47 protein-coding genes and 1 pseudogene (1 of these 48 only partly in view) are annotated in these 56613 nt (G+C 73.6%); 21 read left to right on the top strand and 27 right to left on the bottom strand.

Annotation, left to right across the window (positions count from 1 at the left end):
- The 3 genes from ADK52_RS28935 to ADK52_RS28925 form a co-directional block, all read left to right on the top strand.
- Positions 1-1168, top strand: the 3' portion of a protein-coding gene (locus ADK52_RS28935) for an RNA ligase family protein (protein WP_078988683.1). Its footprint begins 740 nt before the window's first position; the window shows 1168 of its 1908 coding nt (coding positions 741-1908); its start codon lies beyond the left edge, outside the window; its stop codon occupies positions 1166-1168.
- A complete protein-coding gene (locus ADK52_RS28930; RefSeq protein WP_053692795.1) occupies positions 1168-4131 on the top strand; it encodes a poly(A) polymerase in 2964 nt (987 codons plus the stop codon). The genes ADK52_RS28935 and ADK52_RS28930 overlap by 1 nt, the downstream gene beginning before the upstream one ends.
- A gap of 325 nt (positions 4132-4456) precedes the next feature.
- Entirely contained in the window at positions 4457-6613 is a 2157-nt protein-coding gene (locus ADK52_RS28925; RefSeq protein WP_053692794.1) for a discoidin domain-containing protein, read from the top strand.
- Between the two features lie 71 nt (positions 6614-6684).
- Here ADK52_RS28925 and ADK52_RS28920 read toward each other — a convergent pair whose 3' ends face one another.
- The 5 genes from ADK52_RS28920 to ADK52_RS28900 form a co-directional block, all read right to left on the bottom strand.
- Positions 6685-7602, bottom strand: coding sequence for an NADP-dependent oxidoreductase (locus ADK52_RS28920; protein WP_182508881.1), 918 nt, complete (start codon positions 7600-7602; stop codon positions 6685-6687).
- Positions 7603-7752: 150 nt separating this feature from the next.
- A complete protein-coding gene (locus ADK52_RS28915; protein ID WP_053692792.1) occupies positions 7753-9138 on the bottom strand; it encodes a GH1 family beta-glucosidase in 1386 nt (461 codons plus the stop codon).
- A gap of 22 nt (positions 9139-9160) precedes the next feature.
- Positions 9161-10000 (bottom strand): carbohydrate ABC transporter permease, encoded by an 840-nt coding sequence (locus ADK52_RS28910; protein WP_053692801.1) that lies wholly within the window; start codon positions 9998-10000, stop codon positions 9161-9163.
- 97 nt (positions 10001-10097) lie between these two features.
- Complete coding sequence (locus ADK52_RS28905) at positions 10098-11027, bottom strand: carbohydrate ABC transporter permease (RefSeq protein ID WP_053692791.1); 930 nt, start codon at positions 11025-11027, stop codon at positions 10098-10100.
- 10 nt (positions 11028-11037) lie between these two features.
- Entirely contained in the window at positions 11038-12357 is a 1320-nt protein-coding gene (locus tag ADK52_RS28900; RefSeq protein WP_053692790.1) for an ABC transporter substrate-binding protein, read from the bottom strand.
- Positions 12358-12614: 257 nt separating this feature from the next.
- Between ADK52_RS28900 and ADK52_RS28895 the strand changes: the two genes are divergently transcribed.
- Positions 12615-13925: an ROK family transcriptional regulator gene (locus ADK52_RS28895; RefSeq protein WP_053692789.1), complete on the top strand. Its 1311-nt coding sequence runs from the start codon at positions 12615-12617 to the stop codon at positions 13923-13925.
- Positions 13926-13935: 10 nt separating this feature from the next.
- Here ADK52_RS28895 and ADK52_RS28890 read toward each other — a convergent pair whose 3' ends face one another.
- Positions 13936-14811, bottom strand: coding sequence for a LysR family transcriptional regulator (locus ADK52_RS28890; protein WP_053692788.1), 876 nt, complete (start codon positions 14809-14811; stop codon positions 13936-13938).
- A 154-nt stretch (positions 14812-14965) separates the two neighbouring features.
- Between ADK52_RS28890 and ADK52_RS28885 the strand changes: the two genes are divergently transcribed.
- Positions 14966-15703, top strand: coding sequence for an SDR family oxidoreductase (locus ADK52_RS28885; protein WP_053692787.1), 738 nt, complete (start codon positions 14966-14968; stop codon positions 15701-15703).
- A 77-nt stretch (positions 15704-15780) separates the two neighbouring features.
- On the opposite strand, the gene ADK52_RS28880 is transcribed toward ADK52_RS28885, so the two are convergent.
- Positions 15781-16857: an RNA ligase (ATP) gene (locus ADK52_RS28880; protein ID WP_053692786.1), complete on the bottom strand. Its 1077-nt coding sequence runs from the start codon at positions 16855-16857 to the stop codon at positions 15781-15783.
- 185 nt (positions 16858-17042) lie between these two features.
- Here ADK52_RS28880 and ADK52_RS28875 point away from each other — a divergent pair, with 185 nt between their 5' ends.
- Complete coding sequence (locus tag ADK52_RS28875) at positions 17043-17786, top strand: SDR family NAD(P)-dependent oxidoreductase (RefSeq protein WP_053692785.1); 744 nt, start codon at positions 17043-17045, stop codon at positions 17784-17786.
- Positions 17787-17841: 55 nt separating this feature from the next.
- On the opposite strand, the gene ADK52_RS44630 is transcribed toward ADK52_RS28875, so the two are convergent.
- Positions 17842-18594, bottom strand: coding sequence for a peptidoglycan-binding domain-containing protein (locus ADK52_RS44630; RefSeq protein ID WP_053692784.1), 753 nt, complete (start codon positions 18592-18594; stop codon positions 17842-17844).
- 423 nt (positions 18595-19017) lie between these two features.
- On the opposite strand from ADK52_RS44630, the gene ADK52_RS28865 reads away from it, so the two are divergent.
- Positions 19018-19458 carry a hypothetical protein gene (locus ADK52_RS28865; RefSeq protein ID WP_053692783.1) on the top strand — a complete coding sequence of 147 codons (441 nt, stop codon included), beginning with the start codon at positions 19018-19020 and terminating at the stop codon, positions 19456-19458.
- A 62-nt stretch (positions 19459-19520) separates the two neighbouring features.
- A complete protein-coding gene (locus ADK52_RS28860) occupies positions 19521-20360 on the top strand; it encodes a MerR family transcriptional regulator (protein WP_053692782.1) in 840 nt (279 codons plus the stop codon).
- On the opposite strand, the gene ADK52_RS44850 is transcribed toward ADK52_RS28860, so the two are convergent.
- Positions 20273-20686, bottom strand: a complete 414-nt coding sequence (locus tag ADK52_RS44850; RefSeq protein WP_053692781.1) for a hypothetical protein — start codon at positions 20684-20686, stop codon at positions 20273-20275. The genes ADK52_RS28860 and ADK52_RS44850 overlap by 88 nt on opposite strands.
- A gap of 61 nt (positions 20687-20747) precedes the next feature.
- Between ADK52_RS44850 and ADK52_RS28850 the strand changes: the two genes are divergently transcribed.
- The gene (locus tag ADK52_RS28850; RefSeq protein ID WP_234344298.1) at positions 20748-21236 is read left to right on the top strand and encodes a hypothetical protein; all 489 of its coding nucleotides are present in this window, start codon (positions 20748-20750) and stop codon (positions 21234-21236) included.
- Positions 21237-21725: 489 nt separating this feature from the next.
- Positions 21726-22217, top strand: coding sequence for a GNAT family N-acetyltransferase (locus ADK52_RS41790; protein WP_053692800.1), 492 nt, complete (start codon positions 21726-21728; stop codon positions 22215-22217).
- Positions 22218-22279: 62 nt separating this feature from the next.
- Here the strand turns inward: ADK52_RS41790 and ADK52_RS28840 are convergent, their stop codons facing one another.
- The gene (locus ADK52_RS28840) at positions 22280-23269 is read right to left on the bottom strand and encodes a helix-turn-helix transcriptional regulator (RefSeq protein ID WP_053692779.1); all 990 of its coding nucleotides are present in this window, start codon (positions 23267-23269) and stop codon (positions 22280-22282) included.
- 115 nt (positions 23270-23384) lie between these two features.
- On the opposite strand from ADK52_RS28840, the gene ADK52_RS28835 reads away from it, so the two are divergent.
- A complete protein-coding gene (locus ADK52_RS28835; protein ID WP_078988678.1) occupies positions 23385-23861 on the top strand; it encodes a DUF3224 domain-containing protein in 477 nt (158 codons plus the stop codon).
- A gap of 86 nt (positions 23862-23947) precedes the next feature.
- On the opposite strand, the gene ADK52_RS28830 is transcribed toward ADK52_RS28835, so the two are convergent.
- Positions 23948-26680 (bottom strand): DNRLRE domain-containing protein, encoded by a 2733-nt coding sequence (locus tag ADK52_RS28830; protein ID WP_053692778.1) that lies wholly within the window; start codon positions 26678-26680, stop codon positions 23948-23950.
- A 194-nt stretch (positions 26681-26874) separates the two neighbouring features.
- On the opposite strand from ADK52_RS28830, the gene ADK52_RS28825 reads away from it, so the two are divergent.
- Positions 26875-27576 carry an HAD family hydrolase gene (locus tag ADK52_RS28825; protein ID WP_053692777.1) on the top strand — a complete coding sequence of 234 codons (702 nt, stop codon included), beginning with the start codon at positions 26875-26877 and terminating at the stop codon, positions 27574-27576.
- Positions 27577-27614: 38 nt separating this feature from the next.
- Here ADK52_RS28825 and ADK52_RS28820 read toward each other — a convergent pair whose 3' ends face one another.
- Positions 27615-29558 (bottom strand): glycoside hydrolase family 5 protein, encoded by a 1944-nt coding sequence (locus ADK52_RS28820; protein ID WP_053692776.1) that lies wholly within the window; start codon positions 29556-29558, stop codon positions 27615-27617.
- A 253-nt stretch (positions 29559-29811) separates the two neighbouring features.
- Between ADK52_RS28820 and ADK52_RS28815 the strand changes: the two genes are divergently transcribed.
- The 3 genes from ADK52_RS28815 (at position 29812) to ADK52_RS28805 (ending at position 31484) form a co-directional block, all read left to right on the top strand.
- On the top strand, positions 29812-30114 hold the full coding sequence (locus ADK52_RS28815) for a hypothetical protein (protein WP_030157868.1): 303 nt from the start codon (positions 29812-29814) through the stop codon (positions 30112-30114).
- Positions 30115-30286: 172 nt separating this feature from the next.
- Positions 30287-30748, top strand: coding sequence for a cyclic nucleotide-binding domain-containing protein (locus tag ADK52_RS28810; protein ID WP_182508717.1), 462 nt, complete (start codon positions 30287-30289; stop codon positions 30746-30748).
- 292 nt (positions 30749-31040) lie between these two features.
- Positions 31041-31484: an SSI family serine proteinase inhibitor gene (locus tag ADK52_RS28805; RefSeq protein WP_053692774.1), complete on the top strand. Its 444-nt coding sequence runs from the start codon at positions 31041-31043 to the stop codon at positions 31482-31484.
- Between the two features lie 137 nt (positions 31485-31621).
- On the opposite strand, the gene ADK52_RS28800 is transcribed toward ADK52_RS28805, so the two are convergent.
- Positions 31622-32503 (bottom strand): GNAT family N-acetyltransferase, encoded by an 882-nt coding sequence (locus tag ADK52_RS28800; RefSeq protein ID WP_053692773.1) that lies wholly within the window; start codon positions 32501-32503, stop codon positions 31622-31624.
- Between the two features lie 32 nt (positions 32504-32535).
- Entirely contained in the window at positions 32536-32979 is a 444-nt protein-coding gene (locus tag ADK52_RS28795; RefSeq protein ID WP_053692772.1) for a hypothetical protein, read from the bottom strand.
- A gap of 155 nt (positions 32980-33134) precedes the next feature.
- Between ADK52_RS28795 and ADK52_RS28790 the strand changes: the two genes are divergently transcribed.
- The gene (locus ADK52_RS28790) at positions 33135-33875 is read left to right on the top strand and encodes an SIR2 family NAD-dependent protein deacylase (protein ID WP_053692771.1); all 741 of its coding nucleotides are present in this window, start codon (positions 33135-33137) and stop codon (positions 33873-33875) included.
- On the opposite strand, the gene ADK52_RS28785 is transcribed toward ADK52_RS28790, so the two are convergent.
- The 7 genes and pseudogenes from ADK52_RS28785 to ADK52_RS28755 all read right to left on the bottom strand — a co-directional run.
- Positions 33872-34357, bottom strand: coding sequence for a VOC family protein (locus ADK52_RS28785; RefSeq protein WP_053692770.1), 486 nt, complete (start codon positions 34355-34357; stop codon positions 33872-33874). The two genes, ADK52_RS28790 and ADK52_RS28785, sit on opposite strands and share 4 nt — an antisense overlap.
- Positions 34358-34495: 138 nt before the next feature.
- Entirely contained in the window at positions 34496-38086 is a 3591-nt protein-coding gene (locus ADK52_RS28780) for a bifunctional glycosyltransferase/CDP-glycerol:glycerophosphate glycerophosphotransferase (protein ID WP_053692769.1), read from the bottom strand.
- A gap of 179 nt (positions 38087-38265) precedes the next feature.
- A complete protein-coding gene (locus tag ADK52_RS28775) occupies positions 38266-38640 on the bottom strand; it encodes a hypothetical protein (protein ID WP_053692768.1) in 375 nt (124 codons plus the stop codon).
- An 80-nt stretch (positions 38641-38720) separates the two neighbouring features.
- On the bottom strand, positions 38721-39167 hold the full coding sequence (locus tag ADK52_RS28770; RefSeq protein ID WP_234344296.1) for a roadblock/LC7 domain-containing protein: 447 nt from the start codon (positions 39165-39167) through the stop codon (positions 38721-38723).
- Between the two features lie 80 nt (positions 39168-39247).
- Complete coding sequence (locus ADK52_RS28765; protein WP_053692767.1) at positions 39248-40039, bottom strand: DUF4388 domain-containing protein; 792 nt, start codon at positions 40037-40039, stop codon at positions 39248-39250.
- Entirely contained in the window at positions 40036-40455 is a 420-nt protein-coding gene (locus tag ADK52_RS28760; RefSeq protein WP_053692766.1) for a hypothetical protein, read from the bottom strand. Before ADK52_RS28760 ends, ADK52_RS28765 begins: the two co-directional genes overlap by 4 nt.
- 271 nt (positions 40456-40726) lie before the next feature.
- A pseudogene (locus tag ADK52_RS28755) lies at positions 40727-40954 on the bottom strand (helix-turn-helix domain-containing protein); the annotation flags it as partial.
- A 274-nt stretch (positions 40955-41228) separates the two neighbouring features.
- Here ADK52_RS28755 and ADK52_RS28750 point away from each other — a divergent pair.
- Positions 41229-42515: a helix-turn-helix domain-containing protein gene (locus ADK52_RS28750; RefSeq protein WP_053692764.1), complete on the top strand. Its 1287-nt coding sequence runs from the start codon at positions 41229-41231 to the stop codon at positions 42513-42515.
- Here the strand turns inward: ADK52_RS28750 and ADK52_RS28745 are convergent.
- The 4 genes from ADK52_RS28745 to ADK52_RS28730 form a co-directional block, all read right to left on the bottom strand.
- Positions 42442-44373, bottom strand: a complete 1932-nt coding sequence (locus ADK52_RS28745) for an APC family permease (protein ID WP_053692763.1) — start codon at positions 44371-44373, stop codon at positions 42442-42444. The two genes, ADK52_RS28750 and ADK52_RS28745, sit on opposite strands and share 74 nt — an antisense overlap.
- Complete coding sequence (locus ADK52_RS28740) at positions 44370-45857, bottom strand: helix-turn-helix domain-containing protein (RefSeq protein WP_063783958.1); 1488 nt, start codon at positions 45855-45857, stop codon at positions 44370-44372. Before ADK52_RS28740 ends, ADK52_RS28745 begins: the two co-directional genes overlap by 4 nt.
- 319 nt (positions 45858-46176) lie before the next feature.
- Positions 46177-46632 (bottom strand): (2Fe-2S)-binding protein, encoded by a 456-nt coding sequence (locus ADK52_RS28735; protein WP_053692762.1) that lies wholly within the window; start codon positions 46630-46632, stop codon positions 46177-46179.
- A 28-nt stretch (positions 46633-46660) separates the two neighbouring features.
- Positions 46661-48871, bottom strand: coding sequence for a xanthine dehydrogenase family protein molybdopterin-binding subunit (locus ADK52_RS28730; protein WP_107090191.1), 2211 nt, complete (start codon positions 48869-48871; stop codon positions 46661-46663).
- A gap of 323 nt (positions 48872-49194) precedes the next feature.
- On the opposite strand from ADK52_RS28730, the gene ADK52_RS28725 reads away from it, so the two are divergent.
- Together ADK52_RS28725 and ADK52_RS28720 are read left to right on the top strand one after the other, a co-directional pair.
- The gene (locus ADK52_RS28725; protein WP_107090192.1) at positions 49195-49443 is read left to right on the top strand and encodes an SCO4226 family nickel-binding protein; all 249 of its coding nucleotides are present in this window, start codon (positions 49195-49197) and stop codon (positions 49441-49443) included.
- 208 nt (positions 49444-49651) lie between these two features.
- A complete protein-coding gene (locus ADK52_RS28720) occupies positions 49652-51088 on the top strand; it encodes a PP2C family protein-serine/threonine phosphatase (RefSeq protein ID WP_053692760.1) in 1437 nt (478 codons plus the stop codon).
- 146 nt (positions 51089-51234) lie between these two features.
- Here ADK52_RS28720 and ADK52_RS28715 read toward each other — a convergent pair whose 3' ends face one another.
- The gene (locus ADK52_RS28715; RefSeq protein ID WP_053692759.1) at positions 51235-52716 is read right to left on the bottom strand and encodes a hypothetical protein; all 1482 of its coding nucleotides are present in this window, start codon (positions 52714-52716) and stop codon (positions 51235-51237) included.
- Between the two features lie 230 nt (positions 52717-52946).
- Between ADK52_RS28715 and ADK52_RS28710 the strand changes: the two genes are divergently transcribed.
- Positions 52947-54071, top strand: a complete 1125-nt coding sequence (locus ADK52_RS28710; protein WP_053692758.1) for an aminoglycoside phosphotransferase family protein — start codon at positions 52947-52949, stop codon at positions 54069-54071.
- A gap of 204 nt (positions 54072-54275) precedes the next feature.
- The gene (gene kstD / locus ADK52_RS28705; RefSeq protein ID WP_053692797.1) at positions 54276-56069 is read left to right on the top strand and encodes a 3-oxosteroid 1-dehydrogenase; all 1794 of its coding nucleotides are present in this window, start codon (positions 54276-54278) and stop codon (positions 56067-56069) included.
- Positions 56070-56085: 16 nt separating this feature from the next.
- Here the strand turns inward: kstD and ADK52_RS28700 are convergent, their stop codons facing one another.
- Positions 56086-56586 carry a hypothetical protein gene (locus tag ADK52_RS28700; protein ID WP_053692757.1) on the bottom strand — a complete coding sequence of 167 codons (501 nt, stop codon included), beginning with the start codon at positions 56584-56586 and terminating at the stop codon, positions 56086-56088.
- Positions 56587-56613: the final 27 nt, after the last annotated feature.

The following is a 56613-nucleotide window of genomic DNA, read 5'->3' as shown; positions in this document are numbered from 1 at the left end:
CGTCGCGGCGGTGGGGCCGGTCGTCGCCGAGGTGGGGCCGGTCGTCGCCGAGGTGGCGGGCCGGCTCGACGCGTCGGGCCGCACCGGCGAGGCCCGGTTGGCCGGGGTGCTGGCCGCCGTACTGCACCGCGCGCCGCGGGCCCGGATCGCGGCGCGGCTGGCCGCGGGGCCGGTCGGGATGCCGCTCGCCCGACGGGTCGCCGACCTGGTCGGGCTCTACCCGTACCTCCAGCGGCCGTTCCCGGACGAGGGGCGGCGGGCCGGGCTGGTCCGGATGGCCGTCGCCGCCGATCTCGGGGTGCTGCACGCGCTCGCGGGGGCGGCCGCGGGTCATGCGGCGGATGCCGCGGCGCGGGAGTGCGTCGAGTGGTCCGCGCTGTGCGCCGAGGAGGCGGGGCTGCTCGGCCCCGATCCGCTGGGCCCGCTGCGCGCGGGGCTGCGGGAGGCCCTCGGGGGTCTCGGCGCGGACGCGGCGGACCGCTGCTGGGCGGAGGCCCGGGAGGCGTTCGGGCGGGGCGGGATCTCCACCGCCGGGGAGGCGGTGGCGGCGACCTGGCGGTGGCGGGACGGCAGCTTCCCGCGGCTGGTGCAGCTCTGCGGGCCCTCGGGCAGCGGGAAGAGCACGTACGCCCGCAGCCTGCCGGGCGTGGCCGCGTACATCAGTCTGGACGATCTGCGCACCGCCCGGGGTTCCCGGGCCGACCAGCGGTCCAACGCCGACGTGCTGCGCGAGGGCCTGGACCGGCTGGACGCCGCGCTGGCCGCGGCGGCGGGAGCCGGGTCCACGGTGGTGTGGGACGCCACCTCCCTCACCGAGCAGCAGCGGGGCCTGGCAGGTGCGGTCGCGCGGCGCCGGGACGCGCTGGTCACCCAGGCCGTGGTGCTGGTCGAGGAGGCGGAGCTGGTCCGGCGCAATGCCGTGCGGCCCCATCCCGTACCGGCGGAGGTACTGACCACCCAGCTGCACCGGTTCAGCCCGCCGTATCCGGGCCACGGGTCCGCGCACCGCGTCCGGTACATCGGGGCGGGCGGGACGGTGGAGGACACGGCGGGGACCATCGGGACCGTGGCCGGGACGGCGTCGGCGTCGGCGTCGATGTCGGCGTCGGCGTCGGCGTCCGGGCCGGCGGCCGCGGCAGTGGCAGTGGCAGTGGGCGAGGACGGCTGATGCGTACCAGTGAGGAGCTCTACCACCAGGTCCGCTGGGATCCCCGCTTCGATCCCGCGCGCTTCGTGTTCGGGCTGCACCAGCGCGGGGCGCCGCCGAAGCGGGTCCCGCTGCCGTCCTTCGTACCGGGCGGCGACATCCCCTGGCACCGGGTGCTGTTCGTGGAGGCGGACGGCGAGCTCGTGTGGGACCGGGCGAGCGGTGTGGACCGGATCGACGCCACCGGGGCCGGCCGGATCCGCGAACCGCGGCTGCTGCGCGCCCCGTTCTTCACCGCCCGGACCCCGTACGCATGGGACCCGGCGGACGGCGGTGCCTGGCGGCCGGCGCAGGCCCCGGCCGAGAACGGTCCCGTGCCACCGGACTCCCGGCCGGGACCGCAGCGCGTCAGGCTGCTGACCTGGAACACGCTGTGGGACCGGTACGACGCCCCGCATATCGACACCGCCCTGCGCAGGCCGATGCTGCTGGCCGACCTGGCGGCCGCCGATGCCGATGTGATCGCCCTCCAGGAGGTCGAACCTGCACTGCTCGACATGGTGTTGGCGCAGCCGTGGGTGCGCGCCGCGTACACGGTCGGCACCGATCCGCGCGGCAAGGACGTCGCCGCGAGCGGGCTGCTGGTGCTGAGCCGGCTGCCCGTACGGGAGGCGGGGCTGCACCTGCTGGGACCGCACAAGGCGGTCGCGGCGATGACGGTGGACACCGCGAGCGGCCCCCTCGTCGTGGCCTCCGTCCATCTGACGAGCGATCACACGGAGAACGGCGCCGGGCGCCGCGGCACCGAACTGGCAAAAATCGCGGAGGGGTTGAGCGCCATCGAGGCGGACGCCGCGCTGCTCGGCGACTTCAACGACGGACGCTCCGGACCGGAGGGGCCGGCGGCGGCGCTGGGCGTGCGGGACGCCTGGACCGAGGTGCACGGGGCGCGGGACGCCACGCCGACCTTCGATCCGGTGGCCAATCCACTGGCCGCGGTGGGCTCGCTGTCGGGGCGCCCCGGCCGGCTGGACCGGGTCCTGCTGCGTTCGGCGGGGGCGCGGGTGCGGGAGGCCGCCTTGCGGGGCGACACCCCGGGTCCGGAGGGGCTGTTCATCTCGGACCACTTCGGGGTGGAGGCGGTGGTGGAGTTCGGGGAGCGGGTCGACGGGCGCGCGGTGCTCGACGTACGGGCGACCGCGCGGACGGCGGTGGCCTGGCTGCCGCCGCACGATCCGGCGGTCGAGGAGCTGCGCCGCGCGCACGACCCGGCGGTCCGGCGCTGGCCAGCGCACGTGAACCTGCTGTTCGGCTTCGTACCGGAGTCCTCGTTCGAGGCGGCCCTGCCGCTGCTGGCCGAAGCGGCCGCGCAGGCGGCGCCGTTCACGGCCCGGCTGGCCGGGGTGCACAGCTTCGGGCACCGGGAGGACGCCACGCTGTGGCTGGACCCGGCGGCCGCCGGCGACCAGCCGTGGCAGCAGCTGCGGCGGGTGCTCGCCGAACGGTTCCCGGGGTGCCGGGGGCGCGACGGCTTCACCCCGCACCTGACGCTGGGGCGCAGCCGGGATCCGCAGCGTGCGCTGGCGGAGTTCACCGCGCGACTCGGCGGATCCGGGACCGGGGCGGGGGCCGGGGCCGGGGCCGGGACTTCGGCCCGGGTCGGGGAGCTCGTGGTGCTGTCCCGGCGCGGGGACGGACCGATGCGGGTCCGGGCGACGGTGGAACTCGGCACGGGCGCGTGGCGCTGGGTGCCGGAACCGGAAACCGCACCGGAAGCACCGCCGGCCCATGAGGCCGAGGCGGCCGAGGCAGCCCAGGCGGCCGCCCTCACCGGCAGGATCGGGGAGGCGCTGGGTGACGGCGTCGTGCACCTCGCCGGGTCCCGCCGCATGGGCTGCGCCCTGCCCGGAGCGGACCTCGACCTGGTCGCGGCCCTGCCGGGTACGGCCGGCATCGCGGGGGTGCGGGGGCGGGTCGCGGCGGCGCTTTCGGAGGCCGAGCGGCTGCGGGAGGTCGTCGGAGCGCGGGTCCCGGGGCTGCGGCTGCGCGCGGCCGGGCGGGACGTGGACCTGGTGGTCGTCGCCACGGGCGCGGTACACCCGGCGCGGGCGGTGGAGTTGCGGGCGGAGCTCGGCGAGGCGGCCGCGGTCGCGCTCAGCGCGGTCAGCGACGCCGAAGCCGTACGGGACTTCGTGGGCGCCGAGCGGCATGCGGAGTTCGTCCGGCTGGCCCGGGAGGTCAAGGCGTGGGCCCGCGCCCGGGGGCTGGACTCGGCGCCGTTCGGCGGACTGCCGGGGCTGGCCTGGGCGGTGCTGGCGGCTCGTACGGTCCGGGAGGCCGCCGACCCGTCCCCCGCGGCCCTGCTCCGGGAGTTCTTCGGGACCTGGGCCGCCTGGGACTGGCGTGACCCGATCGCCCTGACACTTCCGGCCCCGGATCCGCACCCGGCTCCGGCTCCAACGCCCGGTCCCGACCCCGGCCCCGACCCCGTCACGGTCCTCACCCCCTCCACGCCGGTCCGCAGCTGCACGGCCCAGGTCGGCCCGGGCCTGCGCGATCTGCTGGTTCGGGAGCTCTACCGCACCTGGGAACTCCTGGAGACGGAGGACGAGGCCGAGCCCCTCGTCCCCGACCGCGCCTTCGCTCTCGCCCTCGCCGCCCCGCCGATGCACCGCCGGCACGCGGCATGGGCCGTGGTGACCGTACGGGCCGACGAACCCCGGGAGTTCGAGGAGCGCCTCGGCCGGGCCAGGGGCCGGATGCGCGCCCTGCTCGGTGCCCTCGCGGAGGCCGGTGTCCGGGACGCGCACGCCTGGCCGCGTCCGTTCGCGCTCTCCCCCGTCTCGGCCCGGTACGCGATCGGGCTCGGCGCTGCCCCGCCCGACGCGGCCGGGCTCGCCGCGCTCGCGGACCGCTGGTCCGCCGAGCTCCCCGGCGTCGAAGTCACCTGGGCGGAATGCGGAGCGGTCCCCTCGCTCGGGTGAACCACCCTCTCCATGGCGCCAAGTAGCGAACGCATGCCGGCCCTCACCCTCCACCCGGGGCCACTCTCCGAAGACGGCCAGGCTCCGTCCCGCCCAGCGGGTGAGGCGGGACAGAGCGGCCAGGAGTCTCAGTGGAGTGCCGCCACCTTTTTTCGTCAACACTTTTCACAAGGATTGAAGAAACTCCGAGTTCACAGGCACCACCAGCAATTGACACGCTCTCAGACGTTCACTTCATGAACGCTGAAACCCTTGACGGCCTCCATGGCGGGCAGTTCACTCACGCTTCGATCCCCCCGGATCCACGACGTCAGGAGAGCCCCCCATGCCACGCCTCTCGGACCATCCGCCGCGACTGACGGCGGCGGCCCTCGCCGCCGCGCTCATAGCGGCCCTCCTCGTGCTCCTCCCGGGAACCGCCGCCCAGGCCGCACCCGTCCTCCTGTCCCAAGGCAGGCCCGCCACCGCCTCCAGCCAGGAGAACGCCGGCACGCCCGCCACCGCCGCCGTCGACGGCGACAACGGCACCCGCTGGTCGAGCCAGTTCGCCGACCCGCAGTGGATCCAGGTCGACCTCGGCGCCCCCGCCCAGCTCAGCCAGGTCGCACTGCGCTGGGAGACCGCGTACGCGAAGGCGTACCGGATCGAGCTGTCCCCCGACGGCACCAGCTGGAGCACCGCGTACTCCACGACCACGGCCACCGGCGGGGTCACCACCCACGACATCACCGGCACCGCCCGCTACGTCCGCGTGTACGGCACCCAGCGCGCCACCCAGTGGGGCTACTCCCTCTACGAGTTCCAGGTCTTCGGCACCTCCGGCGGCGGCCCCACCCTCCCCGGCGGCGGCGACCTCGGCCCCAACGTGATCGTCTTCGACCCGTCGACCCCGAACATCCAGGCCAGGCTGGACGAGGTGTTCCGGCAGCAGGAGTCGGCCCAGTTCGGCGCCGGCCGCTACCAGTTCCTCTTCAAGCCGGGCACGTACAACGGCCTCAACGCCCAGATCGGCTTCTACACCTCCATCTCGGGCCTGGGCCTCAGCCCCGACGACACCACCATCAACGGCGACGTGACCGTCGACGCGGGCTGGTTCGGCGGCAACGCCACCCAGAACTTCTGGCGTTCGGCCGAGAACCTGGCGCTCAATCCCGTGAACGGCACCGACCGCTGGGCAGTGTCCCAGGCCGCGCCGTTCCGCCGCATGCACGTCAAGGGCGGGCTCAACCTCTCCCCCGACGGCTTCGGCTGGGCCTCCGGCGGCTACATCGCCGACTCGAAGATCGACGGCCAGGTCGGCAACTACTCGCAGCAGCAGTGGTACACGCGCGACAGCGCGATCGGCGGCTGGGGCAACGGCGTCTGGAACCAGGTCTTCTCCGGGGTCCAGGGCGCGCCCGCCCAGTCCTTCCCGAACCCGCCGTACACCACGCTCGACACCACTCCCGTCTCCCGGGAGAAGCCGTTCCTCTACCTCGACGGGACCGAGTACAAGGTCTTCGTCCCGGCCAAGCGCGCGAACGCGCGCGGCACCTCGTGGGGCAACGGCGCGCCGCAGGGCACCTCGCTCCCGTTGAGCCGGTTCTACCTGGTCAAGCCGGGCACGACCGCCGCGACGATGAACCAGGCGCTGGCCCAGGGCCTGCAGCTGCTCTTCACCCCCGGCGTCTACCACCTCGACCAGACCCTCCAGGTGAACCGCGCGGACACGGTCGTCCTGGGCCTCGGCCTGGCCACGATCGTCCCGGACACCGGGGTGACGGCGATGAGGGTCGCCGACGTGGACGGGGTGCGGCTCGCCGGCTTCCTGATCGACGCCGGGCCGGTCAACTCGCCGAGCCTGCTGGAGGTCGGACCGGCCGGCACGACGACGGACCACGGCGGCAACCCGACGACCGTGCAGGACGTGTTCATCCGGGTCGGCGGCGCCGGCCCCGGCAAGGCCACCGTCGGCATGGTGATCAACAACCACGACACGATCGTCGACCACACCTGGATCTGGCGGGCCGACCACGGCGACGGGGTGGGCTGGGAGACCAACCGCGCCGACTACGGGTTCCGCGTGAACGGTGACGACGTACTGGCCACCGGGCTCTTCGTCGAGCACTTCAACAAGTACGACGTGCAGTGGAACGGCGAGCGCGGCCGCACGGTCTTCTTCCAGAACGAGAAGGCGTACGACGCCCCGAACCAGGCGGCGGTCCAGAACGGCACGACCAAGGGCTACGCCGCGTACAAGGTGGCCGACTCGGTGACCGTCCACGAGGGCTGGGGCCTGGGCAGCTACTGCTACTACAACGTGGATCCGACGATCCGTCAGGACCACGGGTTCCAGGCGCCGGTGAAGCCGGGCGTGAGGTTCCACGACCTGCTCGTCGTCTCGCTCGGCGGCCAGGGGCAGTACGAGCACGTCATCAACACCACCGGCGCACCCACCTCGGGAACGTCGACGACCCCCTCCACGGTCGTCTCCTTCCCCTGACCGCGGAAGGCCGGTGCGGCGCGGGGCGGCCGGGGGGCCGCCCCGCGCGTCCGCGCGTCCGCACGGACCGGTCAGACCTCCAGGATGATCTTTCCGGCGGTGCGGCCCGTCTGGCTGAGTTCGAAGGCCTGCGCGAGCTGCGACAGGGGGAACGTCTCGGCGATGGTGACCGTGAGCTGCCCGCTGTCGGCGAGGCGGCCCAGTTCGGCCAGGCCCTCGGCGTCGGGCCGCACCCACATCCACTGGCCTCCCGCGCCGAGCACGCTGGGGTCGGCGATGGAGGCGTGCCGGCCGCCCTTGGCGAGGACCGCCTGGGTGACGTCGAGGACGCCGCCGACGAAGTCCGCGGCGACGGTGACCCCGTCGGGCGCGAGTGCGCGCACCCGGTCGACCAGGCCCTCCCCGTACTCGACGGGTTCACAGCCGAGTTCGCGCAGCCGGTCGTGGTTGCGCGGGGAAGCGGTGCCGATGACCCGGGCTCCCAGCGCGCGGGCGAGCTGCACCCCGAAGGACCCGACCCCACCCGCGGCCCCGTGGATGAGGACGGTGTCGTCCTTGCCGGTGGCGAGCCGGGTGAGCAGCTGGTACGCGGTGAGTCCGGCCAGCGGCAGGCCGGCCGCCTCCTGCCAGGACAGTGAGGCGGGCTTGGCGGCCGCGGCCCGTACGGGCACGCTGACGTACTCGGCGAAGGTCCCGCCGTGCACGTAGTCCTTGCGGGCGTACGCCATGACCTCGTCGCCGACCGCGAACTCGGGCGTGTCGATGCCGACCCGCTCGACCGTGCCGGCGACGTCCCAGCCGGGGACGACCGGGTACATGACGTCCATCAGCGGGTCGAGCCCGCCGGCCATGATCTTCCAGTCGACGGGGTTGACCGAGGCGCACTTGACCCGGACGAGGAGCTCGCCGGGGGCCAGCTTGGGCATGGGCAGCCGGGTCTCGGTGAGCACCTCCGTCCCGCCGTACGTCTCGTACGCCATCGCCCGCATGGTGTCCTCGGACATCTACCCGACCTCTCCCTGTGCCATGAGCCTGAGCTGGTGGAAGCACCGTCTCCCATCCCATCACGAAAGGCCGTGCCCGCCCCGAGAAGCGGGGCGGGCACGGCGCGGCGCGGGGAGCAGCGGGGAGCCGCGGTCTCACAGGGCCCGGTGGGCGGCGATCACCTCGGCGTAGCGGCGTCCGCTGGTCTTGATCGTGCGGCGCTGGGTGGCGTAGTCGACGCGGACCAGGCCGAAGCGCTTGTCATAGCCGTAGGCCCACTCGAAGTTGTCCAGGAGGGACCAGGCGTAGTAGCCGGCCAGCGGTGCGCCGCGGCGGGCGGCGCGGGCGCAGGCCGCCAGGTGCCCGGTCAGGTACCGGGCGCGCTCGGGGTCGTGGACGCTGCCGTCGGCGGCGACGGTGTCGTGGTACGAGGAGCCGTTCTCGGTGACGTGGATGCGCCGGGCCCCGTACTCCTCGGTCAGCCGCATGAGCAGGATCTCCAGGCCGTTCGCGTCGACCTCCCAGTCCATGCCGGTGCGCGCGGCGCCGGGCCGGTCGATCTGGCGGGCGTACGGGGCGGGGCCGGCCGGATCGGCGGTGACCGTCTGCGGGAAGTAGTAGTTCAGGCCGGTCCAGTCGAGCGGGGCGGCGATGGCGGCCAGGTCGCCGGGGCGTTCGGGGAGGTCGACGGCGTAGACCTCGCGCATGTCGGCGGGGAAGCCGCGGCCGTGGACCGGGTCGAGCCACCAGCGGTTGACGTGGCCGTCCATGCGCAGGGCCGCCGCCCGGTCGGCTTCGGAGTCGGTGGCGGGCTCGATCGTGGAGAGGTTGTTGACGATGCCGATCTGGGCGCCGGGGGCCGCGGCCCGTACGGCCTGGGTGGCGAGGCCGTGGCCGAGCAGCAGGTGGTACGAGGCGCGGACGGCGGCGGTCAGGTCGGTCCAGCCGGGGGCCATCCTCCCTTCCAGGTGGCCGATCCACGCCGAGCACAGGGGCTCGTTCAGGGTGGCCCACTGGGTGACCCGGTCGCCGAGGCGGGCGGCGACGAGCCCGGCGTACGCGGCGAAGTGCTCGGCGGTCGACCGCTCGGGCCAGCCCCCGCGGTCCTGGAGTGCCTGGGGCAGGTCCCAGTGGTAGAGGGTGACGGAGGGGGTGATCCCGGCGGCGAGCAGGCCGTCGACGAGCCGGTCGTAGAAGGCGAGGCCCTTGGGGTTGGCCGGGCCGTCGCCGCCGGGGACCACGCGCGGCCAGGCGACGGACATCCGGTAGGCGTTGGTGCCGAGCTCCCGCATCAGGGCGATGTCCTCGCGCCAGCGGTGGTAGTGGTCGCAGGCGGTGTCGCCGGTGTGGCCGCCGTCGACGGCGCCCGGGGTGCGGGAGAAGGTGTCCCAGATGGAGGGGGCGCGGCCGTCCTCGGCTACGGCGCCCTCGATCTGGTAGGCGGAGGTCGCGGTGCCCCAGGCGAACTCACGGGGCAGGGCGGCGAGATCGATGGCGCCGAGTTCCGCGCCGGTTTCGAAACGGGTTCCGGAAAGGGTCATGCGACGGCTCCTGCCGAACGGGTCATTTGACGGCTCCCGCCGTGAGGCCGGCCACCAAGTAACGCTGGAGCAGCAGGAATCCGGCGACGACGGGGATGCTGACGACGAGCGAGGCGGCCATGATCTGGTTCCAGTAGACGTCGGTCTGCGTGGAGTAGCCCTGCAGTCCGACGGCGAGGGTGCGGGTGGTGTCGTTCGTCATGACGGAGGCGAAGAGCACCTCGCCCCAGGCGGTCATGAACGCGTACACGGCGACGGCGACGATGCCGGGGACGGCGGCCGGGACCACGACGCGCAGCAGCGCGCCGAGCGGGCCGCAGCCGTCGACGGTGGCCGCCTCGTCGAGGTCGCGGGGCACCGAGTCGAAGTACCCGATGAGCATCCAGATGGAGAAGGGGAGGGAGAAGGTCAGGTACGTGAGGATCAGCGCGCCGCGGGAGCCGTAGAGGGCGATTCCGGTGGCGTTGCCGATGTTCACGAAGATCAGGAACAGCGGGAGGAGGAAGAGGATCCCGGGGAACATCTGGGTGGAGAGGACGGTCACGGTGAACAGGCGCTTGCCGCGGAAGCGGTGGCGGCTGACGGCGTAGGCCGCGAAGACGGCGATGACGACGGAGGCGGCGGTGGCCGCGCCCGCCACGATCAGGGAGTTCACGAAGTACCGGGCGAGCGGGACGGTGTGCCAGATGTCGATGTAGGGGCGGACGGTGAGCCCGCTGGGGATCCAGCGGAAGCGGCCCGCGACGTCCTGGAGCGGCTTGAGGGAGCTGGTGACCATGACGTAGACGGGCAGCAGGACGAAGCCGGAGAGCAGGGTGAGGAAGAGCGCGCGGACCACCCTGAAGGTGAGGGGCGGGGCCAGCGGCGAGGACCGGCGGCTGCCGCTGCCGCTGCTACTGCTGTTGCTGTTGCTGTTGCTGTTGCTGTTGCTGTTGCCGGTGCTGCTGCCCCTGCTGTGGTCAGGCATGCCCCTTCCTCCTTCCGCGGGTCGTGACGAGCAGGTACCCGGCGGTGACCAGCAGCAGGAAGAGCAGCAGCAGGACGGACATGGCCGATCCGGTGCCGAAGTTCCAGGTGACGAAGCTGGATTGGTAGATGTGGAGGGAGATCAGGTCGGCGGGCTCGGGGGCCGACTTGCCGAACAGTACGAACGGCGTGTTGAAGTCGTTGAAGGTCCACAGGAACAGCACCAGGATCAGGACCTGGTTGACCGCGCCGACCGAGGGCAGAGTGATCCGGCGGATCTGCTGCCAGATGCCGGCGCCGTCCAGCGCGGCGGCCTCGTACAGCTCGCCGGGGATGTTCTGGAGGGCGGCGGTCACGATGAGGAAGGCGAACGGCCAGCCCTTCCAAACGGAGACGGTCAGCAGGGCCCAGAAGCTGTTGCCGCCCAGCAGCCAGAAGGTGTGCTCCCCGTCGATCAGGCCGAGTTGGTCGTGCAGGAGGTGGTTCACCAGGCCGTTGTCCCGCTGGAACATGAACGCCCAGGTGATGACCGCCGCGTACACGGGCAGGGCGTACGGGACCAGGAACAGGGCGCGCAGGAGGCCGCGGCCGCGGAATCCCTCCTGCATGAACACCGCCGCCGCGGTGCCCAGCAGCCAGCATAGGGCGACGGAGAGCAGGGTGAAGAGGCACGTGGTGAGGAAGGAGCGCAGGAGGGCTTCGCCGACGGGCCGGTTGACGTCGAGGACGAGTGCGTAGTTGTCCCAGCCCGTCCAGGGGGCGCGGGACCAGTCGCGGATGAAGAACTGCGTCAGCCGGCGGAAGCTCATCAGGATGCCCATCACCATCGGGACGAGGTGGATGAGCAGTTCGAGGAGGAGGGCGGGCAGGAGCAGGAGGTACGGGAGGGAACCGCGGCGCAGGCGCGCGTACGTGGGGCTCATCGGGCCGGACTCAGCTCGCCATCTGCTGCTGGGCCTTGGTGAGCTTGGCCTTGACCGATTCGGTGGTGACGGGGCGGCCCGCCGCGGCGTCGGCGAAGAGCTCCTTGACGGCGGTGCCGACGGCGGTCTCGAACTGGGACTCCTGCGGGACCTGCGGGAGCGGGGCGGCGCTGGTGCCCAGGGTGGTGCGGAGCACGGTGAGGTCCTCGGTGGAGAACGCGGGGTCGCTCTGGGCGGCCTTGACGGGCGGGATGGAGCCGTACGTCTTGTTGAGGATCCTCTGCTCGTCGTCGCTGGTCATGAACTTCACGAACGCGAGGGAGCCGTCGATGTTGTCGGTGTTCTTGAAGACGGCGAGGTTGATGCCGGCGACCATGGAGTTGGTGCCGGGGCCGGAGCCGGGCGTGCCGCCCGCGGGCACCGGGACCGGGGCCACTCCCCAGTCGCCCTCCTTCATGCCGTGGCTCTTGAAGGAGGAGGCGGCGCTCTGCCACAGGACCATGGCGGTCTTGCCGTTGGCGAAGTCCTGGAGGGACTGGTTCTGGGCGTACTCGGCGTTGCCCGGCGCGATGATCTTGTCCTTGGCCATCAGGTCGACGTACTGCTTGACGGCGTCGACGGCGCCCGGGGAGTCGAAGGCGGGCTTGCCCGCCGCGTCGAAGAAGTCCGCGCCGTGCTGCTTGGCGAGGACGAAGGCCTGGTGGATGTTGTTGGAGAGGTTGGCGCCCTCGGCACCGAGGGCCCACTTGCCGTCCTTGGACAGCCGCTGCCCGGTCGTGACCATCTCGTCCCAGGTGGCCGGGGGCTTCGTTATGCCCGCCTCCTGGAACATCTTCCTGTTGTAGTAGAGCGCGTACGCCATCGAGTACAGCGGGACGGCGGCCGGGTCCTGGCCGGCGGCGCCCGCCGAGCCGATGGCCGACTCCACGAAGCGGTCCTTGCCGCCGATCGCCGCGAAGTTCTCGCCGTTCCACGGGAGCAGGGCGCCGGTGGCCTGGAGGGAGGAGGACCAGGTGTTGCCGATGTTGAGGACGTCGGGGCCCTGGCCGGAGGCGGTGGCGGCGAGGATCCGGTTGAGCAGGTCCGACCAGGGGACGACTTCGAGCTTGACCTTGATGCCGGTCCGCTCCTCGAACTTCTTCAGCTCCGGGCCGAGGGCCGCCTGGTCCGCCGCGAGGTCCGGGCCCTGGTTGGAGGCCCAGTAGGTGAGTTCCTTGGGGGCGGCGTTGGAGCCGCCGCCGGTGTCCGCGGTGCCGCCGCCGCAGGCGGTGGCGGCGGCGGCGAGCAGGGAGGCGGTGACGGCGGCAGCGGCGGCTCGGGTTCTGCGCATGGCGGATCGGCCCCTTTCGGCAGGGTCGGGGAAGGCCGGCGGGTGTTCTCGGCCCGGGCGGCGGTGTTCCGGCGGTGATGCTTCAGCGGCGGTGCCCCGGCGGCGACGCTCCGGCGGCGCCCACCGCATCGGAGCCCAGCGGCCCAAGGCCTTAATTCAGGACGTGAGTTAAGCCTCGTGAAAGGGTCGCGTCAAGGGGTCTGGCAAGGGTATGTTGCGAGCGACTACAGGGCGGACGGCAGGACGGAAGGAGCCAGATGACCACAGGGCGTGGCGGCCGTACGGTGCGGGACCTGCGGCGCGGCAACCGCAGCGCCGTGCTCCAGCGGCTGTACTTCGGCGGGCCGATGAGCCGGCAGGAACTCGGGCCCGCCACCGGGCTGAGCTCCGGCTCCGTCAGCAACGTGGTCGGCGAACTCGTCGCGGACGGACTGCTGGAGGAGGCCGGGATCGTCGACTCGGACGGCGGCCGGCCGCGCACCCTGCTGCGCGTGGCTCCCGGCAGCGCCCACATGATCGGGGTCGACGTAGGCGAAACCCGGGTCCGCGTCGAGCTGTTCGACCTCGCGCTGACGGAACTCGCCCGCGCCGAGCTGCCGTTGCAGCCGCGCGGCTGCTACGACGTCGGCCCGATCGTGGACCACGTCCGGACCGGGATCGCCGCCGTCCTCGCGGAGGCCGGTGTCGGGACGGGCAGGCTGCTGGGGGTGGGCGTGGGCGTTCCCGGCATAGTGGAACGCGAGGCGCCGGGCGGAGCGGTCGTCCACGGCCAGACCATCGGCTGGGACGCGGTCCCGCTGGAGGCCCTGCTGCGGGCGACGGGCGCCGTACCGCCGGAGGTCCCGTACATCATCGACAACGGGGCGCGCACGCTCGGTCAGGCCGAGATGTGGTTCGGGGCGGGGCGCGGCGCCCGCGAGGCCGTCGTCGTCCTGTTCGGCTCGGGCGTGGGTGCCAGCCTGATCACGGACGGCTCACCCGACGGGGGCACGACCGAGGGCACCCCGCTGGAGTGGGGGCACTTGACCGTCTCGGTACGGGGACGGCGCTGCCGGTGCGGGGCGCTGGGCTGCCTGGAGGCGTACACGGGGGCGGAGTCGCTGCTGCAGCGGTGGTCGGAGCGGGGCGGGCGCGCCTCGGACGCGGCGGACGAGGAGGAGGCCCTGTCGGCCCTGCTCGCGGCGGCCGTCGCGGCGGATCCGGTGGCCCTGGAGGTCCTGGAGGAGACCGCGGAGTACCTCGGCGCGGGCCTGTCGGACGTGGTCAACCTGTTCCGGCCGGAGCGCATCCTGATCGGCGGCTGGGCCGGCCTGCTGCTGGGCCCGCACATCCTGCCGGCCGTACGGGAGCACGCGGCCCGGTACTCCCTGCGCCATCCCGCCGAGCGCGTCACGATCGGCCTGGGCTCCCTGGGCCCGGACGCGGTCACGGTCGGCGCGGCGACGCTCCCGCTGTCGGCGTTCTTCGCCACGGGCGGCCGCCCCGCGCCCCGGCCCCCGCAGCCGGAAGCCCCGGGCTGGCGCACCTCCCTGGAGGTCCGCGCCGGATCGCCGGCCCGGCGGCCGTGAACTTCCGGGCTCAGGCTCCGGCGGCCTGTGCGCACCGGGCGAGCGTGTCCAGGAAGGCCGTGGTGAGCGGGTCGGGGTGCGGGCGCGCATAGGCGGCCAGCATCCGGCGCACCGGCGGTTCGGGACGCAGCACCCGCCCCGCGAAGCCGGACGGTACGACGCTCTCGGGGACCAGGGCCGGGCCGAGCCCGGTGGCGGCCAGCAGCGGCGCCGCGGCCGTCTGTTCGGTCCGTACGGCGGCGCGCGGCCGGAAGCCGGCCGCCGCGCAGGCCTGGTCCACCACCTCGGCCAGGCCGTTGCCGGGGGCGTAGTGCACCCATGAGCGGTCCGCCAGGTCCACCAGGCGCACCCGGTCCGGCGCCGGATCGTCGGCGGGGACGGCCAGCACGAACTCCTCCTCCCCCAACTTCCGTACCGGGCCGTCCCATTCACGGGGTTCGGGGCCGACGGCGAGGTCGGCGCGGCCTGCGGTCATCGCGGCGAGCAGCGCGTCGGTGTGCGGGAACTCGATGAGCCGGATGCGGACGTCGGGATGGCGCTCGTGCCAGGTGCGCAGCACCGGGAGCAGGATCCCGAGGGTGACCGAGTAGACGGCGGCGACCTGGATCTCGCCGCCGTCCAGGCCGACGGCGCGGCGGGCCGCGGTCCGGGCCCGTTCGGCGTCGGCGAGAGCGGCCCGGGCGTGCGGGAGCATCGCGCGGCCCATCGGCGTCAGCCTGACCGCGCGCGGGAGCCGCTCCAGCAGTGGTCCGCCCGCATCCCGCTCCAACGCGCGGACCTGGTGCGACAGGGCGGGCTGGGAGACGTGCAGGAGCTCGGCGGCCCGGGTGAAGGAGCCGGTGTCCACGACGGTGACCAGGTACTCGAGCTGCCGCAGGGTCGTCATGAGCAAATCTTATGGCAGCGGTAGAAACCATGTCTTGGACGTATGGGATCCGCTGGATGGAGAGTCGTGGAGGTACGGGACGCGGGAACCCGGACCCCCCGGAACCCCAGAACCCCACACCCCAGAACTCAGAACTCAGAACTCAGGACCACCCATGACCACTGCTGCTCTCTTCCAGGACTCCCTCGACGGCAAGCGGCTCGTCGTCGTCGGCGCCGGCTCGCACATCGGGCGCACGCTGGCCCGTACGGCGTCGGCGGCCGGCGCCGAGCTCGTCCTCGCCGGGCCCGACGCGGACCGGCTGGCGGCGACGGCGGCCGCCCTGCCCGGACCCGCCCGTGTCCAGCCGACCGACCTCACCGACGAGGGGTCGATCGCCGCTCTCGCCGAGGCCGCGGGCCGCGTCGACCACGTCGTCTCGACGGCCGCCGTCCCCGCCAACGGGCCCGTGTCCGGCCTCGTGCTCGCCGACGTCCAGCGGGCGTTCGCGGCGAAGGTGTTTGGCCCGTTGCTGCTCGCCAAGCACTTGGCGGGGCGGATGGACGAGGGCGGCTCCTTCACCTTCTTCTCCGGCGTCGCGGCCTGGCGGCCCGCCCCGGAGCGGGTGGTCATGGCCACCACCAACGGGGCCCTGGCCTTCCTGGTGGAGGCGCTGGCCGTCGAACTGGCGCCCCTGCGGGTCAACGCCGTCTCCCCCGGCATCATCGACTCCGGGGCCTGGGACCGGCTCGGCGAGGGCAAGGCGGCGTTCCTGCGCGGGGTCGCGGACCGCAACCCCGCCGGCAGGACCGGCACCCCGGACGACGTGGTGCGCTCGGTGCTGTACGCGATCGGCAACCCGTTCGTCACCGGCACCGTGCTGCACGTGGACGGCGGTGCGCGCCTCGTCTGAGCCGGCCGGCTCCGGGTCCCGGAGCCGGCTCACGCCCGGCGCCCGCTCGCGCGGAGCCGGGTGCGCGGGCGCCGGGGTCACTCGTACTCCGTACCTCCCTTGCGGGTGAGGTAGGCCGGGCTGACCGCCTTGGCCACGGCGCGGCCGCCGACCACCGGGCTGTGGCGCTCCACCACCGGGCGGATCACGACGCCCTCGCGCAGGTGCGTGGACCGGCCGGACACCGTCTCCCGGCCGGTCGCCAGCTCCAGTACGGTGGCGAGCTCGTACGGTCCCTCGAACAGCCGGGGAACCAGGGGCAGTTCACCGTCCGGGAGCAGTTCCTGCGGGTCCAGCCACCGCACCTGCCCGTCGATCTCCGCCGATACGTCGAAGACGGCGTATCCCGGCCCGGTGGCGGCCGTACGGGCGTCCGTGCCGTACGCGAGGTCCTGGACGCCCGCGCCGTACACCTCGCCGAAGACGCCGATCCGGGTGGCGCCCAGCCGCTCGGCCAGCTTCGCGGCGACCTCCGGTACTCCGTGGCCGCGTACGGCACGCCAGTACAGGTTGCGCTCGTCCTCCCGCAGGGCCAGCCCCTTCGAGCCGAAGCCCTTGGAGGAGACCAGCACCCGGCCGCCGTCGGCGACGTACGTCAACAGGCAGGCCGTGCCGTGCAGTTTCTCGGTGAGGACGACCGGCTCGCCGGGCTCGAACAGGTCCGGGTAGCGCTGGAGGTTCTCGATGTCCACCCACGGGAGCAGTTCGGGCGCTGCCTCCACCTCGCCGTTCATCGTCGTCGGGACGGGCGGCGCCCACTTGGTGATCCCGAGCAGCTCGGCGAAGTCCGTACCCTCCCCGGCCGCCCGGGCCAGGTCCACGTCGGCCAGCGCACGCGGCCGGCACACCAGCCCCTGCGACAGTTCGCCGCGCAGCCGGACCGCCTTGACCCGGTCGGCGGCGCCTCCGGCGAGGCGGCCGGTCAGGCCGAGCTCCTCGATCAGGCCGGCGGGCAGCACGGCCTGTTCGGGTATGTAGAGGGCGAACTCGCCGGTGCGGTAGGCGCCCTTGGCGACGACGGCCCGGTAGAGGCCGACCTGGGCCAGCTCCAGCGCGTCGGCGTTCGGGTGCTCGTGGACGGTCAGCTCTTCGGCGGTGACCCGCAAGGTCGACATGTACCCAACTCCTGGGACGGGGCGTACGGACGGACGGTGTCGTTGCACCGGGGTCCACTGTGCGACCTGGCATTTCCGCTGGTCCAGCCGAAATCCCGGTGTTAGCCTGACGCGCCCCCGCCACCCAACAGTTTTGCAGCCCCGCTGCCCCGCCGCCCCGCCGCCCCGCCGCCCAGGAGGTCCCCGTGCCCCGTCGTCCGGTCACCGTCGTCACCGGAGGCAGCAGAGGCATCGGCGCCGCGACCTGCCTGCGCCTCGCCGCGGACGGCCATGACGTGGTCCTCGGCTACCACCGCGACGACGCGGCCGCCGATGCCGTCGCGCAGCGCGTACGGGCGGCCGGCGCACGCTGCCTGACCGTACGCGGCGACACCTCCGACGAGTGCGGGGTGGAGCGGCTCTTCGACATCGCCGGTGCCGAGTTCGGCGCGGTGACCGGGCTCGTGAACAACGCCGGGGTGACCGGCCCGCTCGGCCGGCTCGCCGACACCGCGACCGAGGACCTGCGGCGCGTGGTCGAGGTGAACCTGCTCGGGTACCTGCTGTGCTGCCGCCGCGCCGCCCGGGACATGGCGGGGGCGGGCGGCGGGGCGATCGTGAACGTGTCCTCGGCGGCCGCGACGCTCGGCAGCCCCGGCGACTACGTCCACTACGCGGCGACCAAGGCGGCCACCGACGCCCTGACGGTGGGGCTGTCGAAGGAGCTCGGTCCGGACGGGATCAGGGTCAACGCTGTGGCGCCCGGCATCATCGAGACCGACATGCACGCCGCGATGGGCGACCCCGGACGGCCGGCCCGGGCGGCCGCCGGGATCCCGCTCGGGCGGGCCGGTCAGCCGGAGGAGGTGGCGGGGGCCGTGGCCTGGCTGCTGTCCCCGGACGCCTCGTACACGACGGGCGCCGTCCTGCGGGTCTCGGGCGGTCGCTGACACCCGCCGCCGACCGCGGGCAGCCGACCGCCGGCTCCGGCCGCCGGCTCCGGCCTCAGCCTCCGAAGGCCGCCCGCGTGGCCGGGCCGTAGACCCCGGGCTGGTCGCCCTTGATGTCCCGGTCGCGCTGGAGCTGTGCGACCCCGCGCTTGGTCTGGCTGTCGTACTCGCCGGTGACCGAGACGTACGTGAACCCCTGCCCGTGGAGCCGCTCCTGGAGGGCGCGCACCTCGGGCCCGCGGTCGCCCATCCGCAGCGTCCCGGAAGCCGCCGGGGTCGGCGGCCCGGACGGGGCGCCCGGCGGCGCCGGCTTGGGGGTCTGCCCCGCGGACGATCCCACCGGTCCGGGGCCCGGCGCCGAGGCCGATGCGGCCGACGAGGGCGCGGAGGCCCGTACGGACCCCTCGGGCGGGGGACCGGCGTCGGCCCCGGCTCCGGGGCTGCGCGCCGGGAGCACCGGAACGGACAACTCCGGCGGCTTCACGGCCCGCCGGGGCTCCGGGTCGGGTCCGCTCGGCAGGAACGCCAGCCCGCCGGCCGCGGCGAGGGCGAGCAGGGCCAAGGCCACCAGCGGGCCCCGGCTGCCGCGCTCCCGGCCGGGGCCGGTAGCGGCCGGCTCCGCACCGGAAGCGGGCTCGGGTCCGTCGTCAGACCGTGGTTCGGGCGCGCGGAAGGACACGGGGACGGGCCCGGTGTGCGGCCAGGCGGGCGTCGTCGCCCGGGGCGGCCGCCCGGAGGGGGCCACGTACGGGCGCACGAACAGGCGGTCTTCGGGCACGCCTGCGCTCTCGTCGGAGTGGTGGGACACGGTTGTCTCCCGGCGGGGGTGGGGACCGGCGCGGCGGTGCGGTGTCGGCCCCCACCCTGCCGGTCAGGCCCTGCGCCGCCGCGCGACCAGGACCATGCCCGTGGCGGCGCCCGGCCGAGGGGCGCCTCCGGTCGTCATGGGGTCAAGCGAATCGCGGACCGGTGCGAACATATGAGATATCTCCGAAGTGCAGCTCATGCGGTGGTTCTTGACTGCTTGATCGGCGCACTCTTTCCTCCCCGGATGGCCCGGGTCAAGCCGGGTGTCCGAACTGCCCCATCCGTCCGTTCCGCTTCTCGGCTCCGGTAGCCCTCGGCATCCGGACCGTGACGATGAGGACACCGGGGACCGACTCCGCCGCCGCTTCACCCGGACGCGTGAGTACGGGCCGGCGGGCGGCCCGCGGTGCGGCATGGTGGTCGGATGCAGTTACGCCGGGCCCTGCCCCTGTCCCTCGTCGCACTGCTCGCGAGCACCGGCTGCGTGTCCGTCGGCCCGGAGGCGTCCCCGGCTCCGGCCCGCGGCCCCTCGGCGCCCACCAGCGCGCAGGACACGCCCGAGGCACCGACCGCCCCCGACCTGCCGCCGAGTCCGCCGGAGTCGCTGCCCCTGCCGCTGGGGCAGCTCCCCGAACCCCCGGTCGAGCCACCGGTCCGGGCCGCCCCGGAGCGGCCGCCCGCCGCACGCGGCGCGGAACCGCCCGCGGCGCCGCGCCGGGCGCACCCGCCCAAGCCCGCGCCGCCACGCACCCCGCGGCAGCCGGCCACGCCGCGGCTGCCGCGCCCGGACGAGCTGTGCGCGGCCGCCGAGGGCGCCGTACCGCCCTCCATCGTGGATCTCTGCATCCGGCAGTATGGCCGCTGACCAGCAGACATCGCTCAGGACTTGACCCTCCCCCCGTGTCAGGGCCTGCACTGGAGGGCGTCATGTTCACCATCGGAGACTTCGCCAAGCACGGCCGGGTGTCGGTCCGCATGCTGCGCCACTACGACGCCATCGGACTGCTGCGCCCGGCCCGTGTCGACCCCGCCACCGGCTACCGCTCCTACGAGGCCGGGCAACTCGCCCGCCTCAACCGTGTCATCGCGCTCAAGGAACTCGGCTTCAGCCTGGAACAGGTGGGGTCGATCCTCGACGAGCGGCTGGGCGCGGAGGAGTTGCGCGGCATGCTCCGGCTGCGCCGGGCGGAACTGGAATCGGCCATGGCCGCCGCGGCGGCCCGGCTGACCCAGGTCGAGACGAGGCTCCGGACCATCGAGAGCGAGGGATCCATGTCCACCGTCGACATCGTCGTCACAAGCCTCCCGCCCGTCCGGCTCGTCGAGCTGACCGGGGTCGCGGGGAGTTACGGACCGCAGGACATCGGGCCGGTCATCGGCCCGCTCTACGACGAGCTCTGCCGCCGGATCGAGGCCGCCGGGGTGGTCCCGACCGGCCCGGGGGTCGCGTACTACGAGGACGCGCCGGGCGCGGAGCCCGGCGCCGTCCTCGTCCACGCGGGGCTGCCGGTGGGGGCCTCGGTGCGCGCCGAGGACCTCGGGGGCGCGGTGCGCGTGGTCGAACTGCCCGGGGTCGAGCGGGCCGCGACCGTGGTGCACCGGGGTCCGATGGACGCCGTCCTGCCCACCGCCCAGGCGCTGGCGCACTGGATCGACGCGAACGGCCACCGCTCGGCGGGCTACGCGCGCGAGGTGACCCTCTCCTGCCCGGAGGACCGGACCCAGTGGGTCACCGAACTCCAGGAACCGCTCGCACCCGTCGTGTAGGAGCTGTCGGGCCGTCCCGGACCCCGTCGGACAGCGGCGGGGCACGGGCGGGAGCCGGCAGTGCGGCGGCGGACCGTGCGCCGGCGGGCCGTGCGCAGGCGGTGCATCGTGGCGTGGCCGCGGCGGCGCCACTCGGCTCGGGGCAGGCCCGCCCGCTGTCCCCCTCCGGTGATGAGGGCGTTGACGGGGGTGTGCGGGTCCGCGGCCATGCCCTTGGCCACCAGGACGCCGACCACGAGCGGGACCAGGGCCACGGCCAGGGCGGAGCCGGCGGTGGTCACGTGCTGCATGCGGCGCGGGCGGGCCGCGGCGGCGTCGGAGGTCATGCCCCCATTCGATCAGCGGCGGGGTCGCGGGGAATCGGGGCGGATACTCAGGCCGTTGGGTGTGAGGTACTCAGACCGCACCGAGGAAGGGTGGTGGGTGGTGACGGCGTCCTTCGAGCCGGCGACCGGCGACGGACCGGAACGGCCCGCCACGGCGGCGCGGGAGGCCGAGGTCCGGACGGCGTACGAGGGCCTGCTGCAGATCCGCCGCCTGGTGAACGGCCGGGCGGGGACGGCGGTTCCCGCGCCGTGGGAGCTGCGGCAGATGCCGCGCGCCGTGGCCCTCGTACTGGAGGCGGCGGCCCTCCCGCCATCGGCCGTGGACGCGGGGGGCCGTCGTACGCGGACGGGGTACCGGGTGGCGCCCGGACCGTCCGGGGGCGCGGCGGTGGAGGTGACCTGGCTCGGGCCGCCCGGCGGCGGCGCGGCCGAGGCGGAGCAGGAGCGGCTGACGGCCTGCGCGGCCGCGCTGGAACCGCTGGGCTGGGGCTGCCTGCTCTACCGGGGCCCGCGCCGGCGCCGCTTCCTGGAGGTGGAACCGCCGCGCTGACGGCTCGACCCGGGCCGTCCCGCATCCGACCCGGCCCGCGCCCCGCCGCACCCGGCGGAAATGCGGTTTCCGGAAGCCCCCGTATCCGGGCAGACTCGCCCGATGGGCATGCTCGACGCAGTGGCGGACCGCACAGGCCGGGGCGAGACCGTGGAGTTCCGGCCGACCGGCGGCTCGATGGTGCCGCTGATCCACAGCAGGCAGCGGGTCCGGGTCGCCCCGGTCGACCCCGCGCTCGTCGAGCCCGGCGACATCGTGCTGGCCCGGGTCTCCGGCACGGTGTACCTGCACCTGGTCTCCGCCGTGGACACCCCGCGCCGCCGCGTGCGGATCAGCAACAACAGGGGCCGGGTCAACGGCTGGACCGGCCACGACCGGGTCCTCGGGATCTGCCTCGCGGTGGACGGCGTACCCCGCCCGGGTGCGGCGGCCAAGGTCCGACGGCCCCGGGCCCGTACGGCCGCCGCCGGTCGCCTCGGCACCGGCCGCCTGGACCTGCTCCCCCTGCGCGTCGAGCACGCCGCGGAGATGGCCCTCGTCCTGGGCGATCCCGTACTGCACGAGTTCATCGGCGGAGCCCCGCTCACGGCCGGTGCGCTGCGCGAGCGATACGCCCGGCTGGCAGCGGGGTCCCCGGACCCCGCGGTCGTGTGGTGCAACTGGGTGCTGCGGCTGCGCGGGGACGGGGCGCTGGTGGGGACCGTGCAGGCCACCGTCACGCCCGCGCGGGACACGGCCGAGCTGGCCTGGGTGATCGGCACCCCCTGGCAGGGCCGGGGCTTCGCCACCGAGGCGGCCCGGGCCGTGACGGCATGGCTGGCGGACCTCCCCGTCGGGCTGCTGATCGCGCACGTCCACCCGGACCACCACGCCTCGGCGGCGGTCGCCGCGGCCTGCGGCTTCGCCCCGACCCCGCACCGCGAGGACGGCGAGATCCGCTGGCAGCACCGCCCGACGGCGCCGCCCGGCACCGGGGCCTAGACCGCAAAGACCTGCCCGACCGGCCGCCCGGCCGACCGCCCGCCCGGTCGTCACCGGCGTGTTCAGCCGTACCGTTCGGCCAGTGCGGCGACGGTGGCCGCGAGGGCCCGGCGGAGTTCGGGCGGGGCGAGGACCTCGGCCTCGGTACCGAGGCGGAGCAGGTCTCCGACCGCGACGGCCTCGGACTCGACCTCCAGGTCGACGCGGATCCAGCCCTCCGGGTCCCCGGGGCCGGCCGGTCCGGCGCCGGCCAGCGCCCGTACGCCGGCGGCGCCGAACTGCATCGGGAGCAGCCTGCGCCCGCGCGGGGACAGCAGCAGCCGGGCGGTCCCCTGCCGGGTCGCCTCCTCCATCCGGCGCGCGGACTCCGCCCAGTACGCGGCGAGTTCGAATCCGTCCGGACGCTCGAAGCCCTCCTCGGAGGTGTCCACGGCGAGGAACCGCGAGACCCGGTAACTGCGTACGCGCTCGTCGGCGGCGCGCGCCACCAGGTACCAGATGCCGCCCTTGAGGACGAGGCCGAGCGGGTGCAGCGGGCGCCCGGCCCGCTCCTCGCCGCTCCAGCGGCGGTAGTGGGTGAGCAGGACGCGCTGGTCCCAGACCGCCTGGGCGATCCGCGCGAGGTGCGGTACGGGGTCGGCGTCGCGGAACCAGGCCGGGGCGTCCAGGTGGAAGCGGTCCTGGAGCCGGCGGGCCCGCTCGGCGAGGGCGGCGGGCAGCGCCGCCTGGAGCTTGAGCTGGGCGGCGGCCAGATCGGCGCCGAGGCCCAGGTCCTGCGCGGGCCCGGGCGCACCGGCGAGGAAGAGGGAGCCCGCCTGGGCGTCGGTGAGACCGGTGAGACCGGTGAGCCGGGTGCGGTAGCCGTCCATCAGCCGGTAGCCGCCGGCCGGTCCGCGGTCGGCCTGGACGGGGACGCCGGAGGCGCCGAGGGCCTCGATGTCCCGGTAGACGGTACGGACCGACACCTCCAGCTCGGCGGCCAGTTCGGGTGCGGTCATCCGGCCGCGGTTCTGCAGCAGGAGGAGCAGGGAGAGGAGCCGGTCGGCGCGCATGGGGTCATTGTGGCGGGGCTCCGGGATACCTGACAGAAGGTGTCAGGTATCCCGGACAGACTGTTCTCGTGTCGGGGGGACCGAGCCCGCCCGGCCGTGAACCAGGAGGTCCTCCATGTCCGCCCGCACCGACGCCCCTGTCGGCACCGCTCCCACCGGCGACGCCCCCACCAGCACCACCCCCACCACCGGCCGCACCACCACCGGCCGATTCACGTTCGCCGACTGGCAGGAGCAGCCGGTCGGCTCGTCCGACTCCACCCCGCGCCTCGCCCGCTCGACGGTCGTCAACGCCTTCACGGGCGGCATCGAGGCCGCGGCGACCCACGCCGGCTACACGATCGCGTACACCGGGGAGGGCACCGGCTCCTACACCGGCCTGGAGCTGCTGTCGGGTGCCGTCGACGGCCGGAAGGGGGCGTTCGTCCTGGAGCAGCGCGGCACCTTCGACGCCTCCGGCACCAGCTGCACGTTCGAGGTGGTCCCCGGTTCCGGGTCGGGCGAGCTGGCCGGGCTGTCGGGCTCGGGGGCGTTCACCTACCGCCACGGCGAGACGTCCGTCGCGTACGAGTTCAGCTACACGACGGCGTAGACGGCTGGACGGCCACAGGGGGCGCGGACCGCATCGGCCCGCGCCCCCTGTCCCGTACGCCCCTCCGGCCGCGGACGCGGCTACGGCTACGGCGCGCCGAACGTCAGCGTCAGCTGCGGCGTGCCCTCGTTCGCCGCCGCCTCGGAGGACCACAGCCACAGCGCGTCCGCACCCGGGCTGGTCAGCGCCAGGCCGTAGCTCGTACCGAGCGCGCCCGCGAGGGCGGCCGTGTTCAGCCCGGTGGTGTGCACCGCCGAGCCGTCCGGGATCCCGGCGAAGCTGCCGAGGGCCGGAGCGCCCGTGGCGGGGCGGTTGTTGTAGGTGGTGCCCGCCTCCGTCCACGTACCGGTGACCGGGACCACCGAGACCGTGTCCGCCGTACCGGCACCGCCCATCGTGCTGGTCTTCACGCTCAGGGAAGCCGACTTCAGCACGGTGCCCGCGGGCGCGGCGGGCAGGTTGAAGCGCAGGTAGCTTGTGTACAGCGAGGTGCCGCGCACGGCGAGCGAGGACGAGGTCCCGTAGTTCCCGTCCGGGGCGCCCGCGTTGGCGTACGTGTCCTCGGCGGCCTGCACCTGGACGACCGAGTCGGCCGGGGCGGTGGCCAGGGCGTAGTGGTTCTGCACCTGGGCCGCGCTCAGGACGCTCGGGTAGACGGCCGTCTCGTCGAGCCGGCCCGCCCAGAACTCGCTCGTCGGGCGGTCCGGCCAGGCGGCGAGGCTGTCGCCGCCCGCGTGCCAGTAGCCGGCGTAGTTCTCGTGCGTGGTGACGCCGAGGGTGCCCTTCTGCGCGCCGTCCACGTAGAGGACCATGCCGCCCGGTCCCTGGGTGGCGACGACGTGGTGCCACTTGTCGTCGTTGTAGGCGGTGCCGGTGGCGATGGTGCGGGTGGCGCCGGTGTACACGCCGTAGACGAGGCGCCCGTCATTGGTCATGTAGATGTGCTTGTCGTACTGACTGCTGCCGCGCACCTGGTTGTTGCCGAAGCCGAAGAGCTTGCCGCCCCGGGTGGTGTTCGTCTTGAACCAGGTCTCGATGGTGTAGCTGCCGCCGATGCTCTGGCGCAGGTCCCCGTAGACCCGGTTGTCCGTGCCGTTGAAACCGATCGCCGTGCTCGCGCCGGAGACCGCTGCGGGCGTCTGGCGCAGGGCGGGGGCGTTCAGGTGCACGCCGTTCTGGTTGCCGCTTCCGGAGGAGTCGGCGACGTTCGGCAGGGAGGCGTCGTCGTAGCGCCAGAACAGCTGGGCGCCGTCCGCGCGGACCTGGTTGGGGTACGCGTCGGCCGAGGTCGGGACGGTCACGCTCGCGGTCGCCGACAGGGCGCTGGTGTTGCCGGCCGCGTCGGAGGCCGTCACCCGGTACGTGTACGACTGGCCCGCGGCGACGGTCGTGTCGGTCCAGGAGGCCTGCGGGCGCTTGAAGAACAGCGAGTCGGCCGTGACCGTGGCGATCGGCGTGCCCGAGCCGCCCCGGTAGATCCGGTAGGTCAGCGCGCTGTCGTCCAGGTCGAGGCTGGTGCGCCAGCGCACCTGCACCTCGCCGGGTCTGAAGCTCGCCGCGGTCGCGACGGGCACGGTGGGCGCGCCCGTGTCCCCGGTCGACGCGAAACGGGTCAGGCTCTGCTGCGCGGAGCCGTTGACGGTGGTGAACTCGCCGCCGACCCACAGGTACTGGACGCCGCCCTTGGAGCCGACCGCCATCACGCGCGGGCCGATGCCCTCGCCGATGCCGTCGTTGGTGTCGGGGGCCCAGCCCAGCTTTCCGACGCTGGTCGTCGGCTGTGCGAGCAGGTGGTGGCGCTGCCCGTCGGGGTACTCGCCCACGCTGGAGCAGTCGTGCGCGTGCGAGGCGCTGTAAAGCACGTTCTGGTACGGGAGCACGGCCTGCGTGGCGCCGAGGCAGGTGTCGCGCCAGCGCTGGTTGAAGTCGCTCAGGTTGAGCGCGATCCGGCCGTCGAAGACGCCGCCGCCGGTGCCTTCGTTACCGGTGTAGAACCCGGTCGCGTCGGTCGCGATGTCCTTGACGACGGAGTTGGTCTCGATGAAGCCGGGGTAGCTCTTGGTGAGCGCGCCGCTGGTGGAGTCGACGACGGCCAGGGCGTGCGAGTTCGTTCCGTTCACGGTGAAGAAGTCGCCGCCGAGGACGACGTCGTGGCCGTCGGGGGTGACCTCGACGGCGCGGCCGGGCTCGTCGGCGTCGGCCCGGAAGGGCCGCAGCGCGCCGTCGGCCGCGTCGACGGCGGCGAAGCGCTCGCGCGGCTGGCCGGCGACGGTGAGGAAGTCGCCGCCCGCGTAGACCGTGTCGTTCGTGACGGCCAGGGCGCGCACGGTGGCCGCGAAGGCAGGGCGGAAGGCGGTCTTGACGGTGCAGGTCGCCACGTCGATGGCGGCGAGGCTGGAGACCGGGGTGCCGTTGACCGCGCCGAAGTAGCCGCCCGCGTACAGGGTCTGCTTGTCCGGGGAGAGGGTGAGCGCGCGGACGGTGGCGGTGCCGCCGCCGACCGTGAAGGAGAGGTGGCAGGAGGTCGGGACGCCGGTCGCGGCGTCGAGTGCGGCGAAGTTCACCGCGGACTGCTCGGCGCCGCCGTCGCCCTCGGGAGGCCGGACGGCGGAGAAGGTGCCGCCGACGAACACCGTGCCGCCCGCCTCGGCGAGGGCCCAGACGACGCCGTTGGGCTGCCACGTGGACAGCGGGTCGGCCGTGAAGGCCACGGGCGGGGTGATGGCCGCCGCCTGCGGGACGAGGCCGAGGCCTATGCCCGCGCCGGTCCCGGCCAGGGACAGGGCGAGAGCGGCCGCGAGCCTTCTGGATCTACGCATGAACCCCCCAGTTCGGTGTCACTGTGCGCTGATTGGCCGAAAACAGTCGTTCAGCCGCCGTCCTCGACCGTGCCTACGGGCGCACCCTAGGCCCCTTTGCTCCCCTGTTCACCCCTCTTGACGCATCGGATGCCAAATTCGCGGACGCCCGGAGGGAGCCGCAGGCGGACCGGGCGCCGCATATCCTTCGCGCCATGATCACTTCCACTGAACCGATCGAACTCGTCATATTCGACTGCGACGGGGTCCTCGTCGACACCGAGCGGATCGCGGCCCGGGTGAACGTCGCCCTCGGCGCGGAGCTCGGCTGGCCGCTCACCGAGGAAGAGGTGATCAGCCTGTTCATCGGCCGCTCCAGCGCCTCGAACCGGGAGACGGTCGCCCGCCGCCTCGGCGCGGAGGCGGCCCGGGAGTGGGAGGAGCGTTTCGCACGGATGCACGCGGAGGCGGTGGACGCCGGGCTCACCGCGGTCGACGGCCTGCCCGAGGCGCTCGACGCGATCACCTTGCCGACCTGCGTCGCCTCCAGCGGAACCCACGAGAAGATGCGGCACACCCTCGGGCGCACCGGCCTGTACGAGCGGTTCGCGGGCCGCATCCACAGCGCCACCGAGGTCGACCGCGGCAAGCCCGCCCCGGACCTCTTCCTGTACGCCGCCCGGCGCATGGGCGTCGCCCCGTCGGCCTGCGCGGTCGTCGAGGACAGCCGCCCGGGCGTCGAGGCGGCCCGCGCGGCGGGCATGCGCTCCTTCGGCTACGCGGGCGGCCCGACCGCGGCCGCCGACCTCGCCGGCCCGGGCACCGTGGTCTTCACCGACATGCGCGACCTCCCGGACCTGCTGGCCGGCGGCGGCGCTCACGCCGCTGCCGCTGCCGCTGCCGACGGCGGTCGCTGACGCGGTCGCTGACGCCGCCGGCCTCGCGGACGGAAGGGTCAGGCGGGCGGCAGGGGGCGGCACAGGAGCGCCGCCGGCCCCGGGCGGGAGGCCGCGCGGGTGGTGAAGGCGATGCCCGCCGCGTACTCGGAGGGCAGGCACTGGCCCTTGTAGTCGCCGTACGCGTACTCGCCGCCGGGGGCGCCGGGCGGGCGGTTGTCGCCGCGGTCGAACCAGAGCGTGCGGCCGCCCGCCGCGAGGGCGGTCCGGCTCGGCGCGCACAGGGCCGCCGAGACCCGCTCGCCGCGCAGGCTGTAGCCGATCAGGAACTGGCCCGCCGGGCACTGGAGCTTCGTATAGCCGGTGGCCCAGTCACCGCCCTGCGGGACGTACGCCTCGTCGCGGACCACCGTGTGCCCGTCCGTGGACGCCCGCAGGTCGGAGGTGCCGCACAGGCCGCGGCCGGCCGTGTGACCGAGTCCGGCCAGCCGGGAGCCGTCGGGGCAGACCGCCTTGCGGGCCCCGCTGTCCCAGTCGCCGGCGGCACGCGTGCGCAGCGATGCGTTGTGGTCGCGGTGGTCGGTGGTCAGCTGGTACCAGGCGGGGGTGACGGGGATCTGGCCGGTGCGCCCGGCGGTGCCCGCGAGGGCCGTCCACGGCTGCGTGCGCCAGTCGGCCGCGTCGAGCACGCCGGAGCGGCGCCCGGCGGAGTCGTAGCGGAGCATCGCCCAGGAGTCTCCGCCCGGGGCGCCCTGCGCGGTGGTGCTCCAGCCGACGAGCGGCCAGTACGCGAAGTCCGCGTCGACGGCGTTCAGATAGCCGGTCAGGTTCTGGAACCAGGCGCGCGGGAGGGCGCCCGTCTCGTCGGCGCCGATGCCGAACTCGCTGACCCAGACGGGCGCGGTGAAATGGGTGCCGGTTTCGGCGGAGACGTAGAAGGCCTGGTCGTAGAGGGTCTGTTCGAGCTGGGCCCGGCTCATGTCCTGGTAGCGGAGGTCGTGGGTCTCCCCGATGCCGGTCGCGCCGCTGTGCCGGGGGCCGGTGTACCCGTAGAAGTGGGCCGAGTACACGAGCTTGTTGGAGACGACGAGGGTGTGGGACAGGGTGCGTACGGGGGTCAGGGCGGGGCGGCCGTGCGGGAGGCCGTCCAGGGGGATGCCGGTCCAGTTGATGCCCTCGACCACGATGAGCAGGTTCGGATTGGCCTCGGCGAGGATCCGGTCGCCCGCCTCCTGGGCGGCCGCCTGCCAGTCGTGGTTGTCGCCGAGCCCCCAGTTGGGGTCGTCGAGCACGTCGCGGCGGACCTCGTTGTACAGGTCGGCGCCGACCACGCGCGGGTTGTCCCGGTAGCGGCGGGCCAGGAAGACCCAGTCGTCGGCCCACTGGGCGGTGGTCCGGCCGCTGTTCCAGCGCTCGTTGCCGTCGAGTCCGCAGCACCAGCGGGTGGTGACGGTGTGGTTGTTGAGGATGACGGCGAAGCCGGCGTCGGTGAGAGCGGCGACGACGGCGTCGTAGACCTGGAGCGGGGTCCGGCCGCGCAGCGCGGGGTTGGCGGCGACGGCCGCGTCCGGGACGGGGGCCGTGGCGCGGAGCATCTCGTTGGAGAAGGGCAGCCGGATGCTGTTGAGGCCGAGGGCCCGGAAGTCGGCCAGCAGGGTGGGCAGCGGCACCCGGTCCAGGCCGATCGGGATGCCGCCCGAGTTCTGGCCGGCGTGGTGGGTGGCGGGGTCGTTGCGGTCGCCGCTGCCGTTCCAGGAGCCCTGGGCGCCGTCCCAGTTGCCGGAGCGGAGCCGGAAGCGGTTGCCCCGCGCGTCGACGATGTAGCGGCCGCGGGTGGACAGCGGCGGGGTCCACGTCTCGGCCGGGGACGCGGGCGTGACCGGCGTGACCGGTGCGGCCGGCGCGGCCGGCGCGGCCGCGGCGGGCGTCGGTCCGGCCACCGCCGGAAGGACCCCCGCCAAGAGCAGGAGGGCGCCGCACAGCGCACGGATGAGGCTCTTCATGTCGCTCCTGCGAGGAATCGGGCAACGGACGCATGCCGCGGCCAAGTTACCGGCCGGTCGCCGACCATGGAACCCACGCGGGCACCGGCTTTCCCGCCACCGCCCGTACCCGTCGGCTCGGGCCGCCCTCCCGGCCGGGGCGGCGCCCGGGCCGCTTCCCCGTGCGTGGTCACCCTGGCGAAACGGCCCCGCGCGGGGCCGTCAGCGCCTACCGTGCCCTGGGGGGACGGGACCGTACGGGAGGGTGGGGCGGATGGACGAAGAAGAGGACATGCGGCTGGCGAGGATGACGCCGGAGATCTCCCGCCGCACCCTCACTATGCTGCGCGGGCTCGCCGGGCTGGAGCCGCCGGAGCAGGTGCCCGAAGACGCGATGATCGTCGCCGACGCGATCCTGGCCGAGCACGGCACCGACGGGCTGCGCGTCCTCGTGATGACTCTGGCGGCCTGGGCCACGGCACAGATCGAGAACGTCGCCGAGCTGAGCCGCCGCAGCCACGAGGCGGTCCTCGACGCGATGGAGCTGGCCTGCCTGGAGGCCAACGCCGAGGAATGACCCCTCGCGGGGCGCGACCGGCCGACTTCGGGGAGTCGGCCGCCGTGGCCGCCGAACCCGTGTGCGGGGCCGCCCGTGCGGGTACTCGAACAACCGGGTGATGCGCCGCGCCCGGATTCGTCCGGGTGTCGGTCACACTGGGGGTATCGGGGGGCCCTGATCGGAGGCCGTCGTGAGCACACCTTCCCCCATCCGAATCGCCGCCGTCCTCTCCGCCGAATACCGTGGGCGGCTGATGTCCCAGGCCCGCGAGGTCAATTTCCCCGAGGGTGCGAGGATCTTCGAGGAGGGCTCGCGCGCCGAGTCCTTCTGGATCGTGCGATCCGGCACGGTGACGCTCCAGATCCCGCTGCCCGCCCGCCGGCCCGCCCCCGTCGAGAACCTCGGCCCCGGGGAACTCGTCGGCTGGTCCTGGCTCTTCCCGCCGTACACCTGGCAGCTGAGCGCCGAGGCGATGACCCCGGTGCGCTCGTACGAGTTCGACGCGACCTCCGTACGCATGCTGATGGACGCCGATCCCGCCTTCGGCTCCGCCATCGGGCACTGGGTCGGGCGCGTGCTCGCGCTGCGGCTCCAGCAGACCCGCACCCGGTTGATCGACCTCTACGCCCCTCGCATCGCGACGGCCCGCTAGCGGCGCGCCGCGGCCTCGACGCGGGCGCGGGCGCGGGCGCGGAAGGCGCCCCGGAGCGGGACCGGAGCCGGCCCGGAACCGGCCCGGAACCGCCCCCGCGCATGTTTCAGCGCGTGTGTTCGGCCGTTTCGGCGGTGCGCTCCCCCACAGGTCAGCACCTCTCACACCGCTGCGGTCTGCATACATTCGCTTACGATCGGTGACGAAAAATGGGGGTACGAACGGGCGTTCACGGTCCGTGTCGGCAAGACTCCTGTCCGCTATCCGAAGCAACCACTCAAGGGAGTTCGAAATGCGGTCCATCGCAAAGGGTCTCGGCCTCGGTTCCGCCGCCATGGCGCTCACCGCTCTCACGGCCCTGGCCTGGCCCGGAGCTGCCGACGCCGCACCGTCCGGTGCGGAGAGCCTGTACGCGCCCTCCGCCCTCGTCCTGAGCATCACGGCCGGGGAGGACGCCGCGCACGGCACCGTGATGCGCGCCGTGACGCTCGTCTGCGCGCCGACCCCCGGCGGGACGCACCCGTCCCCGGCCTCCGCGTGTGCCGAACTGCGGGCGAACTCGCACCGGTTGGACGCGGTCGCCGCGCCCGGACCGGGCGTCGACTGTACCCGGGAGTGGAACCCGATGACGGTGACCGCGGACGGGGTGTGGCAGGGCCGCCGGCTGAACTACTCGTACACCTTCGGCAACCCGTGCGGCCTGCGGCACACCAGCGGCGCGCTCTTCGGCTTCTGACCCGGCACGACGCGACCGGCCGGGCGGCGTCGTGCGACCGCCGCCCGGCATCCGGCATCCGGCATCCGGCATCCGGCATCCGGACCACGGACCACGCGGCCCGGAGCTCCGCCCGTCCCGCGCCCGCCCCGCGTCCGTCAGCCCAGTTCCAGGCTCGTCACCCCGTACAGCCCGGCCAGTTCCACCTCCGGCGCCGGCCCGGTGTACATGCGGGCGGCCTCGAACGAGGGGGCCAGCCCCAGGCCGGCCAGCAGGCCGGTGGCCGCAGGATTGGCGTCGGGCACGTCCACGGCGACCGCCCCGTCGGGGGTGTGCTCCGCGAGCCGGTGCAGCAGGGCGGCCGCGACGGCCGGGGCGGAGGCGTACAGCGGGCCGATCCGGGAGGCCCCGCTGCACGGGCGGATCACCCCGAGGCCCTCGATCCGGCCGTCGCGGACGGCGGCGAGGGCGGTACGGCCCGGCAGCCCGGTCCAGGCGGACAGGAAGGCGTCGCGCGCCTCGGGGAAGAACCGGCGGTCGTAGGCGGCGAGCTGCCCGAAGGGCAGCGACGCGGCGTCGACCACCTCGAACCCGGCGCCGTCTCCACCGCCACCACCAGCACCGTCACCGCCACCCGAGCCGTTCGGCTGGGGGACTCCCTCGTAGCGGACGTTGTTCCAGGCCGAACAGAACCCGGACTTGCGGTAGTTGTCCTGCTGGTCGACCACCCCGTCCAGGCCGACGAGCCGCCCGTCGAGCCGCTCCATCCCGGCCTGCCACAGCCGGATCCCGTAGCCCTGTCCGCGGAAGGCGGGGCGGGCGATGTAGAAGCCGATGAACCCGAAGGCGGACCCGTACCGCACGGCCGAGATGCAGGCCACCGGCTCGCCGTCGATCCGGCCGACGAGGAAGCCGGCCGGATCGGCGACCGCGAAGGCGAAGCGGTCGGAGTCCCCCGGGTTCCACCCCTCCTCGTCGGCCCAGCGGCGGATCAGTTCCATGTCGGCGGCGCTCGCGCCGCTGATCTCGAATCCCGTCATGTCCGGTGTTGTACCAGACGGTCTACCAGGGGTCAGCCGGCGCAGATCACGTCGTCGAGCTTGATCGGCCGGGAGTCGAGGCGCACGTACGCGGTGAAGGTGTCCTGCTGGTCGGCCCCCCAGTGGGTGGTGACGGTGGCCCAGCCGACCCCGGCCGACTGGGCGACGGTGACCGGTCCGACCGCGATGTCCTGGGGCTCGTTCCTCGGCTCCTTCTGGGCGCAGAGCAGCACGTCGGAGCCCGGGGCGTGCGCCTGCTTCTCCTTGAGCTGCTGCGAGACGCGCTGGTCACGGTCGTGCGCGGAGGGGCCGTGGTGGCCGTAGAAGGAGGCGAGGAAGGTACTGATCTCGGGGGCGGTGTGCCGGTGGCGGGCGCCGACCGGGGTGGGATCGGCAGCGGCGGCGGCGAGGGCCGGCGCCGGCAGCGCGAGCAGGGTCAGCAGCAGGGCACCGAGGCCGTACGGGGTGGTCTTCATGCGGGATGTGTAACCACCGGGCGTCTTCACGGGCAGGGGTGGACCGCGGATCTCACTCCTGTGGGGGGCGGGATTCACCGCAGGAACGCCCCTCCCGGACCCCCGCCGCGTAATGCGGTCGCGGGTCCGGGCCGACCGTACGTAGGGTCGGGGACATGGGGAAGCCACTCGTCGCAGTGTTCAGTGGAGCAGGGATGTCCACCGATTCCGGGATTCCGGACTACCGGGGGCCGCAGGGGTTGTGGCGCCGGGATCCCGAGGCCGAGAAGCTGGTGACGTACGCGTACTACATGGCGGATCCGGAGATCCGGCGCCGCTCCTGGCGGATGCGCGCCGAAGTCGGGGCCCTCGCGGCGCAGCCGAATGCCGCGCATCTGGCCGTGGCCGAACTGGAGCGCACCGGCACCCCGGTCCGGGTGATCACGCAGAACGTGGACGGACTGCACCAGCTCGCCGGGATGCCGCCGCGGAAGGTGTTCGAGCTGCACGGGACCGCCCGGGCGGTGCTCTGCACGGCCTGCCACGCCCGGTCGGGGATGGACGAGGCGCTGGCCCGGGTCGCCGCCGGGGAACCGGATCCCGCCTGCCTGGTCTGCGGCGGGATCCTCAAGTCGGCGACCGTGATGTTCGGCGAGCGGCTCGACCCCGAGGTGCTGGCGCAGGCCGTGGCCGTGGCCAAGGGCGCTCAGGTGTTCATCGCCGTCGGTACGACGCTCCAGGTGCAGCCCGCCGCCTCGCTGGCCGGGATGGCCGCCGAGGCGGGGGCCCGCCTGATCATCGTGAACGCCGAGGAGACCCCGTACGACTCCCTCGCCGACGAGGTGATCCGCGAGCCGATCGGGACCGCCCTCCCGGCCCTGCTGGCCCGTATCGCCGCGGGCGGCGTCGAGGCCTAGCCGGCGTCGGCCGCCCTGCGCATCTCCGCCACGTCCAGCTTCTTCATCTTCATCATGGCCGCGGTGGCGCGGGCGGACCGCCCCGGGTCCGCGTCGGTGATCAGGTCGATGGCGCCGGGCGGGATGACCTGCCAGGACACCCCGAACTTGTCCTTGACCCAGCCGCACGCGGATTCCTGGCCGCCGTCCTTCGTCAGCTCGTCGTAGTAGTAGTCCGACTCCGACTCCTCGGCGCAGTGGATCTGGAACGAGATCGCCTCGGTGAACGGGAACTGCGGGCCGCCGTTGAGGCCCATGAACTTCTGACCGTTGATCTCGAACTCGACGGCCATCACGTCACCGGCCGTGCCCGGTCCCGCCTCGTTGTAGTAGCCGGTCCGGCCGATCTTCCCGTCCTTGAAGACGGACACGTAGTAGTCGGCGGCGTCCGCCGCGTTGCCGTCGAACCACAGACACGTGGTGAATCCGTTGCTGCTGCTCATGACTGCCTCCAGGCGGGTGCGTGGTCGAGTCCGTGCGGTGGGGCACCGTCTCGCTCCAATACAGACCGGCCCCGGGCCCGAAATTCATCGGTGGGCCCGGGGCCGGTCGGCAACGCTTCCTGAATGCACTCCGACGGCTTACACCGCCGGCTCGGCCGCCATGGAGAGCATCCGGTCGACGACGCGCTCGGCGGCGCCGCCGTCGTCCAGGTCGCAGAACTCGGCGCGGAACGCGGCCCGCGCCTCCGTGAACTCCGCCCCGACCGCGTCCGCGCCGCGCACGGCCTCGATCAGGCTCGCCGAGTCCGCCAGCAGCGGGCCGGGGGCCTTGGCCTCCAGGTCGAAGTTGAAGCCGCGCAGCGTGGTCCGGTAGTGCTCCAGGTCGTACGTGAAGAGCAGGATCGGCCGGTCGGTGAGCGCGAAGTCGAACAGCGCCGAGGAGTAGTCCGAGATCAGGACGTCGGCGACGAGCAGCAGGTCCGTCGCGTCGGGCCAGCGGGACACGTCGACGACGAACCCGTCGCGCACGTCGTCCCGTACCTGCTCGGTCACGTGGTGGTGGCCGCGGACCAGCAGGACGTGGTCCTCGCCGAGCTCGCGCCGCGCCGCGTCCAGGTCGATCTGGAGGTCGAGCTTGTAGCCGCCCGACCAGCCCTCGCGGTTCTCGCGCCAGGTCGGCATGTAGAGGACGACCTTCTTGCCCTCGGGCAGGCCGAGCCGGCGGCGGACCTCGGCGATCCGCTGCGCGTCGGGCTTGACGAGCGCGTCCGTGCGCGGGCTGCCGGACTCGATGACCTCGCCCTGGTAGCCGAGGGCGCGCTTGAGCAGCGGCGTCGCGTACGAGCTCGGGGAGGCGAGCAGCGACCACTGGGCGCTGTCGTGCTCCAGCCCCTCCAGGATCTCGGGGCTCGTGTAGTAGTCGTGGATGAAGTCGTGGCCGATCTCCTTGATCGGCGTCCCGTGCCAGGTCTGGACGACGATCTGGCCGGCGCGGCGCTGGAAGCGCCGCGGCACGCTGTCGTTCACGACGTAGTAGCGGGCCCGGGCGAGGACCTCCCAGGCCTCGGTGCTGTCGTACTGCACGGCGCGGGCGGTCGCGGGGACCTCGGCGCGGCCGTCGCGGACGAGCCAGACGTGGTCCAGCTTCTCGCCGCGGCGCAGCAGCTCCTCGTGGATGGCGCGGGGCGCGTCGCCCGCGCCGTTCCCCTGGTGCGTGTCGTAGACGACGATGTCCTTGACCGGCAGGGCGCGCTGCGCCGGGTAGGTCTCGTACCGGGTGACGCGCTGGGCGTACCGGGAGCGGTCGTGCGGGCTGAGCAGCGGGTCGGCGACGAGCACCATGCGGTCGTAGAAGCGGGCCTCGACCCGCATCCGGCGGCCCTGGACGGTGATCGCGTGCGGTCCGGCGTGCAGGGCGGTCGGCGCGAGCTGCACCGGGGCGCCGCGGTCGACACCGAGCAGGCCCGCGGTGGTGCCGCCCTGGGCGAGCGGGCGCAGGGTGGGCCACCAGCGGCCCTTCGGCAGCGTGGTGCGGCCGGCGTAGGACTCGGGGAGGACCGGCTCGAAGGTGGATGCGAAGCGGTCGCCGTCCCGGGTGACGGGGTAGCTGAACTCGGCGCCGTGCGCGTCGTGCAGGACCAGCTCGTACGGCTCGTCGGCCGGCGCGACGAACCGGCCCTTGACCGTGAGGGTGCCGTCCTGGCCCGTGACCGAGTCGACGAGCGGCGGCGAGGGCTGCACGGAGAGGGTCAGGTGCCCGGTGTTGCCGCGCTTGGCGAAGAGGGCGCGGTCGGCGTCCCCGCCGGGCAGGGGCACGACCAGGCCGTCGAATCCGCCGCGCTCGTCGTGCGCGAGGCGGTGCTCGGAGCCGTCGGCGCCGACCACGGTCAGGCTCCACGGCTCGGGGGCCCACTCGCCGGGCTCGCACACCGCGTCCGGTACGGCGGCCAGCTCGGCCAGCGGTACGCGGACGGTGAACGGGATCCGGCCGGCGCCGCCGGAGCCGCTCGCGGCGGCGGTCTCGATCGGGAAGGTGAGGACGGCGGCGGTGGAGACGTGCTCGGCGCGCAGGGTGGCGCCGGCGCCGATCTCGGCGGCCAGCTCGCCGGCCACCTCGACGGCGTCCTCGCCGGCCCGGCGGACGTCGAGGGCGCGGGCCCGGACGGTCTCGACCTGGATGGTGAGGGCGCCGGTCGCGTTCGGCACGATGCGGACGTCCGGGGTCACCCAGTGGGCGGGCGGGTTCTGGCCGGAGTCGGACTCACCGCCCTTGAGGCGGGCGCGGTGCAGGCCGCCGGCGCCGGTGACGGCGACGGAGGTGGTCCATATGCCGTCGTTCCACTTGCCGCCCGACTGGAAGGCGGTGGGGTCGACGACGGCGGTGAAGCCGGCCCAGTCGGCGTGCCGCAGCGCGAGGTGCGCGGCGTTGACGGTGGCCATCGGGGAGGCGACCGTACGGGCGCTGACGACGGTACGGCGGCGCTTGCCCCCCTCGCGGAAGACGAGCATCTTGCGCGAGCCGAGGCGGCTCTCCGCGCCGAGGTGGCCGGGCAGCGCGTAGCCGCGCAGCAGCAGCTTGCCGTCGCTCCAGACGGCCTGCTCGAGGCGGCTGACGACGCGGCGCTCGCGCGGGCCGAGGGTGAGGATCTTGGCGGGGACCGGCGGACGGCCGTGCAGGAACGGGTAGTCGGCCTGCGGGCGGGCCAGCCCCTTGACGGGGACGCTGTACGCGTAGTCACTCTGGTGCTTCGTCAGGGCGATGAAGTCCTCGACGCGGCCTTCGCGGGCCAGGTACGCCTTGAGGCGGTCGGCGACGGTCAGGTCGGACCAGGGGCCGGTGCCGATCTCGCGGACGAGGCCGCCGACCTCCTTGACGAAGGCGGCGCGGAAGTCGGCTCCGCCCTCACCGACGTACTTGTAGATGAGCGGGAGTTCCTCGCTCAGCACGTTGTAGTCGTAGTCGCGCAGGTAGCGGGCGTACTTGGCGCCCTCCTTGGCCTTGAGGGCCTCGCGGACCAGGCGGACGGAGGTGACGCGGTCGATCAGGGAGACCGGGTCGGTGGAGCGCTGGGTGATGGAGCGCTCGCCGGTCTCGCGCACGCGCCAGTGGTAGACGCAGTCGCTGATGACGTCGACGCTGGACGCGAAGTAGTGCGCGGGGATGCTGACGGGGGCGTCCTCGTAGAGGATGCCCTCGGGGTACTGGAATCCGTGCTCGTCCCAGAAGCTGCGCCGGTAGACCTTGTTCCACGCGGTGCGGTCGGTGACCAGCGCCGGGAACTTGGAGATGTGGGTCTTCAGCTGCGTCTTGGCGAAGGCGGCCCGGTGGCCCCAGGACTGCTGCATGCCGACGGAGCGGAAACGCTTCACGTTGCCGCCGGCGAAGTCCGAACCGGTCTCGTCGAGGGCGGCGATCAGGCGCTCGTACGCGTAGTCCGGCATCGTGTCGTCACTGTCCACGAAGGCCAGGTACTCGCTGCCCTCGGCGGCGTGGCGGGCTCCCACGTTGCGGGCGGCGCCGAGTCCGGCGTTCTCCTGCATGACGACCCGGAAACGCTTGTCCCGCGCGGCGAAGGCCTTGGCGATGACGGCGCTGGTGTCGGTGGACCCGTCGTCGACGAGGATGCACTCGAAGTCGGCGAACGTCTGGGCGGCAATGGACTCCAGGCACTCGTCGAGATAGAGCTCGACGTTGTAGACGGGGACGACGATGCTCAGGCGCGGGGGCATGGGTGGCGGGTTCTCCAGCGTTTCAAGCTATTTCGATGATCAGGTGATGAGAGCATCCTACTCGGTAACGGGATGATAAAGTCCCCCCATCCTGGACATATGACCCGTGACCCCCGGGGCGGACGGCAAAGAATTCAGCCGCCCGCCACCTCGGCGTCGGGGTCGGACCGAACGTCTGCTCAGATTTCGAGCTCCGCCTCGATCTTCATGAGCTGGTGCCGGGCCATCGCGAGGTTCGCCCGGCCGCGGTCGAGCGCGAGGTAGAGGAAGAACCCCTTGGAGTCGCGGCTCTTGAGCAGCCGGATGAGGTGGTACTGGGTACCGAGGGTGATCAGGATGTCCTCGATCTCGTCCTTGAGGCCGAGCATCTCCATGGTGCGCACCTTCGCGCGGACCACGTCGGTGTTGCCGGCCGCGGCCACCGTGAGGTCGAGGTCCTTGCCGCCGCCGATGGTGCCGAGGGCCATGCCGCTGCCGTAGTCGACCAGGGCGGCGCCGATCGCGCCGTCGATGGTGGCGAGGGTTTCCTTGAGAGCGGTCTCCACGTTGGCCATGAGTGGCTCCTCTTCTTTCTCTGTGTGCTGGCGAATTTCAGACGGTTTTCCGGTGGGCTTTCACGCCCGGTCTGTACTGACTACGCCCGGTCCGTACCGACATGGACGTGCGGGACCTCGGGGCCGCGGCGCCCGAGGACGTGGTCGATGAGCTCGGCTATGCGCAGGCTGGAGCGGCGGGCCTCCAGATGGAGCCGGCCGACGTTGACGCGGGGCTCCGCGATCAGGGTGAGGACGGCGGCGTCCCCGGCCGCGTAGGTGGCCACGTATCCGTGCTCGCCGCGTATGAGCAGTTCGCGGAATCCGCCCTGGCCGGTGGTGTCGCTGAGCCGTTGGGCCACGCCGAGGGCGGCGGCGGTCAGTGCCGCGACGGACTCCGCCTCGGTGGCGGCGCTGTCCTGCGCGAGGACCAGGCCGTCGGCGCTGCCGGCGAGGGCGCCGGTGAGCTGGGGGACCCGGGCGCGCAGCCTGCGGAGCTCGGCGAGTATCTCGGCTTCGGCCTCGGGGGGCAGCATCGCCGTGCTCATGTCGGCCTTTCTCCCTTCGGGCTGCCTCCGCTCGGAGCGGTCGGCGCGCTCGGACCGCAGGGCCGGTCGCAGCGGGAGCCTCACAGGCTTGCCTCCAGTGCGTCGCGTAACCGGCGGAGCAGCGCCACGTCCGGGGATTGGGTCTGGGTGATCCAGTCGGGCAGGGGTGTTTCGACCGGTGTCAGGACCGGCGCGTGCGGGGTCTCGACGAGCCCGGCCGCCGCGAGGCGCCGTACGTCGAGCAGCGTGTGGAAGGCCGGGCGGCCCAGCGACCACGCGAGGTCCGCCGGGGTCCGTACGCCGTCCGCCCTGGCCAGCAGGACCCGCTGGCGGGGGGTGACGGTCTGGCCCGGGGCGGCCGCCCGGGGCACCACGGGGGAGGTGTCCAGCAGTGGGTACGGCCACACGGCGTCGAGCAGTTCCCGCCGGCGCCGGGTCTCCCGTTCGACGGCGGCTGCCGGGACCGAGCGGACGGAGCCGATCCAGTGGGTGGCCCCGCGGCGGAACCGGGAGGGCCCGGTGCCCGGGGAGAGGGCGAAGAAGGCGGCGTCGAAGATGGCGGCGAGGTGGCATATCTCCAGTTCGCCGCCGGCGAGGCCGCCGCTGTCCACGAGGAAGCGGGCGACCTGGCGGCGGGCGCCGGCCCGGTCCACGGCCTCGCGCCAGCGCTCGGGGGCGAGGCCGCCGCCGGTGGTGAGGAGGACGTCGAGGCCGGGGGTGGCCGGGCTCTCGGCGTGCACGATGCGGCCGTCCTCCAGGAAGAGGGTGCCGCGGTCGCGGAGCAGGGCGCCGGTGGCGCGCTCCGCGGCGAGCCGGGTCAGGAGGGGCGAGACGGCGACGGCGGCGAGGCCGCCCACCGGGGCGGCGGTCATCTGAGGACCAGCCCCTCGGCGAGGATGCGGAGTCTGTGCCGGGCGAGGGCGAGGTTGCCGTCGGCGCGGTCCAGCCACAGGTGGAGGAAGACACTGCTGTCGAAGCTGGTTTCGACGAAGCGGAGGACGTGGTAGCCGGTGCGGGTGGTGACGATCAGGTCCTCCACGGGCAGCCCCAGGCCCGACTGGCCCAGGTCCGGTCCCGATGCGGGATCGGGCGCCGGCTGGGCGAAGGACTCGTACTCGGCGGCCGCCCGGGCCAGCTCGGCGGTCTCGGCCGCGGTGGTCTCGTGGTCGCCGACCGGCGAGTCCCCGGCGGTGCCGAGGGCCAGTCCGCTGCTCCAGTCGACCAGCGCGGCCCCCCGCGCACCAGGCAGGGCCATGGCTTCGAGCAGGCATTCGTCGATCCCGGGCACGCGGGCTCCCCTCCCGGCCAGACGTGCGAAGTGCACGGTCTACGGCGCGACAGGAGGGAACTTACTCAGGTTCCACACCACGGAAGGGGCTTCTGGCATTTTCCGCGGGAACATGCACTGAACCACGCGGCTGCGTGGCCGGAACACGTCGACTTCTGATCACGAATGTTGATCACGGCGGTCGATCACGCAACAGGGCGCACGGGGCGCATACGGCGCGCGAGGCTCACCGGGGAGCTCGGACGGGGGCTCACGAAGCAAGCGGAAGATGTTCCGCGAGCCGGAAGGCGCCGCCCTCGCGCTCGACGTATCCCTCGTGGCTGAGGGTGCGCAGCAGGTGGTACACGGTGGGCAGCGGAATCCCGGTGAGCCGCGCGAGCCGTTTCGCCGTCGCCCCGTCCTCGGCGTACATCGCCTCCAGAAGGCGCAGCGCCCGCTGCACGGAACCGATCAGGGTGGGCGCGCTCTCGCTGTCCTTCTGACCGCCGTCGGTGACCATGAATACTCCCCCTGCTCCGGTACGAGTCCTGGCACCCCCCATGAAAGTCGCTCGCGGCCCGCAATCCCAGCTGACTCGCGCACATCCGGACATAAGATCACCACGCCCCGCCCCGGACCTCCCGTGCTCGGGCGAAAGCGAATGGTTCGAGGCGGTGCCCGTCGGGACGCCCGCCTCCGCAGCCACAGCGCGCGGGGTGATTCGGACACGTTGGCGAACGCGGCCCGGTCCCGGCCCTCCCCAGCGCCCCCTCCCCCGTGTCACCCTGCCCGTCATGGAGCGGATCATCGAGGAGATACGCGAGGACCTGTCCCGCCGGATCACCGTGACGGCGGACCGGCTCGCCGACCGGACGCTGGCCGAGGATCCCGCGTACGCCGCCCTGCTCGGCCGGGCCGAGCTGCGCGAGCGGATCCGCCTCGGCCTCCGGCAGTCCGTCGAGGGGCTGGACCGCGGCATCCGCGGGCTGCCCGTGGAGCTCGCGGGCGCCCGCGCCACCGGCACGCTCCTGGCCGAACAGGGCGTGCCGCTCGACTCGTTGCTGCACGCCTACCGGCGCGGTGGCCGCATGGTGTGGCAGACCCTCAACGAGGCGGTGGCGGCCCACGACCCGGCGGCGCTGCCCCGGCTGCTGCCGGCCGCGGCCGTGCTGTGGGACGTACTGGACCAGCTGACGGACGCCGTGGCCGACGCGTACCGCGGTACGGACGCCGCGCGCTGCGACCGCGACCGGGAGCGCCGGGCGGCCCTGCTCGACGCCCTGCTCGACGGTACGGCTCCGCCGGACGGACCCGCTGCCGCGGAGGCGGCGGACCGGCTCGGCCTCCCCGGACGCGGCCGCTTCGCGGTCGTCGTGCTCGCCCCGGGCGCGCCGGTCGCCCCGGGCTCGCGGGACGCCCCGGGCTCGCCCGGAAACCCGGGCGGTTCCGGCGGCCCGCCCGCCCCGGACGGCCTGCGCGTGCTGTGGCGGATCCGCGCCGACGGGGAGACCGCCCTGGTGGAGCTGGGCCACCATCCCCTGGAGTCCGTACGGGAGCTGCTCGGCGCGCTCGGATCCCGGGCCGGGGTCAGCCCGGTCGTGGAGGGCCCCGGGGACCTGGCCCGGGCGCACCGGCTGGCCGCGCTCGCGCTGCGCACCGCCCCCGCGTCCGGCGGTCCGTGCACGGCCCTGCTGGACGAGCGGCTGCCGACCGCGCTGGTCGCCTCCCAGGCCGAACTCGCGGGCCGGCTGCGGCAGGTGGTGCTCGGCCCGGTGCTGGCGCTGCCCGCGGAGGACCGCCGGGTGCTGCTGACCACGCTGGGCACGTGGCTGACCTGCCAGGGCTCGACGACGTACGCCGCGCAACGGCTGTACTGCCACCGCAACACCGTCTCGAACCGGCTGCGCCGCCTGGAGCGGCTGACCGGCCGCACGCTCTCCGACCCGGCGCACGTGGTGGAGCTGGCACTGGCCCATGCGGCGGTGCTCCAGCGCGCGAACGCCCCCGCTACCTCGCCGGCTCCGCCGGCCGGGCCGACTCCAGCAGGTACGGCACGTCGATCACCGCGACCCCGGGGGTGAACAGCAGCCGCGCCTTCAGCCGCAGCGCGTTCTGGTTGTGCAGGGGCTGCTCCCACCAGTGCCCCACCACGTACTCGGGGATCACCACGGACAGGATGTCCGTCCCCTCGGCGGCGGCCAGCTCCTGCACGTACGCGAGCACCGGCCCGATGACCTCGCGGTACGGGGAGTGCAGGATCTTCAGCGGTACGCCCGGGTCGTGCTCCGCCCAGGCCTCGCGCAGCCGCCGCGCGTCCTCCTCGTCGGCGGCGACGGTGACGGCGGTCAGGGTGTCCGGCCGCAGCGCCTGTGCATAGCCCAGTGCCTTCAGCGTCGGGGCGTGCACGTTGGACACGAGCACCAGCACGTGGTGGCGGGAGGGCTTGCGCGGCTTGACCCCGGAGGCGACGGCGACCTGGGCCGAGACCCGGTCATAGTGCCGGCGGACCGCCTTCATGCCCAGGAAGAGCAGCGGCATCGCGATGACGACCAGCCAGGCGCCGTGCGTGAACTTGGTGGTCAGGACGATGACCAGGACCAAGGCGGTCAGGACCGCGCCGACCGCGTTGATCGTCAGCCTCCGGTGGATGTGGATCCGCTGCGCCCTGGGCGTGGCCGGGGAGGCGAGCTCCCGCCGCCAGTGCCGGACCATGCCCGTCTGGGAGAGGGTGAAGGAGACGAAGACGCCGATGATGTAGAGCTGGATGAGCCGGGTCAGCTCGGCGTCGAAGGCGACGATGAGGGCGACGGCGGCGAGCGCGAGCAGCACGATGCCGTTGGAGTAGACGAGCCGGTCGCCGCGGTTGAACAGCTGGCGCGGCGCGTAGCGGTCCTTGGCCAGGATCGAGGCGAGCATCGGGAAGCCGTTGAAGGCCGTGTTCGCGGCGAGGATCAGCACGCCGGCGGTGACGGCTTGGAGCAGGTAGAAGAGGAAGTGCCAGTTCCCGAAGGTGGCGCGGCCGATCTGGGCGAGCGCGGTGGACATCGGCGTGCCGGCCGGCAGGCCCAGCTCCGTCGGGTCGGCGGCGACGTGCACCTCGTAGACCATGGCGAGGATCGTGATGCCGGAGAACATGGTCACCGACAGGATGCCCATCGCCGCCAGGGTGTTGGCGGCATTGCGGCTCTTGGGCTTCCGGAAGGCGGGCACGCCGTTGCTGATCGCCTCGACGCCGGTCAGCGCCGTACAGCCCGAGGCGAAGGCCCGCATCGCGAGGAGCACCAGGCCCAGCCCGGTGAACGTGCCCTCCGCGGTGATGGGGAGATCGGCGGACTCGGCGCGGATGGTGTCCCCGGTGGCGATCCGGACGGCCGCCACGGCGAACATGACGTAGACGACGAGGACGAAGCCGTAGGTCGGAACGGCGAAGATGCGTCCCGACTCCCGTACGCCGCGCAGGTTCATCAGCATCAGCAGCACCACGAACCCCACCGACAGGACGACTTCGTGGTCGCTGAGCGAGGGGATCGCGGAGGTGATGGCGTCCACGCCGGAGACCACCGAGACGGCGACGGTCATGACGTAGTCGACGAGCAGCGCGCTGGCGGCCGTCAGGGCGGCGGTCTGGCCGAGGTTCTCCGAGCTGACGATGTAGGCACCGCCGCCGCCGGGATAGGCGTAGCAGGTCTGCCGGTAGGAGGCGACGACCACGATCATCAGGAAGACGATGGCGGCGGCCGCGTACCAGGTGAGGTGGAGCAGCGCCGCGCCGCCGAGGGCGAGGATCAGCAGGATCTCCTCGGTGGCGTAGGCCACGGAGGAGAGCGGGTCGCTGCAGAAGATCGGCAGCGCGAGCCGTTTGGGCAGCAGGGTCTCGCCCAACCGTGCGGTGTCGAGCGGTTCACCCACCAGCACGCGCTTCAGATTGATACGCCTCATCCCGGCATGATCGTGCATGTTTCATGCGGTTTGCCCCTTATCGGGACAGTGTCATGGCGCGGACCCGGCGAACCGGCCAGTTCCTCGGCCCGGTGGGCCAGCCACAGGTCGTGGCGGGCGCTCGGCGACTGGAGCAGCGAGCGCTCCAGCAGGACTTCGATCCGGGCCAGCCGCTTGCGCGTACCCGGCACCGAGATGCCGAGCGCGGCGGCCGCCGGGACCAGGTGCGCGTCGTGCCGCAGCCAGGCCCGTACGGTCTCGCGGGCGCCGGGCGGGGCCTCGTGCCCGCTCAGCGGCGCCAGGTGCGCGCGGGCCCAGGCCGCCAGGTCGGGGTGGCGCAGTACGCCGTCCAGATCGGCCGGGGCGCCGGCCGGGACACCCGCAGCGCCGGCCGCGGCACCCGGGGAGGCGCCCCGCCCGCCCGGGGTCAGCCGCAGCGCGAACGAGAGCTCCGCCTGCTCGGGCAGCCGCGCGAGGTCCCGGCCGAGCACCGACTCGATCAGGCGCAGCCGGGTGGCCAGGGTGTTGCGGTGGATCTTCAGCAGCCGCGTCGCGTGCGGGCCGAAGTTCAGCCAGGCGTGGGCCGTGGCCCGCAGCTCCTGCGGGCCGGGGTCCTGGGGGCGCCGGGGCTCGTACGTGTGCAGGGGCGCGAGCAGGGTCTGCGCCCAGCCGGTCCCGGCCGCGTGGGCGGCCAGCTCCAGCTCGGGCCCGGGGCCGAAGCGGGCGTGCCGCCCGGCCCGGCCGCGGGCCACGGCCAGGGCGTGGAAGGCCTGGGCGTACGCGGCCGGTGCCTCGCGCAGCCGCAGGTGCCCGCTGACCCCGACCGCCCGGTCCCGCGCCGCGCCCACCAGCGCCTCGGACAGCGGATCGTGCTCGGCCGAGAGCGCCGCGGGGCCGGCCGGGACCAGGGCGATGAGGTGGCGCACGTACACCGGGCAGCGCACGATCCAGGCCCGGCCGCCGGTCAGCTCCTCGCAGAGCCGGGCCACCTCGCCCCGTTGCCCGGCCCGGCATTCCACGACGTACATCCGCAGCGGGTCCGGCAGCGGGGGCGTGAGCGCCTCGGCGATCTGGTGGGCGGTGGAGAGCCGGCCGTTCATCAGCAGGTGCAAGACGGCCTCGCGGGCCCGCGATTCGGCGAGCTCGGCCCGCTCCTCGCGCCGCTCGGCCTCCTCGGCGCGCAGGACGAGGGCCAGCGCCGCGGCGGAGTCCGCGAGCAGCGCGGGCGCTTCGGGGTGGTGCGGCAGATCCAGTACGGCGGCCAGGGCGCGCCCCCCGTCCAGCGCGAACAGCAGCGCGGCCGAGCCCTCGCCGTGCAGGACGGCCGAACGCACGCCCCGGGTGCTCAGCTCCGCGGCCCCGCGGACGGCGAGCTCGGGACCTGCGGGCGCGTCGGCGTCCACCACGCCGGTCCAGCCGTCCAGCCGGGCGGCGAGCCACTCCAACAGGGCGGCCGAGCCGCCGGAGTGGGCGAGGCGGTGCACCTTGAGGATGTCCTCGGACCGGCCGCGGGACCGGTCCGCGGGCGGGGGCGCCGCAGCGGGCGTATGCGGGACGGGCGGGTGCGAAATGAGGGGCTCCCTTCGGTCCGGGCCGCGCCGTCGCGGTCGGCCGCCCGGCGCATCACTGTGCTCGGTGATACCCGCCCCGCCCCGTCACTGTGCAGGGCGGACCCTGCGAACCTCCGGCCGGCCGCCTAGGTTTGACCCCGAGCGGTCGGGCCCCGGCATCGACGGGGGAGTCGCCGGGGCCCCTCTCGCTCGCGGCCGCGCGGCTGACGGCCCCCGCGCGGGCCCGGGCGGCTCACATCCGGGCGGCCGCGCTGCGGATGGCCTCGCGGATACGGAAGTAGGTGCCGCAGCGGCAGATGTTGGCGATCGCGTCGATGTCCTCGTCCGTGGGCGTGCCGGTGCGCTTCAGCAGCGCGACGGCGGCCATGATCTGGCCGGGCTGGCAGAAGCCGCACTGGGCGACGTCCTGTTCGAGCCAGGCCTCCTGCACGGGGTGCAGGACGTCCCCGTCCGCCAGCCCCTCGATGGTGGTCACCGTCCTGCCGGCGCACGCGGAGACGGGCACCACGCACGGGCGGACGTCCGACCCGTCGAGATGGCTGGTGCAGGCCTTGCAGACGTCCACGCCGCAGCCGTACTTGGGGCCGCGTACGCCCAGCATGTCGCGGAGCACCCACAGCAGGGGCATGTCGTCGGGCGCGTCCACGGTGACGCTCTGCCCGTTGACGGTGAAGGTGTGCGAGGGCACGGCGGACTCTCCTGAACTGGGCTACCGGCTAGCGGGGGTACGGGGTGAAGTCGACGTCGAAGTCGAGGGGGAAGCTGCGCGGCTTGGCACCGGTGGCCCGGGCCCAGGCATTGGCGATCGCGCCGACCGCCGCCGGGACGCCGAGCTCGCCCGCGCCGCCGGGCTCCTCCCCGGTGGCCGGCAGGACGAAGACCCGTACGTCCTGCGGGGTGTCGCGCTGGCGCGCCCAGTGGAACTGGCTGTAGCTGCCCTCCAGCGGCAGCCCCTTGTCCAGGTGCAGCCCGGCCTTCAGGGTGGTGGAGATCGCGTCGGTGAGACCGCCGATCATCTGGGCCTCCAGTCCGCGCGGGTTGACGGGCAGGCCCACGTCCACCGCGATGACGGCCTTGGTGACGCGGACGTGCTCAGGGTCCCGGGCGTCGATCTCGACCAGGCAGGCCGTACGGGACTTGTACTCCTCGTGGAAGGCGATGCCCTGCGCGCAGCCCGCCGGCATGGGCCGCCCCCACTCCCCCTCCGTCGCCGCCTTGTCGAGCACGGCGCGCTGGGCGTCGGTCTTCAGGAAGGTGCGCCGGAACCGGTACGGGTCCTTGCCGGTCCGCGCGGCGAGTTCGTCGACCACGATCTCCTCGGCGCCCCGGGTGTTGGCGGAGTACACCGAGCGCCAGGACCCGGTCGGGATGCCGGTGGGCACCTCGCTGAGCCCGTGGGTGGTGAGCCCGAAGTGGTAGGGGGACTTGATCGTGGTGTGGAACAGGGTCTGCGCGAGGGTGGCGTTGCCGATGCCGAGCGGCAGGCTGGCGGCGGTGGCGGTGATGATCTCGCCGAGCCCGTGCCGGAAGTCGGTCTCGGCGGCGGCCACCCGGTGCTCGAACGAGAGCACCTCGCCCAGCAGATGGGTGGCGCGGATCTTGTGGTGGGTGGCGGGGCGCATCCGGCCGTGCCGGGTGTCGTCGACGCGGGTCCACATCAGCCGGACGGGACGGCGGCAGGCCTTCGACACCCGGGCGGCCTCCAGCGCGGCGTCGAAGAACAGGCGCCGCCCGAAGGAGCCGCCGGCCTGGACCACGTGCACGGTGACCTTGTCGAGCGGCAGACCGAGATCGGCGGCGATGGTCTCGCGGGCCACGATCGGGGACTTGAGCCCGGACCAGATCTCGGCGCGGTCCTCCCGTACGTCGGCCACGGCGGAGTTGGTCTCCATGGGCGCGTGGCTGACGAAGGCGAAGTCGAACTCGGCGTCCACGTACGGGGTGAGCAGCGGCGGCACCAGCAGCGGCGGGGTGGCGGCGCGCAGCGTGGCGCGGACCTGCTCGTCGGAGAGCTGGTCGGCGGGGCCGGGGCCCCAGGTGACCTGGAGGGCGGCCTTGGCGTCGAGGGCCTGGCCGAAGGTCTCGGCGACGACGGCGACTCCGGTCGCGATGGTGACCACGTGCAGGACGCCGGGCATGGCCCGTACGGCGGCGAGGTTGGCGACGCCCTTGACGCTGCCGCCGAGGCTGGGCGGGCGGCGCACCACGCAGGGCTTGGCGCCGGGCACGTCGAGGTCGAGGGTGTACCGCTGGGCGCCGGTCACCATGGCGCGGGCGTCGATCCGGCCGGTCGGCCGGCCGACGAGGGAGTGCTTCGCCGCCTTCTTGGGGGTGGCGCCGAGGACGACCAGGGTGGGGTCGGCGGCGGCCGCGGCGAGGCCCCCGTACGCGGCCGTGCGGCCGTCGGGCGCCCGTACGACCCCGTTCGCGGTGGTCAGCGAGGAGGCGGCGAGGTTCCAGCGGCGGGCGGCCGCGGCGACGAGCCGGGCCCGGGCGGTGGCGGCGGTCTGGCGGACCGGCCCGTAGAGGGAGCGGATGGAGTTGGAGCTCCCGGTGAGCTGGTTGAACAGCAGCTCGGGCCGCGCGTCGTCCAGTTCCACGCGGACGGCCGCCAGCGGCGCGTCGAGCTCCTCCGCGACGAGCATGGCGACGGCGGTGGTGAGGCCCTGGCCGACCTCCTCGCGGGGCAGCCGGAACCGGATGCTCCCGTCCGCCTCCACGGAGAGCGCCAGCAGGGCGGAGGTGGGCGCGCCGGCCAGGATGAACAGGTCGCCGAGGTCGACCAGATCGGCGGGGGCGGGCAGGCTCGGGACCACGGCGTGGGCGGGCTGCGGGGCCAGGACGTCGGCCCCGGCCCGGGTGACGAGGGCGAGCGTCGGCGCGGCAACGAGGTGGGTGAGGAAGGAGCGGCGGCTCTGCCCGGTCATGTTTCGTGTCCCCACCCTGCGCGGATCCGCGTGCGCGAACCTCCACCGGCTCATTACCGGCACGTAGCGTAGCGATCATGGGATGAGCTGGGAAGTGGAAGGGGGGTGTCGTCCGGGCCGCGAGGGGACGGGGTCCTTCGTTCGGGGGGTACCCCGCGGGGGTGCGGACCCGGCTCGTGTACGGATTCCGCCGCCCGGAAGTGTCGTACGCCTCGCCCGTACGATCGATCTGCGCCCTCCGGAGGGCCGGTTTCCGGCCGCGGGAGGACGATGGGAGGAGAGACGGCCGTACGCGCCGACATCACGCGAGGAGGTGTGTGGCGGTGACGATGTACATGGATGTCCACCACGGCATGAAGGGCATTACGGAAGCCGAGCTGATGGCCGCCCACAAGGCGGACCTGGCGATCGAGCACGAGGAGAAGGTGCACTTCGAGCGCGCCTGGGCCGACCCCGCTTCCGGCACGGTGTACTGCCTGTCCGATGCGCCCTCGGCCGACGCGGTGATGCGGATCCACGAGCGCACCGGACACCCGGCCAGCGAGATCCACCCGGTGCCGATCACCGTGTGACGCGGGAGGGCTCGGGCAGGCCCCGGAAGGGCTGACCGGAAACGTTCGTACGCGCGAAGGGGGGGCCGGGAGGCCCTTGGCATATGCCCGAAGCAAGGCCGTTACGGATGTTGCCAAACGACTTACGGGTCGTCGCGGCCTGTGCAACAGTCGTAACCGGTCCTTCCTTCAGACATGGCCGTACCGCGCCGCCTGTATCGGAGTTCTCATGGCGTCCCACCTCTTCGCGGACCGTCCCGCGCAGCCGCCCGAGCCAGGGTCGGTGGACGCACTGATCTCGCAGACCCGGCGGCTCCGCGGCGAGGTGGACGCGGTGCGCCGCGACACCGTCGTCGACGACGACGACGCGCAGGGCCGCTGGCAGCGCGCGCTGTGCGATCTGGCCGTCCACCAGCTCGACGACCTGGGCGAGCACTTGGGCCAGCTCAAGGAGGGCCTGCCGGTCGCCCCCGAACTCGACGGGCTCGCCGAGGGCGAGCCGGAGGACGACGCGGCAGCCGGGCCCGAGGCGCAGCAGACCCGCATCGGCAGCGCCGAGTGGAACCTGCTCACCGACGAGGTCAACTGGTCCGAGGAGCTGTTCCAGATCTTCGGCCGCTCCCCCGAGGCGGGTCCGCTCCCCCTCGACGAACTCGGCTCCACCCTCTTCTCCGAGGACCAGCCGCTGCTCACCTCGATGGTGACGGCCTGCCTGGTCGACGGGAAGCCGATCGACGGCGAGTTCCGCATCGTCCGGGCCGACGGCCGCGTCCGGACGCTGCACATGCGAGGCGAGCCGGTACTCGACTCCGACGGCTGCACGGCCTCCATGTGGGCCGTGCTCCGGGACGTGAGTGAGCTGCGCCGAAGCCAGCGCGCCGTACGCGAGTCCCGTGACTCGCTGCAGCGCCGGCGGGAGATCGCGCAGACCGAGCACCGGCTGGCGGTCGAGCTGCAGGAAGCCGTGCTCCCCCCGTGGCGCGGCTCCCTGCGGTTCCCGCACCACACCACCGGCACGCTCGACGTCGCCGCGCACTACCTGCCCGCCGCGACGAGCGCGCTGATCGGCGGGGACTGGTACGACGCGCTCGAACTGCCCGACGGCCGCTCGCTGCTGACCGTGGGCGACCTGACCGGGCACGGGGTGACGGCCACCTCCGGGATGGCGATGATGCTCGGCGCCCTGCGCGGCATGGCGATGGCCGGGATCGAGCCGGGCCCGCTGATGGGCTGGCTCAACCAGCTGCTGGAGTCCTCCGTCCAGCCGGCGCTCGGCTCGGCGGTGTGCTGCCGCTACGATCCCGCCCGCCGTGTGCTGTCCTGGGCGCAGGCCGGCCATCCGGCCCCGCTGCTGTTCCGCGGCGGCTCGGGCCGCGCCCTGCAGCCGCCGGAGGGCGTACTGCTGGGCGCGACCTCCGGGGCGGCGTACGGGCAGGCCGAGGAGCGGCTGGAACCGGGCGACGTGCTCGTCCTGCACACGGACGCACTGACGCCGTGCAGCATCGAGTTCAGCCGGGCGGACGGCACCGAGCGGCTGCTGGCCCTCGCGCCGCGGTTCGCGGGCGCGCGGTCGGCGCAGGACTGCGTGCGGATGGTGGTCGAGGAGTTCGGTGTGGGTGAACGGGAGGACGACGCCTGCGTCCTGGTGGCCAGGGTCGGGGGCTGACCGCCCCGCGAAGGGCCGACGGGTACCGCTTCAGGGCCGCGCCGCACGGCGCGGCCGTTCTCGTCTCCGTACGGGTGTCGTGCGGACAGATGTCGTGCGGACAGGCGTCGTGTGTACCGGTGTCGTGCGGAGGGGTGCCACCGGCGCTAGACGGTGCGCTGCGACGGGCTGTTCGGCAGGGCCAGTGCGATCTCCGCCCGCAGGTCCTCGATCCGCGCGTACCCGGCGTACTGTCCGGTCAGCCGGTACATCTCGCGCAGCCGGTCCCAGGTCCGGTGCGAGGAGGTCTCGTTCATCGAGACCAGCGCGAGCCGGGCGTAGCGGTCGGCCTGTTCCGGATCGTCGGCGATGAAGCAGGCCGAAGCCATGGAGATGTAGTCGAAGATCTGCGAGCGCTGGTGGCCGCCGGACCGCAGCCGCAGCGCCTCCCGGGCGTGCCGCTGGGCGATCGGCGCGACCGAGGGATCGTGATCGGCGAGGGTGCGGAAGGCCAGGGCCTGCATGCCGTGCAGGTCCGCCTCGTCGAAGTTCTGCATCCAGCACGGCGGGGGGACGTCGCCCTTGTCCGAGACGAACAGGTCCTCGGCCTCGCCGAGGGTGCGGCGCATGGCCTGGCCCTTGCCCATCGCCGCCTGCGCCCAGGCCTCGATGGTGTGCAGCATGGCGCGGGTACGGGGCAGGGTCTGCTCGCCGGAGCCGGACTGGGCCAGCTTCATCAGGTCCAGGGCCTCGTGGGGCTTGCCCAGGTGGACCATCTGGCGGGCGGCCCGGGACAGCGCTTCGCCGGCCCGCGGCCGGTCCCCGCCCTCGCGGGCCGCGTGCGCGGCGATGACGAAGTACTTCTGCGCGGTGGGTTCGAGACCCACGTCGTGGGACATCCAGCCCGCCAGCACCGCCAGGTTGGCCGCCACCCCCCACAGCCGCCGCTGGAGGTGGTCGGGGTGGTGGTACGCGAGCATGCCGCCGACCTCGTTGAGCTGGCCGACCACGGCCTTGCGCTGCAATCCGCCTCCTCGCGAGGCGTCCCAGGCGCGGAACACCTCCACGGAGCGCTCCAGCGCCTCGATCTCCTGGGAACCGATGGGGGCGGCTTCGTAGCGGTCGTAGCCGATCGGATCGGCCTGGTAGGAGTCGCCGAAGTGCTGCGGGGCCTTGGCGGGGGCGGGATCGGTGTGGAGCCAGTCGTTCATGGCGTGGGTGAGGGCGGAGCCGGCGGTGAGCGCGACACCCGCGCCCATCAGACCGCGACGGTTGAGCATGAGGTCCATTCCCGTGAATTCGGTGAGGACCGCGGCTGTGCGTTCGGGCGCCCAGGGCATTCCGTCGGGGTTCTCCTTCGCCCCGTCCGGCTGCCGTTTGGTGGTGCGCCGCTGCCGTACGAACCCGAGGTCCTCGATGGTCACGACACGACCGAGCCGCTCGGTGAACAGGGCTGCCAGTACGGTCGGCACCGGTTCGCGCGGGGTCTCCCCCATGTCGATCCAGCGCCGTACCCGCGAGGTGTCGGTGGCCAGCTGGTGGTGGCCCATGGCCGCCGCCTGCCGGTTGACCATCCTCGCCAGCTCACCCTTCGACCAGCCGGCCAGACCGAACAAGTCGTTCAGGCGGGTGTTTGGTCCTTTGCTCACGTCAAGCCCCCAGGTTCTCGGCTGATTTGACAGTAGCCCGCCGTCAGAGGCCTCGTGCATATTCGCCAGGCTTCGCCAGGGCACGCTTCGTGGTCCGCCACCCACGGCCGGGTGTCAGGTAGGAATGCGCCTCCCCGACCCGGTCTCCGGGCGGAACTCCCCAGGGTGAAGCAGGGGACCGGCGGGGCGGCGTACGCAACTCGTCGGCGCACGAAGGGATCCGTAACGCCATGTACGCAGCAACGTCCTCCGTGTCCGCCCCGGTCCGGCCGCACCGCACGCTCCAGGCGGGCGGCGGCCCCTACATCGACCCCGGCCGCCAGGCGGCACCGGCGCAGGGCGCCGTACGGGCGCGGCGGATGCCGGGGGCCGGATCGCAGCCGCTCAGCGGAAGAATCGACCTCTCGGGGCCGCAGGGTGCGCAGCTGCGCACCGCGCTGGCCTCGGTGCAGCGGATCTGTCCGGAGTTCGCGCCGGTCCAGGTGCTGCGGCGCAGCGGCCGGTCGGTCCTCCTGGTCGGGACGACAGGGCGGATGACCGCGGTCGCCAAGGTTTTACTGGACCACTCGCCGGAATGGCGCGAGCGGTACCGGCACGAAATAGCGTCGTACCGGGCGTTCGTCCGGCACCGCCCGCCGGTCCGGGTACCGCGGCTGATCGCCGCGGATCCCGAGAACTGCACGCTGGTGGTCGAACGGATGGCGGGCCGGGTCGCGGCTTTGCAGAGGCACCCCGTGGAGGCCCCGCCGCGGGCCGACGTACGGGCCGCGCTGGGCGCGGTGTGCCGGGTGAACCAGTGGCGTCCGCCGACCGATCTCTTCGGGGACCCACTGAACTACGGGCAGCGCGTGGCGCGGTACCACGAGCTGGGGCTGCTCACCGACCGGGATCTGGGTGACCTCCAGAAGCTGCTGTGCGGACTGAAACTGGCGGGCGTCCAGCGGCAGTTCAACCACGGTGACGCGCTCCTGTCGAACCTGCTGCTGTCTCCGGCGGGGCCGGTGCTGCTCGACTGGGAGCACGCGGGCTGGTACCTGCCCGGCTACGACCTGGCCACGCTGTGGACGGTGCTGGGCGACGCCCCGGCCGCTCGCGGCCAGATCAGCCGGCTCGCCCAGTCGGCCGGTCCGGCCTCGCGGGACGCGTTCCTGGTCAACCTGATGCTGGTGCTGACGCGGGAGATCCGGATGTGTGAGACGGCGGTCCAGCGCTCCATGCTGGCGACCGCCCCGAACCACCCGCTGCCGGCGGGCTCCCTGTCCTCCGGCGAGGAGCAGCGGCTGCTGCTGCGCCGTCTGCACGACGACTGCGGCATGGCCCGCAGGGCGGTCCGCGCGGCGGTCGGGACCCGCTGATCCCGGCGGCCCGACCCCGTACGAAAATCCCGTGCCGTACGCACCCGGTGTGCGTACCACGGGATTTCGTGCGTTCCGGGCCGTCCCGCCACCCCCGCGCATGCCTTGACATCACATGATCCCCCGAACACCTTTTCTGACTCAGCATCAGAAATGCTGGAGCCGCCGATCGCCCCCGCCCTCCCACTCCGCTGGAGCCCGCCCATGTCCGCAAGCGCTGAGTCCGCATGCCCCACCCCTCCCTCCCGCCGTACGGTCCTCGCCGGGGCCGGGGCGGGGGTGCTCGCCGCAGCCGTGCTGCCGCCGACCGCCGCACGGGCCGCCGACGGGGCCGGTACGGGGGTTCCGCTCGGCGAGTACGACGTGGTCGTGGTCGGGTCCGGGGCCTCCGGGATGACCGCCGCGCTCACCGCCGCCAAGCGGGGCCTGAGCGTGCTGGTGGTCGAGAAGGCGCCGACGTTCGGCGGTTCGGCGGCGCGCTCCGGGGCCGGGATCTGGCTGCCGAACAACTCGGTGATCCTGGCGGCGGGCGTGCCGGACACCCCGCAGAAGGCGGCGGCGTACCTGGCGGCGGTCGTCGGCGACGGCTCGCCGGCGGAGCGGCAGGCGGCCTTCCTCGCCAACGGCCCCCGGATGCTGGACTTCGTGATGGCCAACAGCCCGCTGCGCTTCCGGTACATGGACGGGTACAGCGACTACTACCCGAACCTGCCGGGCGGGCTGCCGAACGGCCGGTCCATCGAGCCCGACCAGATCGACGGACATCTCCTGGGCGCCGAACTGGCCCGGCTGAACCCGGCGTACATGCCGGTACCGGCCGGGATGGTGGTCTTCAGCCAGGACTACAAGTGGCTGAACCTGGCGGCCGTGAACGCCAAGGGCCTCGCGGTGTCCACGCAGTGCCTGGCGCGCGGCGCCGAGGCCGCGCTGTGCGGGCAGAAGCCGCTGACGATGGGCCAGGCGCTGGCGGCCGGGCTGCGGGCCGGGCTGATGCAGGCCGGGGTTCCGGTGTGGCTGAACAGCCCGCTCGTCGACCTGGTGCAGGAGGGGGGCGCCGTCACCGGTGTCGTGGTGGAGAAGGAGGGCGTACGGGGTGTCGTACGGGCCCGCAAGGGCGTGATCGTCGGCTCGGGCGGCTTCGAGCACAACGCGGAGATGCGGGCGCAGTACCAGCAGCAGCCCATCGGCACCCAGTGGTCGGTCGGTGCCAGGGAGAACACGGGCGACGGGATCCGGGCGGGGCAGCGGGCGGGGGCGGCGCTGGCCCTGATGGAGGACGCGTGGTGGGGGCCGTCGATCCCGCTGCCCGGGGAGCCGTACTTCTGCCTGGCGGAGCGCACGCTGCCCGGCGGGCTGATCGTGAACCGGGCGGGTGCGCGGTTCGTCAACGAGGCGGCCCCGTACAGCGATGTGGTGCACGTGATGTACGAGAAGGACCGGGGGGCGGCGGGCTCGCACATCCCGGCCTGGCTGATCGTGGATCAGAACTACCGCAACAAGTACCTGTTCAAGGACATCCTGCCGACGATCGTCTTCCCGGACGCGTGGTACGAGGCGGGCGCGGCGAAGAAGGCGTGGACCTGGGACGCGCTGGCGGGCCAGATCGGAGTCCCGGCGGGAGCGCTGCGCGCCACCCTCAACCGGTTCAACGCCCAGGCGTGGAACGGCACCGACCCCGATTTCCACCGGGGGGACACGGCGTACGACCACTACTACACGGACCCCGGGGTCCAGCCGAACTCGTGCCTGGCCCCGATCTGGGCGCCGCCGTTCTACGCCTTCAAGATCGTGCCGGGTGACCTGGGCACGAAGGGGGGCATCGTCACGGACGCGCGGGCCCGCGCGCTGCGTCCGGACGGCTCGGTGATCCGGGGCCTGTGGGCGGCGGGCAACGCGAGCGCGGCGGTGATGGGCCACAGCTACGCGGGGGCGGGATCGACGATCGGCCCCGCGATGACGTTCGGCTACGTGGCGGCGAACGACATCGCGGACGCGTAGCGCCGGCTGCGGGTGGCTAGCCCTGCTGGAAGAGCTCGGCGGGGAGCGGCTTGAGCAGTGCGTACAGATCGTCGGTGATGGGGCGGTCCCAGCTGGCGATGGTGACCAGCACGTTGTCGCTGCGGTCGAACTGCACGCAGCTGATCCGGCCCTCGGAGAGCTTGACCTTGCGGACGATGAGGAGGTTGTCGCCCTGCATGACGGGGCAGTCCTCGATGCCGGTGACCTCGACGTCCTCGTCGTTCTCGAGGGCGTCGAGGAGCTGGGCCACCTCGAAGGGGACCTGGCCGTCGGTGAGCTCCCGGGCCGGGGAGCCCTCGGGGAGGTTGCCGATGATCATTGCGGGGCCGCGTCCGCCGAACAGGTCGTAGCGGAGGAAGACGCCCTGGCAGCTGCCGTCGGGCGCGGGCAGCAGCCCGGCCCCGAGATTGCCCGGCCAGTCCCCCGGGTCCATGGCCAGGACGTCGAAGTCCGGGCCGGCGGGTGTGGCGGCGCGGTTGCGGCGGAGGAAGGACATGCCGCCATGGTACGTGCCCGCCCCGCA

It is taken from the genome of Streptomyces sp. WM6372, from assembly GCF_001279655.1.
Lineage (GTDB): Bacteria > Actinomycetota > Actinomycetes > Streptomycetales > Streptomycetaceae > Streptomyces.
This window is presented reverse-complemented; position numbering and strand designations above follow the sequence as displayed.

Excerpts from the sequence above, each read along its gene's own strand:
- ADK52_RS28930 (WP_053692795.1), top strand. The coding sequence starts at position 1,168 with ATGCGTACCAGTGAGGAGCTCTACCACCAGGTCCGCTGGGATCCCCGC.
- ADK52_RS28925 (WP_053692794.1), top strand. The coding sequence starts at position 4,457 with ATGCCACGCCTCTCGGACCATCCGCCGCGACTGACGGCGGCGGCCCTC.
- ADK52_RS28920 (WP_182508881.1), bottom strand. The coding sequence starts at position 7,602 with ATGCGGGCGATGGCGTACGAGACGTACGGCGGGACGGAGGTGCTCACC.
- ADK52_RS28915 (WP_053692792.1), bottom strand. The coding sequence starts at position 9,138 with ATGACCCTTTCCGGAACCCGTTTCGAAACCGGCGCGGAACTCGGCGCC.
- ADK52_RS28905 (WP_053692791.1), bottom strand. The coding sequence starts at position 11,027 with ATGAGCCCCACGTACGCGCGCCTGCGCCGCGGTTCCCTCCCGTACCTC.
- ADK52_RS28900 (WP_053692790.1), bottom strand. The coding sequence starts at position 12,357 with ATGCGCAGAACCCGAGCCGCCGCTGCCGCCGTCACCGCCTCCCTGCTC.
- ADK52_RS28895 (WP_053692789.1), top strand. The coding sequence starts at position 12,615 with ATGACCACAGGGCGTGGCGGCCGTACGGTGCGGGACCTGCGGCGCGGC.
- ADK52_RS28890 (WP_053692788.1), bottom strand. The coding sequence starts at position 14,811 with ATGACGACCCTGCGGCAGCTCGAGTACCTGGTCACCGTCGTGGACACC.
- ADK52_RS28885 (WP_053692787.1), top strand. The coding sequence starts at position 14,966 with ATGACCACTGCTGCTCTCTTCCAGGACTCCCTCGACGGCAAGCGGCTC.
- ADK52_RS28880 (WP_053692786.1), bottom strand. The coding sequence starts at position 16,857 with ATGTCGACCTTGCGGGTCACCGCCGAAGAGCTGACCGTCCACGAGCAC.
- ADK52_RS28865 (WP_053692783.1), top strand. The coding sequence starts at position 19,018 with ATGCAGTTACGCCGGGCCCTGCCCCTGTCCCTCGTCGCACTGCTCGCG.
- ADK52_RS28860 (WP_053692782.1), top strand. The coding sequence starts at position 19,521 with ATGTTCACCATCGGAGACTTCGCCAAGCACGGCCGGGTGTCGGTCCGC.
- ADK52_RS44850 (WP_053692781.1), bottom strand. The coding sequence starts at position 20,686 with ATGACCTCCGACGCCGCCGCGGCCCGCCCGCGCCGCATGCAGCACGTG.
- ADK52_RS28840 (WP_053692779.1), bottom strand. The coding sequence starts at position 23,269 with ATGCGCGCCGACCGGCTCCTCTCCCTGCTCCTCCTGCTGCAGAACCGC.
- ADK52_RS28835 (WP_078988678.1), top strand. The coding sequence starts at position 23,385 with ATGTCCGCCCGCACCGACGCCCCTGTCGGCACCGCTCCCACCGGCGAC.
- ADK52_RS28830 (WP_053692778.1), bottom strand. The coding sequence starts at position 26,680 with ATGCGTAGATCCAGAAGGCTCGCGGCCGCTCTCGCCCTGTCCCTGGCC.
- ADK52_RS28825 (WP_053692777.1), top strand. The coding sequence starts at position 26,875 with ATGATCACTTCCACTGAACCGATCGAACTCGTCATATTCGACTGCGAC.
- ADK52_RS28820 (WP_053692776.1), bottom strand. The coding sequence starts at position 29,558 with ATGAAGAGCCTCATCCGTGCGCTGTGCGGCGCCCTCCTGCTCTTGGCG.
- ADK52_RS28815 (WP_030157868.1), top strand. The coding sequence starts at position 29,812 with ATGGACGAAGAAGAGGACATGCGGCTGGCGAGGATGACGCCGGAGATC.
- ADK52_RS28805 (WP_053692774.1), top strand. The coding sequence starts at position 31,041 with ATGCGGTCCATCGCAAAGGGTCTCGGCCTCGGTTCCGCCGCCATGGCG.
- ADK52_RS28800 (WP_053692773.1), bottom strand. The coding sequence starts at position 32,503 with ATGACGGGATTCGAGATCAGCGGCGCGAGCGCCGCCGACATGGAACTG.
- ADK52_RS28795 (WP_053692772.1), bottom strand. The coding sequence starts at position 32,979 with ATGAAGACCACCCCGTACGGCCTCGGTGCCCTGCTGCTGACCCTGCTC.
- ADK52_RS28790 (WP_053692771.1), top strand. The coding sequence starts at position 33,135 with ATGGGGAAGCCACTCGTCGCAGTGTTCAGTGGAGCAGGGATGTCCACC.
- ADK52_RS28785 (WP_053692770.1), bottom strand. The coding sequence starts at position 34,357 with ATGAGCAGCAGCAACGGATTCACCACGTGTCTGTGGTTCGACGGCAAC.
- ADK52_RS28780 (WP_053692769.1), bottom strand. The coding sequence starts at position 38,086 with ATGCCCCCGCGCCTGAGCATCGTCGTCCCCGTCTACAACGTCGAGCTC.
- ADK52_RS28775 (WP_053692768.1), bottom strand. The coding sequence starts at position 38,640 with ATGGCCAACGTGGAGACCGCTCTCAAGGAAACCCTCGCCACCATCGAC.
- ADK52_RS28770 (WP_234344296.1), bottom strand. The coding sequence starts at position 39,167 with ATGAGCACGGCGATGCTGCCCCCCGAGGCCGAAGCCGAGATACTCGCC.
- ADK52_RS28765 (WP_053692767.1), bottom strand. The coding sequence starts at position 40,039 with ATGACCGCCGCCCCGGTGGGCGGCCTCGCCGCCGTCGCCGTCTCGCCC.
- ADK52_RS28750 (WP_053692764.1), top strand. The coding sequence starts at position 41,229 with ATGGAGCGGATCATCGAGGAGATACGCGAGGACCTGTCCCGCCGGATC.
- ADK52_RS28745 (WP_053692763.1), bottom strand. The coding sequence starts at position 44,373 with ATGAGGCGTATCAATCTGAAGCGCGTGCTGGTGGGTGAACCGCTCGAC.
- ADK52_RS28730 (WP_107090191.1), bottom strand. The coding sequence starts at position 48,871 with ATGACCGGGCAGAGCCGCCGCTCCTTCCTCACCCACCTCGTTGCCGCG.
- ADK52_RS28720 (WP_053692760.1), top strand. The coding sequence starts at position 49,652 with ATGGCGTCCCACCTCTTCGCGGACCGTCCCGCGCAGCCGCCCGAGCCA.
- ADK52_RS28710 (WP_053692758.1), top strand. The coding sequence starts at position 52,947 with ATGTACGCAGCAACGTCCTCCGTGTCCGCCCCGGTCCGGCCGCACCGC.
- kstD (WP_053692797.1), top strand. The coding sequence starts at position 54,276 with ATGTCCGCAAGCGCTGAGTCCGCATGCCCCACCCCTCCCTCCCGCCGT.
- ADK52_RS28700 (WP_053692757.1), bottom strand. The coding sequence starts at position 56,586 with ATGTCCTTCCTCCGCCGCAACCGCGCCGCCACACCCGCCGGCCCGGAC.